The following is a 56,173-nucleotide window of genomic DNA, read 5'->3' as shown; positions in this document are numbered from 1 at the left end:
CGTGCTCAAGGTCGAGGTCGGCTCGATGGCAGAGTACGACGCTTTCATCCGCGAGGAACTCGACGAGGACGACGGCGTCCTCGGCTTCAAGACGTTCATCGCGATCCGCCCGATCATAGCCGACGGACCATCCCGCCGGCCGCTACTCGCCTAGCGCCTTTGCCGCCGCGCACCATTCGCCGAAGCGGTGCAGGCGCTCCCAGAACAGCCTGCGCGTGCCGGCGAAGTTGTGCATGTGGCCCATGCGCGGGCAGACGAAGAGATCGAAGCTCGCCGCCGAGCGGAAAGCGCGCGCCTCGCCCGGCGGATCGACCACGAGGTCTCGCTCGCCCATCGCGCTGAGCACGGGCACCGAGACCGCGGCCGCCTCGGGCGCGACGACGCCCGGGGTCAGGGTGAAGCGCGTGGCGTCGCTCGGCGGCGTATAGGAATTCCACGGTGCCGGATCGCGCTCGCGCCCCGGCGGCGCCGTGCCGGCGATGGCCTGGGCGATGCTGTCGTAGTGCGCGAGATCCTGCTCAACGAGGTCTTGTGGCACGTCGTCGTAGTGGAAGCCCCAGGCCAGCGCCGCCCAGGCCGCGTCGGGCGCCGCACCGGTGGCGGCAGCTACGGCCGCCGCGTTGATGATGCCGCCCGGCATGTCGGGCGCGATCTCGCGCGAAAACCAAGGCGTCACGATCGGCGCGTGGCCGGGCGGCGTCGCCGGGTGGTTGTGCACCGCGCTGAAGCCCAGGACGCCGATCCCGTCGTAGCAACCATGCCGCGCCTGCTGGACGATCGTCAGACTGCCGCCGGTAGACTGACCGATGCCAAGGCACACGGGCTGCAGAACCGGCGGATAGCCGGGCGCGAGCAGACCATTGGCCAGGCGCAGCAACACCTCTTGCTCGGCTGCGAGCGCCGCCTTTGTCACGGCCGTAAAACCGAGTGCGCGCGATTCGTGCATCGAACTGTCGCCCGAGCCGAGATTGTCGAGCGCGACGAAGATCCAGCCACGATCGACGTGAAAATCGGCCTGGGCACCCTCACCCGGCCCCGGCAGGGCATGGGTAAAGTAGAGCCGCGAATAGCCGCCGCCGGGTTTGGCGAAGCAGATCACGGGCTGCGCGGGCTGATCGGCGGGATCGGGCAGGACCACGGTCACCGCAACGTGCACGGGCGCTGCGAGATCGACCGCATTGGTCACGTCGATGCGCAGGTCGATCGTCTGGCTCATCGTCTCCCTTCCTTTCGAGCGGCTTTGGCCCCTCTCGACCCACGGCGTCAAAGGCGAATTGGCGTTCCCCCTGCCGAACGCTTGGTTGACCTCCTCCGGCAAAGGCATATCCTGATTTATGATGGACGCGGCCGGCAAGCCCGCGCCAAGGGAGTTCGGAGAAATGCAGCGCGCCGAAGACAAGTCCCTGTCGGGTCTGTTGTCCGGGCTCGAGCTGCGCGGACAGACCTGGTGCTACAGCGATCTCGGGCAGGATGCGGGCTTTTCCGTGCCGCCCGGCGATGCCGTGTTGTTTCACGCCGTGCTCCACGGATCGGCGCGAATCGCCTGCGCCGGGGGCGCGATGGTCGAGCTCGGCGTCGGCGATGCCGTGATCGTGCTCTCGGGGGAGGCCCACGCGCTGCGCACGAGCCCTGCCGCTCCGGCGTCGACGCATGCCTTCCTGCGCGACGAGGCAGAGGTCGACATCCCGCCGACGCTCGCCATCGGCCCCGGTCGCACCACCGCGCGCGTCCTCAGCGGCAAGCTGCGCGCGACTTGGCCGGGCGAGGCCAACCGCGCGACCTTGCCCGCGCTGCTCTCGCTAAACCAGAACGACGCCGGCCCGCTCGCCGCCCTGCTGCGCCCCGAAGCGCTGCCGCTTGCGGGCATCGGCCCGGGATCGGCGGCGCTGCTGACGCGGCTGGCAGCGATGCTGCTGATGGCGGGCCTGCGCGCCGATCCGCGCTGCCGCCAGCTCTTCTCCCCTGCGCGCCAGGACCCGATCGCCGATGCGCTGCGGCTGATCGAGGCCAATCCGGCGGCGAACTGGACGGTCGAACGGCTCGCACGCTCGGTCGGCATGGGCCGTTCGAACTTCGCCGCGCATTTCACCCAGGCCGTGGGCCGCGCGCCGATGGAAGTGGTCGCCGAGCAGCGGATGGAACATGCCGCCGGCCTGCTGCGCCAGGGCAAGCTCAAGATCGCCGAGATCAGCGAACTGGCGGGCTATGGCTCCGAGGCCGCGTTCAGCCGCCGCTTCACCCGCCATTTCGGTCTGTCGCCGAGTCAGATGCGCGAGCGCGAGCGCCGGGTCGCCGACAAGCCCGCAGCCGCCCCGCCTGCATTCCAGCCCCTGCTCGCCGGTCGCCTCGGCCAGGGCACGACCGCACTCGCGCGCCAGCACCGACCCGCGACGCCGCTCGGTTCGGGGCCAAGGCAGCAAAGCAGCGGCGTGCTGCTCGGCTTCAAACGCGACTGATCTCCGGCCGCCCGCGCCTTGGACGATCGGTCATGGCGCATGGACAGGCGGCCATTGCCGCGAGACGCCCGCACGGCGATGTCGGTAGCAACGAAATCCGGGAGAACAGCGATGCCCACCGAAGCCCTTGGCGAAACCCTAGACCGCCCGCAGGCCAAGTCGTCGATCAAGATCATCGACGCCGACACCCATCTTACTGAACCGCACGACATGTGGATCAAGCGCGCGCCAGCCTCGATCCGCGACCGCGTGCCGCAGGTGAAAATGCTGAACGGCGTGCGCTGCTGGGTGATCGACGGCGACAAGTCGATCGGCACGGGGGCGCATCCGAACTCGGCCGTGCTCAAGGAAGGCGGCAAGGTCCGCGATCTCGACCAGTTCCTCGCGCTGCAGTTCGAGCAGGTCCACGCGGGTTCGTCGAACGTCAAGGAACGCCTCAAGGTGATGGACGAGGCCGGGATCTACGCGCAGATCGTCTATCCCAACATTCTCGGCTTCGGCGGCCAGATGGCAGCCAAGGTCGATCCCGCGCTGCGCCTTGCCACGGTGCAGATCTACAACGACGCCATGGCGGAGATCCAGGAGGAGAGCGGCCAGCGCCTGTTCCCGATGGCGCTGCTGCCCTGGTGGGACATGAAGGAAGCGGTGAAGGAAACCGAGCGCTGCATCGCCATGGGCATGAAGGGCATCAACATCAATTCGGACCCGCATACCAGCCGGGACGAGAACGGCGACCTGATCCCCGACCTCGGCCACGAGCACTGGTATCCGCTGTGGGAGGTCTGCAACGACAAGAAGCTGCCGATCAACTTCCACATCGGCGCCTCCGAAACCTCGATCGACTGGATGGGACAGCAGGGCTGGCCCTCGCTGCCGCGCGATCTCCGCTCGGGCATTTCGGGCGCGATGCTGTTCTTCAACAACGGCAAGACCGTCGCCAACCTGATCTATTCGGGCGTGCTCGACCGCTACAAGGACCTGAAATTCGTCTCGGTCGAGAGCGGCATCGGCTGGGTGCCCTTCCTCATGGAAGCGCTCGACTACCAGCTCGACGAGATCGCCGAGACCAAGATCTTCCAGAAGCGTCCGTCGGAGTATTTCAAGAGCAACTTCTACGCGTGCTTCTGGTTCGAGAAGAAGGACGTGTCGGACATGCTGCACAAGGTCGGCATCGACAACTGCCTGTTCGAGACGGACTTCCCGCACCCGACCAGCCTCTACCCGATCGACAATCTGGAAGAGCGCCTGGCGAGCCTGACCCAGGAGGACCGCGCCAAGGTGCTCAGCACCAACGCCGCGCGCCTCTATAACATCGCGATCTGAGGACTCCGGACGGGCGCGTCGCCTGGCGCGCCCGTAACGGCTTCAACCGCGAACCAGGCCCAGCGCCTCGTAAGCCGCGTTCAGGGTCGGTGCCGCCAGCGTCCGTGCCTTTTCCGCGCCCTTCTTCAGGATCGCGTCGAGCGCCGCGCGGTCCTGGCGCAGTTCGACGAAGCGATCGTTGATCGGCGCCAGCTTGGTCACCAGCAGTTCGCCGAGCGCCGGCTTGAAGGCGCCGAAGCCCTTGCCCGCGAAGTCGGCGAGCACGGCATCGACGCTGGTCTGCGCCATCACGGCATAGATGCCGACGAGGTTCTTCGCCTCGGCGCGGCCTTCGAGCCCGGCAGCCTCGCTCGGCAGCGGTTCGGGATCGGTCTTGGCCTTCTTGACCTTCTGCATGATCGTGTCGGCATCGTCGGTCAGATTGATGCGGCTCATGTCCGAGGGATCGGACTTGCTCATCTTGGCGCTGCCATCGCGCAGCGACATGATTCGCGCCGCCTCGGGCGGGATGATCGGATCGGGCAGCGTGAAGACCGGCGCCGCTTCGGAGGCGAAGTCGTTGTTGAACTTCTGCGCGATGTCGCGTGCGAGTTCGAGGTGCTGCTTCTGGTCCTCGCCGACGGGAACGTGCGTCGCCTGGTAGAGCAGCACGTCTGCGGCCTGCAGCACCGGATAGGTATAGAGCGCGATTGAAGCGCCTTCGCGGTTCTTGCCCGACTTGTCCTTGAACTGCGTCATGCGGTTCAGCCAGCCCATGCGCGCGGTGCCGGTCAGCAGCCATTGCAACTCGGCATGGGCGGGGACCTGCGCCTGGTTGAACAGCGTCGAGCGATCGGGATCGATGCCGCAGGCGACGAGCGCCGCGACCATTTCGCGCGTGTTTGCGGAAAGCGTCGCCGGCTCGTGCGGCATCGAGATCGCGTGGAGATCGGCGAGGAAGAACAGGCAGTCGCCGCCGGTGGAGACGAGTTCATCCTGCATGCGCACCCAGTTCCGGATCGCGCCCAGGTAATTTCCGAGGTGGAGATTGCCCGTCGGCTGGATGCCGGAAACGATACGCATGATGCTTATTGAACCTCCAGGATTTCGTCGTCCTCGGCCGTGCGCTTGGGACGCCGGCGCCTTAGCTGGCCGAGCACCCGCTTGTCGACTGCTCCCGTCGCGAAGGCGACGACACCGAACACTGCCAGACCCAGCCCCACCAGCACCGACAGCGACCAGATGCGGTCGATAACGCCGGCATGATAGCGCGTCGCCATCAGCGGCATGACCCAGATCAACGCGCCGGCCATGGCGGCCGTGGCGACGAGTTGGCGCGCGATCTTGCTCGCGAGCGGCAGAGTGAAGCGGAACCAGCCGCGCCGGTGCAGGATCGCATAGAGCAGCAGGCAGTTGAGGCTCGCCGAACAGGCCGTCGCCGCAGCCAGGCCGACGATACCGTAGGACCGCACGACGAAGACGTTGAGCACGACGTTGAACACCAGCGCCACCAGCGCGGTCCAGACGGGGGTACGCGTATCCTCACGCGCGAAGAAGCCGGGGTTGAGGATCTTGACGATGACGTAGGCCGGCAGCCCCGCAACCAGCGCCACGACGATCTGCGCCATGATCGCACCGTCGCCCGCAGTGAATTTGCCGCCGACGAAGAAGGCCGCGGTGAAGGCCGGCGCGCAGACCGCCAGCGCCGCCGCGGCGGGCAGGGTCAGCAGGGTCGCCATCTCGAAGGCCTGGGTCTGCAGCTTCTGTGCCTCGGCCGCCTCTCCCGAATGGATGTGGCGCGAGAGCATCGGCAGGATCGCCGTTCCGAGCGCGATGCCGACGATGCCGAGCGGCATCTGGTTGAGCCGGTCTGCCAGCTTGAGCAGGGTCAGCGAGCCCTGCGGCAGCTGGGTCGCGAAGAAGGTGTCGACGAACTGGCTGACCTGGTAGATGCCGGCGCCGAAGGTCGCGGGCAGGATCAGCGCACCGAGCCGCTTCACCTCGGGTGTCAGTTTCGGCAGCGTGACCTTGAGCTTCACCCCGGCCTTGCGCGTCGCCCTGGCCATATAGGCAAGCTGGACCACGCCCGCGAGGCTTACCGAGACCGCCAGGGCGGTGGCGACGATCGTATCGTCGCCCTGTGGTCCGCGTAGCCAGGCGCCGGTGAGGATGCCCGTGATCAAGGTAAGGTTGAGCAGCACCGGCGCGAAGGCTCCGGGGGCGAAGCGCGAGCGCGCGTTGAGCAGGCCCGAAAGCATGGCCACGAGGCTGACGAGCCCGAGATAGGGGAAGGTCACGCGGCTGAGCATGACCGAAAGCTCGAACTTGCCGGGGACCGACTGGTACTCTTTGGCCAGGACCCAGACGATGCCAGGCATGATCACCATCGCGAGCGCGCTGAATGCGAGCAGCACCCAGATGAACACCGCGAGCACATCGGCAGCGAATTTCTCCGCTGCTGCCTCGCCGCCCTCGCCATGGAGCGCCCGCGAATACATCGGTACGAAGGCCACCGAGAAGGCGCCCTCGGCGAAGAGCCGACGGAAGGTGTTGGGCAGGGTGAAGGCAAGCTGAAACGCGTCGGCGGCCAGACCCGCGCCGAGCACGCGCGCGAGCATCATGTCGCGCGCGAAGCCGAACAGGCGGCTGATCGCGGTCAGGCCGCCGATCGTGCCGACGTTCTTGAGCAGGCTCATGTCGCCGGCGTTGCGCGGCAATGCTTCGACAAGCTCAGCACGCGCGGGACTGGTTCAAAGCCCACTCCCGCTCATCCTGAGCCTGTCGAAGGATATTGGCGCAAACCTCAAGCGTTGCCGACCGGCTGACCTTCGGCCTGGCCGGCAAGCTGCTGGACGTAGAGGCCGTTGAAATCGATCGGCTCGAGCATCAGCGGCGGGAAGCCGGCGTCGCGGACGGCATCGGCCAGGACGCGGCGCGCGAAGGGGAAGATGATCCGCGGCGCTTCGGCATAAGTGAAGGCGTGGGCCTGGGCATCATCGATGTTGCGCATGCCGATCAGCGCGCAATAGGACAGGTCGACGATATAGGCGGTGCCGGCTTCGGCCTTGGCCGTGACCACGATCTTCATCTCGATCTCGTGGACTTCGTCGTTGATCGGGCGCGCGCCGATGTTGAACTGGATGTCGACCTGCGGCGCGTCCTGCCAAGAGAAGCTGTCGGGCGCATTCGGGTTCTCGACCGAGAGATCCTTGACGTACTGCGAGATCAGGCCGGCGGCGGGTGCGGTGTCTTCGCCATTGCCACCAAGATCGAGGTTGGAAATCACGTTGCCATCATCGGCCATGGTTTTCGTCTTTCTTCACGCTTGCGGTGTAAATCCTGGCGCGCGACTAGCATCGCGCACGGCGGGCGGCAATGGCGCTGACCCGACGGGAAAGGCATGGAATCGCGCGCACGTGGCGTTTGTGACATCCGACCGACGAAAAATTCGCCCGGATTGGCGGTTCGTGCGTTGTTCATTTGTCAACCCATCCTATCTGGGTCTACTATGATGATTGGCCCGCTCCGTGCGCGGCAACAGAATTGGAAAGCAAAGGCGTGACTGTCGAAATCGTCATTCTGGCCATGATCGCAGCCTTTCTCGGGCTGCGTCTCTACTCGGTGCTCGGGCGCCGTGCCGAACACGAGGAAGAGGTCGTGCCCGGCCGGTTCGACAACAAGACCAACGCCGGCACGTCGGCCGCCCCTGCACCGCGCCAGCCGGTCGATCGGCAGCAACAGCAGAACAGCCCAGCGGCCCGTCCGCGCGAAATGCCGACGGTGACCGCTTCGGTCGAGCGCGGCCTGCGCGCCATCGCCGCGGCCGATCGCCACTTCGATGCCTTCGCTTTCGTCGAAGGATCGCGCAGCGCCTATCGCATGATCCTCGAAGCCTTCTGGCGGGGTGACAAGGAAGAGCTCCAGCAGCTCTGCGACCGTGACGTCTACGCCAGTTTCGCCGGTGCCATCGACGCGCGCGTCGCTGCCGGCGAATCGCTCGACAACCGCCTGATCCGCATCGAGGAATCGGTGGTCTCCGCTGCCGATCTCGACGGTCAGACCGCACGCATCACCGTGCGCTTCCGCGCCGACATCGCCGCCGTCACGCGCGACGCCGAAGGGCATGTCGTCGCTGGCTCGCTCGACGACGCGATCGAGACGATCGACATCTGGACCTTCAGCCGCAACGTTGCCTCGTCCGATCCGGACTGGCTGCTCGACGAGACCGACGAAGGCTGAGATCTCGTGGCGGGGGGCTTGCGCAGATACGCGGCCCTCGCGCTGCTCGTTTTCCTCGCCGCTTGCGGACGCGTCATTCCCCCTGCCCACGGTCCTAGACCGCTTCCGCCCGTGTCACGTCCGCCTATCTCGGGTCCCGCCACCCAGCCGCCGATCGTCCTGCCCAACAACGCCGTCTCCGCTGGGGTGACGCGCGGGCCCGCGATCGACAGCCTCGACATCGGCGCGAGCGATGCGGCCGAAGCTCTCGCCGCCTTTCGCGTCTCTTGCCCCAGCCTGCAGCGGCGCACCGATGCCAGCGGCCTGACCCGCGGCGCCGACTGGAAGACCGCCTGTGACGCCGCCGCGAGCTGGTTCTCGGCCGACGCGCGCGGTTTCTTCGCACGCTATCTCGAGACCGCGCGGATCGGCGACGGCGCGGCTTTCGCCACCGGTTACTACGAGCCCGAGATCGCCGGCGTGCGGGTCCGCCAGCCTGGCTACGACGTGCCGATCTATGCCGCCCCCACCGACCTCGTGCGTGCGCGGCCCGGCGATGCCACACCACTGCCCGACGGCCGCCAGCCGCTCGGTCGCTATGATGAGAACGGACGCTTCTCGCTCTACTACAACCGTGGCGAGATCGAGGACGGGGCGCTGGCCGGCCGCGGGCTCGAGATCGGTTGGGCCGCCGATCCGGTCGAGTTCTACTTCCTTCAGGTCCAGGGCTCGGGCAAGCTCGTCGGACCCGACGGCAGCGTGATGCACATCGGCTATGCCGCGCAGAACGGCCGCTCGTCCAAGCTGATCGGCTCGATCATGCGCGAGCGTGGGCTGATCGGCTCGGGCCCGGGGCAATATTCGGGCTCGCTCCAGGGCATCCAGAAATTCCTGCGCGATCGGCCCGAGGACGGCCGGGCGATGCTGCGCGCCAACGAATCCTTCGTCTTCTTCCGCGAGATCAGCGCCGACGGCCCGGTCGGCGCGCTGGGCGTCGTGGTGCGCGCCCGGTCGAGCGCGGCGGCCGATCCGCTGTTCGTGCCACTCGGCGCGCCGCTGTTCCTCTCGGGTATGGACAATCGCGAAGCGAATGGCCTGTGGGTGGCCCAGGACACCGGCGGCGCGATCAAGGGCGCCAACCGCGTCGACACCTTCTGGGGCGCCGGCCCCGGAGCCCGCGCCACCGCCGGCGGCATGAGTGCGCGCGGCCGTGCACTGCTGCTGCTGCCGAAAGGCACGTTGACGCGCCTCGGCGCGCGCTGACATGCGCCGGCCCGGCCGCAAGCTGACCGCCGAGGAGGCGGCGCTCTGGGCGAAAGTCGCGCAGACGGTGGAACGCTTCCATCCTCCCCGCCCTTCGACAGGCTCAGAAGGGGGCGTAGCGGATGAGCCGGTGCCTTCAGCCCCACCGCCACCGCGAAAACGCGTCAAACCCATCGCGCCCTTTACCCAGCCTGCGGCAGTTCCCTCTCCTCGTGCCGGGGAGGATATCAAGGCCCGCCCTGCGCCCGCCACGCTCGACCGCCACGGCCTCGACGCTGGCTGGGACCGGCGCCTCGCGCGCGGCGTCGTCGCGCCCGATTTCACGCTCGATCTCCACGGCGCCACGCTCGACGCCGCGCATGCCCGGCTCGAACACGGGCTGACCCTGGCCTTGCAGCAGGGCGCGCGCGTGGTGTTGCTGATCACCGGCCGCGAACGGCCGAGCGAGGATCGCCGCAGCCGCGGCGTGATCCGTCGCAAGTTCATGGACTGGCTGGCGATCGGCCCGCACGCGAGCAAGATCGCTGCGATCCGCCCCGCCCATCCGCGCCACGGCGGCGCGGGTGCGGTCTACATCGTGCTCAAACGACCGCGCTAATCAGGCGCCGACCTGCCCGCGGTGCAGCAGCTTGTGGTCGGCCAGGACCAGCGCCATCATCGCCTCGACCACCGGCGCACCGCGGATACCGACGCAGGGATCGTGGCGACCCTTGGTGCGGATTTCCGAAGCCTCACCCTCGCGCGTGATCGTCTCGACCGGGGTGAGGATCGACGAGGTCGGCTTGAAGGCCACGCGCAGGACGACCGGCTGCCCGGTCGAGATGCCTCCAGCGATGCCGCCCGCGTGGTTGGCCAGGAAGCGCGGCCCACCATTGCCTGGCCGCATCGGATCGGCGTTCTGCTCGCCGGTCAGGCGCGCCGCGGCGAAGCCGTCGCCGATCTCGATGCCCTTGACCGCGTTGATGCTCATCATGCCCGAGGCGAGATCGGCATCGAGCTTGCCGTAGAGTGGCGCCCCCCAGCCCGCGGGTACGCCCTCGGCGACGCATTCGACCACGGCGCCGAGCGAGGAACCGGCGAGCCGCGCGTCGTCGACCAGCTTCTCCCAGCGCTTGGCGGCTTCTGCGTCGGGGCAGAAGAACGGGTTGTTGGCGATCTCGGCAGGATCGAAGTTCGCCCGGTCGATCGCGTCGCCGCCAATTTCGGTGACATAGGCCAGGATCGTGACCTCGGGGATCACCAGCCGCGCGACGCCGCCCGCGGCGACCCGTGCTGCGGTCTCGCGCGCCGAAGAGCGCCCACCGCCGCGATAGTCGCGGAAGCCGTACTTGGCGTCATAGGCGTAGTCGGCGTGGCCGGGGCGATAGGCGAGCGCGACTTCGGAATAGTCCTTCGAACGCTGGTCCACGTTCTCGATCATCAGGCTGATGGGTGTGCCGGTGGTCTTGCCTTCGAACACGCCCGACAGGATCTTCACCGCATCGGGCTCCTGCCGCTGCGTGGTGAACTTGGACTGGCCCGGGCGGCGCGCATCGAGGAACGGCTGCAGGTCGGCCTCGCTGATGGCCAGGCCCGGCGGGCACCCGTCGACCACGGCGCCCAGCGCCGGCCCGTGGCTTTCGCCCCAGGTGGTGAAACGGAAAAGACGGCCGAAGCTGTTGACGCTCATGCCCCGCGCTTTGTCGTGGATGGCGCAAAAAGTCCACTCCCCCGGCGCGGGACGAGTCGCTAGGAGTGGCGTCCATGTTCCTCGTCGTCTTCCGCAATCGCAAACGTGCCGAAATCGACGCCCAGGCCTATGGCGCCGACGCCGCCCGCATGGAAACACTGGCACGCGCACAGCCCGGATTTCTGAGTTTCAAGAGCTATACCGCTGACGATGGCGAGGTTGTCGCGATCTCCGAATGGTCGAGCGAGGCGGCGATGCATGCCTGGGGCAGCCATCCCGACCACGCGGCGATCCAGCAGCGCGGCCGCGCAGAATACTATCACGACTTCACTCTGTTCGCCTGCGATGCCCCGCGCATCCGGCGTTTCGAAAGACCCGACTGATGAGCGTCACCCTCTACGGCATTCCCAATTGCGACACGGTCAAGAAGGCGCGGACCTGGCTCGAGACCAAGGGAATCGCCTACACCTTCCACGACTACAAGAAGCAGGGCACCGATCCGGCAAAGCTGACCGAATGGGTCGCGAAGGCCGGCTGGGAGAAGGTGCTCAATCGCGCGGGCACGACCTTCAAGAAGCTGCCCGAGGCCGACAAGGAAGGACTCGACGCTGCCAAGGCGGTGCGCGTGATGGAAGCCAACCCCAGCGCGATCAAGCGCCCGGTGGTCGAACATCCGGGGGGCCTGCTGGTGGGCTTCAAGGAAGCGGAATGGGACGCGGCGTTCTGATCCTTCGTTGATCCAACAACTGGCAAGGCCGGCTTCCTGCTGACTCCCACACAAAAAGAACATATCATGAACACATGCAAGTCGATTCGCCCCTGCCTGTTGCGTTGCCGGCGGCCCCACAGCCCATGGGGCTGGTGCCGCTAGGCGAAGCCTGGCTCGACCAGGCGCTCGCGGGGGGCCTGCGGGCCGATGGTCTGCACGAATTCCACGCCGCCGACAGGATCGACAGCGTCGCCGCGCTCGGCTTCGCCCTTCTCGTCGCGCGGCTGCGCCAGGATCTCGACGGCCGCCCACTGATCTGGGCACGACAGGACGACGCGGTGGGCCGCCCCTATGGCCCCGGCCTCGTCGAACTCGGGCTCGATCCCGACGCCGTGACCCTGCTGATGCTGCAGGACGGCAAGGCGCTCCTGCGCGCGGGGCTCGACTGCGTACGCGACGGCGCGGCGGCGGTCGTCCTGCTCGAATTGCACGGTCGCCAACCGCTGCTCGATCTCACCGCGACGCGGCGACTGGCACTGGCTGGGGCCGCCAGCGCGACGATGGTCCTGCTCGCGCGCTCACAAGCGCCCCCCGTGCCGAGCGCCGCGCACACCCGCTGGCAAGTCGCAGCCGCGCCCTCGCTACCGCTGCCGGCAGAGGCCCCCGGCCATCCGGCCTTCGCGCTCACCCTGCTTCGCCGCCGCGGCGGCGGCGAAGGGCTTTCGATCACCCTGGAGTGGAACCGTGACACAGTCTCTTTTCGCGAGGCAGCGCCGTTACCTCGCGCTGTTCCTGCCGTGGCTGCCGGCGGAACGGATGATCGCCTGCGGCAAGGCACCGGCTGACCGCGCCTTCGTGCTGATCGAGAAGCAGCGCGGCGCCCTGCGCATCGCGGCGCTCAATCCCGAAGCCTTTAGTCTGAAGCTGGAAGTCGGCCAGGCGCTGGCCGACGCGCGGGGCTGCGTTCCCCACCTTGCCGCATTCCCGCACGATCCGCTCGCCGATGCCGCGCTGTTGACGCGACTTTCCGGACTGTGCGGCGACTATACGCCCTCGGTGCAGTGCGACCCGCCACAGGGCCTGCTCCTTGACGTAACCGGATGCACGCACCTCCATGGTGGCGAGGCGGGCCTGCGCGATCACCTGCTCGCGCGGATGGCGGCCGAGCGGCTGACCATCCGCGCGGGCCTGGCCAAAACGCCGCAAGCGGCACGCGCCCTCGCTCGATACGGCGGCGAGGCTATCGAGCGGCTGCCCCTCGCCGCGCTCGATGCCGAGCCCGAGACCCTCCACGCGCTCACGCGCGCCGGCTTTCGCCGGATCGGCGATCTCGCCCAAGTGCCGCGTACCGTGCTTGCCGCGCGCTTCGGCATGGCCACGATCACACGACTCGCCCGGCTACTCGGCGAGGAAGACGGGCACATCGTCCCCCAGCATCGGCGCGAGAAGGTTTTCGCCGAGCAGCGCTTTGCCGAGCCGATCGGCCGCACCGACGACGTACTCGAGGTTATCGAGCACCTGCTCGAACGCACGGGCGAAGAACTCCGCACACGCGGCGAAGGCGGCCGCGCCTTTCGCGTGCGCCTCCATCGCAGCGACGGCCATATCGCCCGGCTCGAAGTCGAGACCGGCACGCCGACACGCGATCCCGCGCTGGTGCTGCGCCTGCTCCGGGAGCGGATCGACAGCCTGGCCGACCCACTCGACCCTGGCTTCGGCTACGACAGCGTGGACCTGCTGGTGGTCCATGCCGAGGTCCTGCCCGACCGTCAGCACACGCTTGAGACCGAGCGGCGAGCCGCCGACGACATAGGCCCGCTGCTCGATCGCCTCGCGGTGCGTCACGGCCCGGCGCGCGTGCTGCGCTTCATCGCGGGCAACAGCCATGTGCCCGAACGCGCTGGGAACCTGCACTCCCTGCGCAGCAAGCCCAGCCCATCGACCTGGCTCGAAAGCGATGAAGGCGATCCACCGCTGCGTCCACTGGTCCTCCTCGATCCGCCGCAGCGGGTGCGGGTGACAGCCTCCCTGCCTGACGGGCACCCCGCCCTGTTTGTCTGGAAGGGCCGGCCGCACCGGGTCTTCCGCCACGAAGGTCCAGAACGCATCGCCAGTGAGTGGTGGCGCCGCCACGACGGCCATGTGGGCAATCCCGGCCGGACGCGCGACTATTACCGAGTCGAAGACGAGATGGGCCACCGCTTCTGGCTGTTCCGCCATGGCCTCCAAGAGCTCGAAGTCGAGCATCCCGACTGGTTCGTTCACGGCCTTTTCGCGTGAACACCCCCTCTCCGGCCTTTGCCGAACTCGGCGCCGCGACCAACTATTCGTTTCTGCACGGAGCCTCGCAACCGTCAGACATGGTGGCCAAGGCGATCACGCTCGGGATGACCGGCATCGGCATTGCCGATCGCAATACCGTTGCCGGCGTGGTCCGCGCGCACAAGGCCCTGCGCGAAGCCCGCGAGGATGCCGAGACGGAAGGTATCGACCTTCCCGGGTTCCGCCTCATCGTCGGCGCACGCCTGGTCTTCGTCGATGGCACACCCGACATCCTCGCCTATCCGACCTCGCGCCGTGGTTGGGGACGGCTCACGCGCCTGCTGTCGCGCGGCAACCTGCGTGCGCTCAAGGGCGACTGCATCCTCAGCCTCGACGACCTGCTGACCTTTCACGAAGACCTGCAACTGATCGTTCTCTCCGAATCGACTTCGACCTTGCAGCGGCCGCATCCCAAGCCGGTCGCCTATTTCGACGACGAACCCATTCCGACGCTCCGACTGGTTCAGCCGCCGGGCCTGCTGCCGCTGCTCGAACGTCTGGTCCGGCGCATGCCGGATCGGGTCTGGCTCGGCGCGACGATGGCGCACCGGGGTTGCGACGCCCGTCGCCTCGCCGAATTCCAGGCGATTGCCCGCAAGGCGCGCGTGTCGCTGCTCGCCACCAACGATGCGCTCTATGCCGAAGCCGGCGATCGCCAGCTACACGACCTGATGGCCTGCATCCGCGAGGGCACCACGATCACCGAGGCCGGACGTCGGCTCGAGGCCAATGGCGAGCGGCACCTCAAATCATCCGCCGAAATGACGCGGCTCTTCACCTCGTGCCCCGAGGCGATCACCGAAACCCAGCGTTTCATGGACGGGATCGCGTTCACGCTCGAGGATCTTCAATACGAATATCCGCACGAGCCGGTGCCCGAAGGCTGGAAGCCGCTGGGCTATCTCATTCATCTGGTCATGCGCGCTGCGTTCCAGCGCTACGGCCCCTCACTCAACAGCAAAGTGCGCAAGCTGCTGGTGGAAGAGTTCACTCTGATCAGAGAGCAGAACTACGCCTACTATTTCCTCACAGTCTACGACCTGGTCCGCTTCGCGCGCGAGCAAAAGCCACCAATCCTCTGCCAGGGCCGTGGCAGCGCGGCCAATTCGATCGTCTGTTTCCTGCTGGGCGTGACCTCGGTCGATCCTGGGCACTATGACCTGCTGTTCTCGCGCTTCGTCTCCGACGAGCGCCGCGAGCCGCCCGACATCGACGTCGATTTCGAGCACGAGCGGCGCGAGGAGGTCATGCAATACATCTACCAACGCTACGGCCGCCATCGCGCCGGCATAGCCGCGACCGTGATCCACTACCGCCCGCGCAGCGCCGTGCGCGAGATCGGCAAGGCTCTGGGCATTTCCGAAGACGTCACCGCGCGGCTTTCGAGCACAGTCTGGGGCAGCTTCGCCGCAAAGTACGAGGAGAAGCGGCTGATCGATGCGGGCTTCGATCCCGACAATCCCGAGATTGGTCGGCTGCATCATTTCGTCGAGCAGATTCTCAAGTTCCCGCGCCACCTGTCACAGCACGTCGGCGGCTTCGTGCTGACCGAAGACCGGCTCGACGAAACCGTACCGGTGCACAATGGCGCGATGGAAGACCGCACCTTCATCGAGTGGGACAAGGACGACATCGACGAGCTCAGGCTGATGAAGGTCGACGTGCTGGCGCTGGGCATGCTGACCTGCATCGCCAAGAGCTTCACGCTGATGCGCGAGCACGGGCTCGGCGAACACGCGCTCGATGTCGATATCGAGTCCAGCGACAAGGCCGTCTACGACATGCTCGGCGAGGGCGACAGCATCGGCGTGTTCCAGGTCGAAAGCCGCGCGCAGATGAACATGCTACCGCGGCTCAAGCCGGAAGATCTCTACGACCTCTCGGTGCAGGTCGCGATCGTCCGGCCCGGCCCGATCGAAGGCGACATGGTCCACCCCTATCTGCGCCGCCGTTGCGACAAGGAATCTTACGAGTTCCCCGAACCCAATCCACCCCATCCCAAGGACGAATTGCACGGATTGCTTGGCAAGACCTTCGGGGTGCCGATCTTCCAGGAACAGGCGATGAAGCTGGCGATCACCGCCGCAGGGTTTACCCCGACCGAGGCCAATCAGTTGCGCCGTGCCATGGCCACCTTCCGCAATGTGGGCACGATCCACAAGTTCGAGAAGATGATGGTCGATGGCATGACCGCGCGCGGTTATCCGGCTGAATTCGCGAGGCGGTGCTACGACCAGATCAAGGGCTTCGGCTCCTATGGCTTCCCCGAGAGTCACGCGCTGTCCTTCGCGCGGTTGGTCTACGTCTCGGCCTGGATCAAGTGCCACCAGCCTGCGGTGTTCACCTGCGCATTGCTCAACTCGCAGCCGATGGGGTTCTATGCGCCGGCACAGCTCGTCCGCGATGCGCAAGAGCACGGCGTCGAGGTGCTGCCCGTGGACGTCAACCATTCGGCCTGGGACTGCACGCTCGAACGCCGCGGTGACGGCGCGCTCGCACTGCGGCTCGGCACGCGGCAGGTCGGCGGCTTCCGCAAGGACTGGGCGCACGCCATCGAGGCCGCCGCGCCTTTCGCCAGCGTCGAGGAACTCGCGCGGCGCGGGCATGTGCCGCAACGCGGGCTGCGCCTGCTCGCCGATGCCGACGCCTTCGGCTCGATCGCTCTCGATCGCCGCGCGGCGCTATGGGAGGCGCGGCGCACGCCGCCCGATGCCCTGCCGCTGTTCGCCCATGCCCAGGCGCGCGAGCTCGGCGAGGAACCCGCGATCGCGCTGCCGGCGATGACGCTCGGCGAGCAGGTCGCGGCCGATTACCAGACCACGCGGCTTTCGCTGAAGGAGCATCCGATGACGGTGCTGCGCCCGGTCTTTGCACGCGAGGGCGTCCTGTGCTGTGCCGATCTGAGCAAGGCCAAGGCCGGCGTACGGCTGACCGTCGCCGGCGTGGTGCTCGTGCGTCAGCGACCGGGCAAGGGCAATGCGATCTTCGTCACGCTCGAGGACGAGACGGGGATCGCCAATGTCATCATGTGGGCGCGCACCTTCGAGCGTTTCCGCCGCGAGGTCATGGCCGCGCGACTGATGCAGGTCGAGGGGGAGCTTCAGCGCAGCAAGGAAGGCGTGATCCACGTCATGGCCAGCCGGATCATCGACCGCACCGAGGTGCTGGGCCAGCTCTCCGAGATCGACGACGCCAATCCGCGGCTCTCGCGGGCCGACGTCTTCCTTCACCCGCAGCATCCGCGCGGACGCGAAGAGCCGCCGCCGCGCTCCGGCGTGCATCCTCGCGACGTGCGGGTACTGCCCAAGTCGCGCGATTTCCACTGAGTGAAGGAGTCAATTCCCCAGCGCGGTGACGCCGCCAGTCGAGCCGAAACCGCCTTCGCCGCGCGCGGTGTCGTCGAGTTCGTCGACCTTGAGCCACGAGGCCTGGACCACGGGCGCCAACACGAGCTGGGCGACGCGGTCACCGCGGCGGATCGCGAAGTCCTCGCTACCGTGGTTGATCAAGATGACCTTGAGCTCGCCGCCGTTATATCTGACTCCTATCCGCTTAGATCTTGGGAAACTCACGTGTCTTGCGTCTAAGCGCATACCGAATCCGCTTACCTAAGGCATCCATTGAGTGCTGCGCTAATTTGAGCGCTCAACGTAGTTCGAAGTTCATCTTCGAACTACGTTGAGCGCAACCGCCGCAGGCGGCAGAACGGTTCTGTTGACAGGGCGCTCGGGTCGCACCCAACGCCTCGGCATCGGCGAGGCTATGAACACGCTACCTCAACAACCCTACCATGCGGCAGAACCCCTAATTTTCATTGGATCGCAGGCATCAAAAGTTGCTCGAGCACACGCTGCACATGCGCTGACGCGAAGGGCTTGGTGAGCAAGGGTGCGTCAGGATAGCGCCGAGCAAGGTCAGAAGTACGCCTCGAGCTCGCAAAAGCCCACGGTATACCGCGTCGAAGCAGTTCTTCTGCCACGACGCTGCTTGACTCGTCGCCTAGCTCCCAATTTAGAATCGCCGCTTCGACATCATTCTCCACAAGCAGGGCAAGCGCCTGTGGAACTCGAGTCGCCGGCCCTACCACGCGACAATTCAGATCCCCGAGCATATCCGTCAGGAACTGAGCTAGCATCGCCTGCTGTTCCATCACCAGAATGCGCTTACCACTCAATTCGTACATCTGCTTCTCCCAGCGGATGACCCACGTCCTCTTCACAAATGAAGTGACTTTCACACGAAATGTTGCAGGGATTCCCGGCATCCGCAGCGCAAAGGCGCCTCCTCAGATAGACCAGCATCTCAACTTCACCACGGAAAGAAGGGCAACACCTACTGTGGAGGAAGCGGCTGGGCTGCGATCGGTACAACGGCCTTGATCAAGCATATTCCATCTGCAATGACCTTGCGACCGTCGGCAAATTCCGACGGCGGGGCGTCGTAACCCCTGAGCAGTTGGCCGGTCGCAGTTCTGCGGCCGGGTGGCCGTCGCGTATGTCCAAGGCTCGCCCAAAGGCGGCGGCGCCTTTGCGACTGCTCAGGTTACGAACACCCGGCTTCGGCCGGTCTGCCCCAACATGTGCAAGGTGGCAGACTGTGCGAATAAAAATTGCAGGCGCTTACTCGCTGTGGGAGTTCGAGGACGCGCTCGACCGCATTGTGCAATCGCTCAGATCTAACGGCGTTAGCCACCTGCGTGCCATCAATCTTTACCTGAGCCCATTCAGAGCCAACACCAAACTGATCTTTGAGGATCAAGAGACTGGCCGTCCGTTCGAAGTGATGCACTACGCCGGCAGCCGCCGTCGGGAGTTTGCTGTCGTTTCGCCGCGACTGCAGCCTGAGCGCGACGCTGTCCGCATCACGGACGCGATACCCCATTTGAACCAAGGAACATGCCGCGGGTATATCGAAGATTTTATCGGTCTTCTTGAGCAGCGGTCCGGTGCGACATGCATCGCCACCGGCTCCATCGACCAAGGTGTCAATCAATGATCAGAATCGCGGTTGCTTCCGATGTTTTGGTTAGCGCCGTCCTTCGAGATGGCGATTTTGGTCCTAATCAGGCCGAGAGAATTCTCAAAAAGGCAGACTTGGTCGCAGTGGCGATCCCACCTCTTTGTGAGTTCGTTCACAGTCTCCAACAGGATCACGGGTTGGCGGCCAATGATGTTGCCAGAGCGGTTCACGTGCTGCTCCGTGCTGAAAAAGTTGTGGCCAACCGACCGGCCATTGCGGCGGCATTAGCATCAATAGAAGCAGGCGGAACTTTCATCGAAGGGTTGGTCGCTTTCGAAAGCCAGCGCCTTGGAGCCAACAATTTCGTGTCTTTCGAGCCGGATTCGATGAGGCGTGTCGAGCGATTGATGTCGCTTTACCGCTAGCGCGATCAAGTTGATTCTACTGAGGAGTTTGGCGGGATGATCGAAGCAAAGGCTGAGGAGACAGTCTCGCTTCGCGATCATCGGCGGTACTCCATCAAGAACCGGAGGCGTTTAAGCGGGCCAGCGTTGCGCACGTTCACCGCAATCTCTGATGGCTGGAATCTGTCTCGGTGTCAGCGCTGCTGCCTGCTCGGCGGCCGATCAACGTCGGCCTACCACAGATGGGAGCGCAGAGCGCTCAACCATTCGGCGCTGGTACTCACGACGAACACGCTTTTTCGGATTTCTCTCGCTTTCCGGATACATCGGACTCTGACGATTTTATTCGAGGGAGAATGCGAGACGAATGCCTGGCTGCGCAACTGCCACCTGGCTGAACCCTTCAATGGGCTGGCTCCAGTCGTGCTTATGATTGACGGTGGCGTTGACGGGTTGCTGGCCGTGTGCCGGTTTCTCGAAGGGGCTAGCCAAGGCATCAATATGCAACCCAATTCGGCAGACGTTGGATTTCAACCGTACTCCGATGATGAGCTTGTCATCGCGGACGAGAGCGCACCTGACCGGGGAGTTCAAAGCGATGAGCAGAAATGCCCGCCGTAGTTCGTGATGCGCTAGTCGCACTCCGACCCTCCTGGTTATCCCTGTCTGGTCGCTTTTGAGGTCCGTGCTTGCCATCAATGGCTTTAAATGCTGCGTTGACGTCGGGGGTATCAAGAGTGCGTCCGATACATCCATAATGGAGCTAAACCCATGGCAGAGCCTACCCCAGACAATAATTTCCTCGAATTGGCGACTGAGCTGACGATCGCGTGGCTGTCCAATCCCAACACGCGCGCCTCTGCTGAGGAAGTTCCGGGATTTCTGCAGACGATGCATGACGCTGTGACTGGCTTGGCCGGATCTCCGGTGGCGGAAGCTGAAACACCGACCGAGCCCGAATACAAGCCTGCGGTCACGGTCCGCCGCTCGCTCGCCTCGAAGGATCATCTGATTTCGATGATCGACGGCAAGCCCTACAAGACGCTCAAGCGCCATCTGTCGACGCATGGCCTGACGCCTGCTGAGTACCGTGAACGCTATGGCCTCAAGGCTGACTACCCGATGGTCGCAGAGAGCTACGCCGAGATGCGCCGGGGCTTGGCAAAGAAGATCGGTCTTGGCCGGAAGGCCGGCGTGAAGTTGGCGCCACGCAAGGCCACTGCGAAACCCAAGACGGCCCGTGCGACCAAGGCAGCGGCTGAGAGCGCCGCGACCTGATAGACTGTTTGGACAATCGTTTGAGGGCTCCTGCGCACTGAAATCTGATTCAGGGCGCGGATTTGGACAGTATCGAGCCGTGACCGAATTTCTGAGATTGATCGCAAGGCTCGCACTTTCCCAACGATTTTTCCGACGAGGAGTGGGACCTGATAGCAGAGCGAGTTTCCCCGGCCGCAAGCGCGCGGCCGTCTGAGTAGCCCCTAGATTTCTGGACGCCTTCCATCCTAATTTTGAGGACAGGAGGCGATGATGGGGAAGCCCAATTTCAGCGATGAGTTCAAGCGTGATGCGGTGGCTCAGATCACCGAGCGTGGTTATCCGGTAGCCGAGGTTTCACAGCGGCTCGGCGTCAGTCCGCACTCGCTTTATGCCTGGAAGCGGCAGCTGGCGAAGGTGGTGTCGGGCGATGCCGGCAAGGATGCCGAGATCCGTCAGTTGAAGCGCGAGCTGGCCCGGGTGACCGAGGAGCGCGATATCCTAAAAAAAGCCACCGCGTATTTCGCCAGGGATGCAAAGTGAGATACGCCTTCGTTGCCGAGCATCGTGACCAGTTTCCGGTTCGGTCGATGTGTCGGTGCCTGCGCATCCAGCCCAGTGGCTACTATGCGTGGCAGAAGAGCCCGCTGAGCCCGCGGGCCCGGGAAGATGTTCGCCAGACGGAGTTGCTCCGGCAAGCCTGGAACGACAGCGGCAAGGTTTATGGCTACCGCAAGCTGCACGACGACCTGTTGGATCAGGGCGAGGTTTGCTGTCCGAACCGCGTTGCGCGGTTGACCAGGCTGGCGGGTATCAAGGCGCAGGTCGGCTACAAGCGCCGGCCCGGGAGCCATGGTGGCAAGCCATCCCTGGCGATCGACAACACTCTGGATCGCCAGTTCGACGTCGCTGCCCCCGATCGGGCCTGGGTGACGGACATCACCTACATTCGCACCCTGGAAGGCTTCGCCTATCTGGCTGTCGTGATCGACCTGTACTCGCGCCGCGTGGTGGGTTGGTCCATGCAGAGCCGGCAGACCACCGACGTGGTGCTGCAGGCGCTGCACATGGCGGTATGGCGTCGTAAGCCGAAGCAACGGGTGCTGATCCATTCGGATCAGGACTCGCAGTTCACCAGCATGGACTGGGCTGCCTTCATCCGAGCTCACAATCTTGAGCATTCGATGAGTCGGCGCGGCAACTGCCATGACAACGCCGTAGCCGAGAGCTTCTTCTCCTCGCTCAAGCGAGAGCGCATCCGGCGCCGGACCTACAAAACACGCGAGGAAGCCCGGCAGGACGTGTTCGATTACATCGAGATGTTCTACAACCCGGTGCGCAAGCAGGTCAGAAACGGGATGCTATCACCCGCACAGTTCGAACGGCAGCAGATTTTGAAAGCAGAAGGCGTCTAGAAAACTAGGGGCTACTCAGGGCTCGTTACTGGGGTGCCAGAAGATGCCCACCCGCAGGACTCGATTAATTCGGATTTCGGAGGCAGTAACGGTCGATGGTCCCGAAGTTCCTCATATATATAGATGAAGCCGGCGATCCAGGCGTCAAGCCGAAGGCGACCGACGAGCGGCTCTGGACCGACTGGTTCGTACTCTCGGCGGTCGTTGTTCGTGCAAGCCGGGATCTCGAAGTAGTCGACTGGGTCGCGGACATGCGCGAGGCGGTGCGTAGTCATGGATCGAAGGGACTTCACTATCGAACACTAAGCGAGACCAACCGCGAACGGGTGACCCGGATGCTTGGTCGCAAGCCAGTCAGGATATTCGCGCTGGCTTCGCTGAAGGACACGATGCGGGAACACTATAATTCGACGTTAGGTCGGGCGAACGACAGGGAATTCTACAACTGGTGCCTTCGCCTGCTTCTCGAGCGCGTGACCGAGTGGTGCTATCGCAAGTGTCTCGCCGACGACGATCCGGTAACGCCCGCGAAGATCGTCTTCTCCGAGCGCGGTGGGCACGACTATCGCGAACTCCGGGCATACCTGAGCAAGCTCGAGGCGCAGACCTTGACCAAGACGCTGGTGCTCAAGAAGCGGGGTCTGGCGCCGGGGATCATCTTCGGAAGCCATTGCGAAGTAAGGCCGCATGCCGACGTAGCTGGCCTACAGCTGGCCGACATTGCCGCAAGCGCCATCTTCCAGGCCGCTTGTTCTGTCGGAAACAAGCACTGCCTGAAGCCAGCTCAGAACCTGAAGCCGGTTTTCCCGAAATGCGCGAGGACGAAGCGCATCGCCGACTACAGCCTCTTGCGGCTTCCTTTCGCCCATCAGGGCACGATACCTGTCGAGGACCAGGCCATATTCGAACACTTCGGCTATCGGTTCGAGAAAAGGTGACGAGCCCCGGCCTTCCATTCAACTGAGCGGTAGGTTGCCATCCTGCGGGCGACCGTCTCAGAGGCTGCCCTCCCACGCGCGGCGTTCGGGCGAAAGGTAGTTCCGGCGTATCTCGTCGTCGATAGATTACGAGAAAAATCCTTGGATTTCAAATGCTAAGTTGAATCTCTTTTCAATGACTTAGCGCATTCACGCTCGCGCAACGGGCACATCGGTGATCTGCGTCGTGTAGTTCGGCGACCTCGCCTCCGAACGGGCGCTCCACCCGCGCCTGAAGCCCTGCGTCGCGGGGACCGCGGTGAATTTCCCGAAGCAACCGTTCACCTCGTCCATCGCGCGCATCAGCCTCGCCCGCTGCTCGCCATCGTCATCGAACAGCGTTCGGGGGCGCAGATCCTCACCGATCAGGTCGTCCAGCAGGATCCCCGCCTTCGTGATGCCGTACCCTTCGCGCCAGGCCCGTTCGACGCCGCGACGGGCGTAGGCAAGGAGCGCCAACCCGTCGCTGGTCATCGGCTGCATACTGAAGGCTCGCGATGCCGAATACTGAGGGCGTTCCGGCTTGTGCGGGTTCGTATGGAAGAACACGGTCAGCCGGCCAGCGACCAGCCCGTGCTGCCGGAGCTTCTCGCCGGCGCGCATCGCATACTGGGCGACTGCCCCCATGAGCGTGTCGACGTCGTCGACAGGCGTACCGAACGAGCGGGTGACGGCCATGCCCTTGCGCTGCGGCTCGATGGTCTCGACCGCCATTGCCGGTATGCCACGCAGCTCGGCGATCAGCCGTTCGAGGACGACGGTGCCGATACCCCTGGCCTGCTTCATGGCCATGTCGCGAAGGTGCCCGGCCGTCGTGATCCCGAGGTCGGCAAGCTTGGCGGCGGTGGCACGGCCGACGCCCCAGACGTCGCCGGCGGGGAACCGGTCGAGCACCCAGTCGCGGGTCGTGTCCTCGCGCAGGTCCGCCACGCCGTTGAACAGGGGATTCTTCTTTGCGGCCGCGTTGGCGAGCTTGGCCAGGGTCTTCGTCGGCCCGATGCCGACGCATGTCGGGATTGTGGTCCAGCGCCGGACCTGCGCGCTCATGTCGCGGGCGTGCGCGACGAGGTCGAGGTGCTCGAAGCCGGCGAAGTCGACGAAGGTCTCGTCGATGGAGTAGATCTCGAAGTCCCGGGCGAACGGCTGGATCGCAGCGACGACGCGCCGCTGCATGTCGCCGTAGAGCGCGTAGTTGGACGATAGCACGCGGATGCCATGCGCCTTCACCTTGTCGCGTATCAGGTGGACCGGATCGCCCATACGTATGCCGAGAGCCTTTGCTTCGGCCGAGCGGGCGATCGCACATCCGTCGTTGTTGGACAGCACGATCACGGGCACGCCGACGAGGGTGGCGTCGAAGGCACGCTCGCAGGACACGTAGTAGTTGTTGCAGTCGATGAGGGCGACGGGGGAGATCACGCGAATCTCCGCGCCAGGCTGACGACCACGCCCCAGACCTCAACGTGCTCGTCGACGATGATGGCGGGATAGCCTTCGGCCTCGGCGACGAGCCAGAGCCTGTCCCCTCGCCGGCGCAGTCGCTTGAGCGTTCTTTCACCGTGCACGAGCGCGACGACGATGTGTCCGGGCCGCGGTTTCTTCGCCCTGCTGACCACGATCAGGTCGCGATCGTGGATACCCGCCCCCGACATCGAGTTGCCCTCGATCCGCATGATGTAGCTCGCGGCCGGATGCTCGACGAGCCACTCGCCGAGATCTATCGGCTCCTCCATGTCGTCCTGCGCGGGCGACGGGAAGCCGGCAGGGGTGCTGACGAGCAGCAAGGGCAGCTCGATCGGCGCGAGATGGACGGGGACGATCTCGAGCATGGCCGTTAGAAGCTGGCCCAGTCGAGCTCGGCGTCGTCCAGAGCCTCGTAGACGTCTCCGTCGGCTCCCTGCTCCTGCAGGCGGCGGCGCACGTCGTCGACGGTCCCGCTCTTGGGAAAGGACCTGTCGGCCTTTGCCGCCTTCGATAGTTCTCCGATCCAGTCCTTGCGGCTGGACTGTCGCAGCAACCACTCCCCGAAAGCCTCCCGCTCGGGCTCCGGCACGGTAATCGCGACCCGGTCGAACTGGCCGACGCATGGCGGAAACTCGCCCGGCAGCGGCGTCGGAAGCAGCGCGTCGAAGTCAAAGCGCGTCTGTGATCCGATGGCCGCCACCGCGGCGTCGTCTTGCGCGAAAGCTAGCGGAACGTGCTCCATCGACCCTTCCTCAGTGAACCTGATTCGGCCCAAGCATATGGATCGGCAAGCCTGCCGTCATTGGTTTTGTTCTTTTTATGTTCTACAACTGAGAGCTCATCGAGTCGCGGAGAAGGACCAATGCCCGACCAGCTACTGCTTGAGATGCCCGGCCTCGAGCGGGTGCACCACGCCCCCTTCGTCATGCCGGGGCAGGACGCGCCGGACGCCGACTGGCGCCGGGCGCTGGTGCGCATGAACACGGTGCATCTGACCGTGGATCAGTTCGAGCGGGGATTGCGCGTGTACAGGGCTGAGCCCTTGGAGATCGGCCGCCTGGGCGCTGAGAATGCGCGAATGGCGGCGTTGATCTCGTTCTGCGCGGCCGAAGGGATCGAGCCCGCCGAGGTCGCCGCCCACGCGATCGCATTTCGCCAGAACGCGATCCACGACGTCGCGAGCGAGGGCGTGGACTTCCGGAAGCGGCGGTCCTTCTACGAGATGCTGATCACCGATCCCATCGACGTCGAGCGGTACACTGGCTTCGACGACGAGGACGGCCCTGCGTGCTGAACGATGGCTTTTCGGGACGGCGTGCCGATCGCAACCTGCCTGATGGAAGCCGCAGCTTGGCGGCGGACCGTCAGGATGGCTTGCCGCTGCGGACACGCGGCGCTCTTCCACCCTCACGCGCTGTGGTGGCTTTACGAGCGGAAGGGCTGGGACGGCGCGTTCTCGTTGGTGCGACGGCGCCACTTTTGCTCGGTTTGCCTGGCTTCATCGGGTCGGAGGGTCAGGCCCACGATCACGGCGGAGGGGACAGAGGACCCGACAGTGCGCCTACCGCTGCCACCCGAACGCGAGTGGAACAGGGCCGTCTCCAGATTTCGGTGAGGGCTTGAGCGCGATGGACCACATGAACCTGCTGGGTCGGCTGGAGCACGAACTCGACGACCAGGAGCGCATCACGATGTCGGTGGCCGACCTGACCGTGAAGCTCATCGCGAGCGGCACCATGCCCAGGCTGACGGGTACGCGGGATCCCGACGCGGTGATCGATGGCATTCTCTTAGGCATGGCGTTGGTCATGGAGCAGGCGCCCGAGCATCCCAACGCCGGCGCGCTGCGGCGGGGCGCGAAGGCCTTCGCGGATCGCCTGCACGAGCATGCGCGCATGGCGAGGGCGATGTTCGAGCAGAACGGCGAACACCCGATAGCCAGCGTGCTACGTGCGGACGGAAACACGTCGCCGACCGTGAATTGACGATGAAGTTAACGCGAGGGTCTCTGCCAGAGAATCGCCATGAAATTTTGGTCGTTCGCGACTCGACGGCAAATGCGGCAGGCGATGTACAGAAGACCAATAAGCTGTGGATGCATGGCCTCTGGCCATGCGCGCGCTCCTCAATTGATCTAAAGGGCGAAAGCGCAAGATCAGGGGGTGGAATTTGAGTATCGCAGATACGTTCAAGCAGTTTTTGAGGAATCTGGCCGTTGACAATGCAGAGACGATCTCCGCTCGTTACGGTGAAATCACCTGTGCGTTGAACAAGAAATTCCGCGAGAGTGAATCGAAGGAGGCCCACTCACTTCGCGTCGGGTCGTATGGGCGGAACACCGCGATCAAGGGTATATCCGATCTGGATATGCTTTACATCATGCCGAAGGGCGAGTGGGAAACCTACAAGAACGGCGGACAGTCAAAGCTGCTGTCGGATGCCGCAGCCGCCATTCGAGCACGGTATCCGACGACGGACGTGAGGGTCGATCGGCTCGTGGTTACCGCGGTATACTCGAATTTCCGTGTCGAAGCGCAGCCTGTGTTCGAGCAGGATGACGGAAGCTTCAAATACCCCGACACGTATAACGGGGGATCTTGGAAGACGACGAAACCGAAGGAGGAGATGCGTGCCATGTCCGAGTTCGATTCGAAAAAAAACAACAACCTTCGAAGGTTGTGCCGCATGGCCCGCGCATGGAAAAATAAGCATGGCGTCGGCATGGGCGGTCTCCTGATCGATACTCTGGCGCATAATTTCCTCGCTTCCACGAGCGAGTATGACACGAAGAGCTTCCTCTATTACGATTTCATGAGCCGTGACTTCTTCGCCTATCTGAAGGACCTGCCGAAGCAGGATTACTATGCTGCGCTGGGCAGCGGCCAGCGCGTCAAGGTGAAGAAGCCGTTCCAGCGCAAGGCCAAGAAGGCTCACGATCTGTGCCTCAAGGCGATAGAAGCCGAGGGCAAGGCAAACCAGAACGACAAGTGGCGCGCCATCTACGGTCGGCTGTTCCCCGCGGCCGAGAAGGTTCAGAAGGCAGCACTCGCCGAGGGATCCGCCCGCACGTTCCGCAACACCGAAGAATTCCCCGAGCAGGTCTTCGCGGGAATCGATATCCGGAACAACATCACCATCGACTGCGTCGTCGAGCAGAACGGTTACCGCCCTGCATCCCTTCGCGAGATTCTGCGCGAGCGGACATTGCTCAAGCCCCGCAAGAAGCTGACGTTCACAATCGTCGATACGGACATTCAGGGCTCCTTCGGCCTGTTCTGGAAAGTGCTCAACCGAGGCGCCGAGGCAGAGCGGCGTGATTGCATCCGAGGACAGATCGTGGCCGATGGCGGGCACAAGAAGGCGATCGAACACACGCACTTTAAAGGCGATCACGTAGTTGAATGCTACGCCGTCGTGGACGGAGTGGTGGTCGCGACCGACCGCATCCACGTGCCGATCAACTCGAACCAGGAGGACGAAAATGAATAGAGCCGGCCTGCTGATGAGCATCGCGGAGACGGGCTACAACGTCGGCTTCGGAGCGAAGAAAAATTTTGCGACCCACGACATCGTCCAGAAGATGCCCGGGTTCATCGGTTTCGTCTCATTGGCAGTCGGTGTGTACGGCCTCGTCTGGGAGCAGCTCAATAGCAAGCAGATCGCTGCCACACTTTTGGTCCTGGGCGTAATGAGCCTGTATATCACGCATTACGACCACAACAAATCGGAGTACGGTGACGAGGGGCAGCGGCTAACGGCGCTCTTCTACAGGCTCAGGGATCTTTACCGCGACGTCGAAGCTAAGTCCGATAGCGAGGACCTCAAAGACCAGCATGACCGTCTGGAGGTAATCCAGACCGAATTCTTCGCCGCCAGCCAGACCAAGCAGATTCTGTTCAGCGATTGGTATGCGCACTACAAGTTCTTTTGGCAGCATCAGATCGAATGGATCGACGACCAGAAGCATTTCGGCCTGTTCAGGGACAAGCTTCCGTTATCGTTCATGGTGAGCGCGGTCGCCGCCATCATTGCCGCCTTGGCACTCGCTTCGGGAGTCCATTGCGCGATCTGAAGCTCGCCTTGCCTAGGTTGACTCCCGATCGGGCGATCTCCAGCTTTTTCCGCATGTGCAACCGGTACCAGAACAAGACGATGGCGGCCGAGGTCGCTTCGTACTTCGCGGTTGAGCCGCAGCGCGTGATGCAGTTCAACGTCGGAACGGACGTCTATCCGAACTATCCCGGCATGGTCATCCGCGTCGAGGAAGGCGTGCGTAGCCTGCGGGCTATGAACTGGGGCTTCCCCGTGCGGCTCAAGGCGATGAAGCCGACGTCCAAGCCCAAACCAGTCAACAATGCGCGCGACGATAAGCTGCTGAGCTACATGTGGCGGTCCAGTTTCGAGAAACGCCGCTGCCTGATCCCGCTGACGGCCTGGGCCGAGGCGGAAGGCGAGAAGGGAAGCATGACGTGCACCTGGTATTCCCTGCCGGGCATCGAGCTCTTCGCGGTTGCTGGGATCTGGCGGCCGACGGACGAATGGGGCGACTGCTATTCGATGGTGATGGTGGATGGGTGCCCCCAGATGGCGGAGGTCCACGACCGAATGCCGGTGATACTGACACCCCAGACGTGGAGCCAGTGGACCGAAGGAACGCCGGACGAAGCGATGCAGTTGGTGAAGACCTGCCAGGATGAGCTCGCTGTCGAACGGTCGCCTGAACGGTGGGGACGAGCAGCGACGGCGCCGATGGCGGGTCCGCTCATCTAACTGGCCTGCCCGCGGGCGTGTTGACGCCAGCCGCCTTCGTCAGAACCAGGTCCGAAGGCCTGCCACGAACGTGAAGCCGCCAGTGCCATCGCCGCGAGCCCGCGTGAGGCGCGCGGTGCGGCCGAACTGGCGCTCCCACGAGACGCCCAGATAGGGCGCGACCTCGCGTACCACCTCGTAGCGCAGTCTCAGTCCAAGCTCGGCATCAACCAGCCCCGAGCCGATCCTCTCGGGAGCCATGTCCTGCGCCGCGAGATTCACCTCGGCGCGAGGCTGGAGCACTAGCCGCTGGGTTATGCGCTGATCGTAGTATGCGCCCAGCCGCGCCAATAGATCGCCCTTGTCCGACAGAAACAGCTGTCCCTCGACATCGAACCAGTAGGGCGCGAGCCCCTCGATCCCGATGCTGGCATAGCTGCGCGACGGGCCGGGGCCGACGTCCTGCCGCAGCCCCGCCTGCACGTTGAAATAGGGGTCGATCGCCCGGCTGTAGAGCGCCTGGACCTCGCCACCCTCGAACGCCTCGCCGAAGGCACCCTCACCCTCGGTCTTGACGACCAGCCGATCGACGTCGCCGCCGAACCAACCTTCGGCATCCCAGCGATAGGTCTCACGGCCACGACGCAGGGCCACTTCGGCGATGTCGACCATCACCTGCGAGAAGGAACCGCCACCGTGGTGCTTTTTCAGTTCGGCACGCGAGGCGGCCATGGCCTCCGCGCCCCAGATGCGGTCGGCATAGTGGGCTGTCGGCGCTGAAGGCGCCGAGGCCTGGCCGGCCGCCGGAGCTTCGGGCTCGGCAGGCATGGCCTTGGGAACGCAGTGCCCCATGGCGGCATGTTCGGGCGGGCAATCGGGATCGATCGCCATCTGCGGCGCTGCCCCTGACACTGGCGCCGGCGTCGGCGCTTCGGCCTCCATGCCGTGGCCGTGGTGCGAATGGTCCTGCGCGGCTGCGGCCTGCGCGAAAGCGAGTGCCGCCAGAGCGACGAGCGCGAACGGCGCCCTCATGCCCCGGCCTCATCATTCGGGCGGACCGTAACGACCTGCATCATCCCGGCGTGCATGTGGTAGAGCATGTGGCAGTGGAAAGCCCAGTCGCCCACCGCATCGGCGGTAAGGTCGAAAGTCACCGTGCCGCCGGGCTGAACCTGCACCGTATGCTTGCGCGGCGCATGGCCGCCGTGGCCGGTGACGAGTTCGAAGAAGTGGCCGTGCAGGTGGATCGGATGGCCCATCATCGTATCATTTACCAGCGTGATCCGCACGCGCTCGTCCTTGCGGAATGGGATCGGAGCCTTCACCTCGTTGAGCTTGCGGCCGTCGAAGGCCCACATGTAGCGTTCCATGTTGCCGGTCAGGTGGATGCGCATGGCCCTGTTGGGTGCGCGGGCATCGGGATTGCGATCGAGCGCGACCAGATCGCGATAGACCAACACCTTGTGCCCCACGCCCTCGAGCCCCTGCCCCGGCTCGCCAGTGCGGTCGACGGGCATCGGCGAAATCGTCTGGACCGTCGGGCTTTTCTGGACGTCGGGCGCAACTGAGAAGTCGCGCATCGTGTGCTCCGTGCCGCCGCCGCCGTGCGCGCCGTGGTCCATCGCGCCCATGCCCATGTCCTTCATGTCGGCGAGCGGTCGCGGACGCAGCGGCGGGACGTCCGCGATCATGCCGGGCCGCGGCGCCAGGGTCGCGCGGGCCATGCCGGAGCGGTCGACGCTCTCGGCCACCAGCGTGTAGGCGCGGTCGTCCTGCGGCTCGACGACGACGTCGTAGGTTTCGGCGATGGCGATCTGGATCTCGTCGACCGGCACGGGCCGCACGGCCATGCCGTCGGCCTGGACGACGGTGAGCTTCAGCCCGGGAATGCGCAGGTTGAAGGTCGTCATAGCCGAAGCGTTTATGATCCGCAGCCGCACCCGCTCGCCCGGTTCGAACAGCGCGGTCCAGTTGTCGCGCGGGCCGTAGCCGTTGACGAGGTAGGTGTAGGTGCTGCCCGTCACGTCGGCCACGTCGGTGGGATCCATCCGCATCGCGCCCCAGGCGCGGCGCTCCTTGCCCGACTGGTCGCGACCCGCGAGCTGCCCCGCCAGCGTCTGCTTCTGGAAGTTGAAGTAACCGCCCTGAAGCTTGAGCTTGCGGAAGATCGCATGCGGATGCAGCGGGCTGTGATCGGACAGCACGATCACGTGCTCGCGATCGGACTGGATCGGATCCTCGCCGGCAGGGTCGATCACGATCGGGCCATAGTGCCCCATCTGCTCCTGAAGTCCCGAGTGACTGTGATACCAGTAGGTGCCCGACTGCACGACGGGGAACTCGTAGGTGAAGGTCGAATGCGGACTTATGCCGGGGAAGCTGACGCCCGGCACGCCGTCCATTTGGAACGGGAGGAGCAGGCCGTGCCAGTGGATCGAGCTGTCCTCGTCGAGCGTGTTCTCGACGTGCAGGCGCACCGTCTGACCCTCGCGCAGGTGGATCAGCGGGGCGGGCACTGTGCCGTTGACGCCGATGGCATGGGTCTGGCGTCCGTCGACCATGATCGTCTGGTGCGCGATGCGCAGGTGGATGTCCTTGCCCGACACCGTGGGCAGGGCGCTGACGATTCCGGCCGACACCGGCTGCGCCCACGCGGGCATCCACGCCGCCAGCGAGGCCACCCCCCCGGCAAGGACTGCGCCGCGCAGAACGTTGCGCCGGTCAACCATTGCATTCTGATGCAGGTCAGAGTCTTCGCATTTGGAACTTTTCATTGGGCCCTGGTCTCGTGGTCTCGTGGACCTTGCGCCTATCGCATCCGTACCATGGTACGGAGTCAAGCCCGCAGATGATGACGGCAGTCTCCCGGCAGTTCGATGCCGAGATCAGAAGGCGGGGCAGGCCCGCATCAGGCTAACGGCCAGCGCGCGCTCGCCGTGTCCGGCAGGAATCACCAGAGCACGCCGTGGTCGGGCTTCAGCGGTTCGGGGGCGGAACGGCCCAGCGCCTGGAGCAAGTCGATCTCGATCGTCCGGCACATCGCGCTTAGAGGCACGTCGTGCACGGTGTTGGCGAACGGATTGGTGAGATCTTCGCCGATGCTGAGCGCGGCAAGGAAGATCAGCCCGATCAGCGTCGAGCCGAACGGCGTCGCCATGCCGAGCGTTTCGACAAGCGCGATAGGCAACAGAACGCAGAAGATACGGACGAACAGGTTCGGGAAGAACCGGAAGCCGTTGGGCAGCGGCGTGTTCTTGATCCTCTCCATGCCACCTTGGGCGTTGGCGATGTCGGTGAGCGTCTGCTCGACCAGGAGTTGCTGGACCGGCGAGATGCGCCCTTCGTCCAGCGCCTCGGAGTAGAGGCCCGACACCTGTTCGAGAATTGCATTCGCCGAGTTCCGCCGCCCATGGCAACTGCCGCGACCTCGGAGCCCGCGATGCGTTCGATCTCTTCCGCGGGGCTCTGTTCCCTGAGCTGGCAACGCATGGCGTGGGCGAAGGCGATCTGCCGAAGGATGACGTCCTGGCGCAGCATGCCTGCCGCCTCGTCTTCGCCCTTCGTCAGGCTGAGCGTGACCCTAGCCAGGCTGCGCGATGCGTTGATCAAGGCTCCCCATAGCGTCCGGGCCTCCCACCACCGCGCATAGGCCGCGTTCGTTCGGAAGCCGAGGAACAACGCGAGGGCCGTGCCGAACAGCGCCAGCGGCAAGGCAGGCTCGTTGAACGAGGTCTGGAAGTGGAAGACGGTGACGGCAACGTCCCAGACAAAGAGGCCGGTCAACGGCTTCCAGACCTCGATCACGATCTGACGCAGTCTCGGTGAATTCCCGACGATCAAAGGCAATTCCTTTTCGGGGACGCTCATAGCAGCGCCGCGTGTAGCCTTTATCCAGATTTCCATCCGAAATGGACAGCCGGCACTCCAACCGGTGCCGCACCGTTACCTCAGCGTGCTGTCGATGCGCAGTCAGCAGCAAGGCCGCCGCTCACGATCAACGCTATTTCGAAGCCGAATTTCGCTTGTGCGGGACTGCGTGCCGAACGGATTTTCGGCCGCTACCCACTGCAATGTGTTGGACCAGGCAGCGATCCTCCACGGTAAGCAGCTTCGCGAGATTGCGCTTAATGGCAGGCAGGCCGAGCACCGTAAGGACACCGGTGAACCGAAGGCCGTGCACTATGCGGACGCCATTCGCGAGTGGTGAGATAGAATAGGTCTCCTCGAGCCCGAGGTATCGGAAGCCGACGCTGATCGTCAGGCGTCGTTCCAACTCGAACTCAGTTACCTGCCCTTCAACCGTCCAACGCTTCGCCTGGGGGGACTGGGCTTGGAACGAATAGCCAACGACTTCGCCAAGCCCGGCGAGCCCCTCGATGATCACGTATGGGTGCCACCGGCGATAGTTCTCAAAGCCGCTGATTGCCGCCCATGTCGCTCCGATTGAAGCCGCCACCGTCGACTCGTTTTCCACTTCCAGCATTGTGTGTTCCCATTCCTCCCGCCGACAATGGTCGACGACACGCGTTGCAGGTGCTCAGCGAGCGAAGGTCCGAATTGCGCGGTTCCCTGTTGCTCACTGTCAGACCTGCATGCGCAGGATCTCCTGGTATGCAGCGAGCAGCTTGTTCCGCACCTGCAGCGTCGCCTCGAAGGCCACCGAGGCCTCCTGCTCGGCCAAGGCGACCTTGGCGATGTCGTTGCTTTCACCTGTCTGGTAGGCCTCGGTTGCCTCGTCCTCACGCACCTGCGTGGCGTTCACGCGCCCGAGGAGCGACGATAGCGTCGACACGAGTCCGGCCGCCGGTACCCCGGTTTCCTGCACGGCAAACGGCGCGGGCAGCGCGGTGGTGGACTGGAGGTTCGTGACGTTTGACAGCACGGCGGCGAAGCTGCCGGGCGCGGTGCTGTCCGGTTGTATCGCGGGTCCGGGACGAGATAGGCCGCGCAGCACCTCGGTGCGCTGGCTGATCAGGTCCCGGGTGGCGGCTATGCTGCGGATGTCGGTCATGCGCTTCTCCTTCCCTTTTCTGCGAGTTTTCCTTCAGCGGCGCAGAGCGGCGGGCTCGTCTGCCGCTGCCGCTCGGGCCCGGGGGTCGCGGTAGGCGAGCAGCCGAAGGGCGTTGATCACGACGAGCAGTGTCGAACCTTCGTGCAGGGCAACCGCTGGACCGATCCCGAGCCCGAGGATCGTGGCGGGCACGAGAAAGGCGACCACGCCGAGGCTGACGAAGACGTTCTGCCGGATCACCGACCGGGTGTGCCGGCTGAGGCCGACCGCGAACGGCAGATGGCTGAGGTCGTCCGCCATCAAGGCGACGTCGGCCGTCTCGAGCGCGACGTCCGAGCCAGCCGCGCCCATCGCGATGCCGACGGTGGCGCTGGCCATCGCTGGCGCATCGTTGACGCCGTCACCGACCATCGCGACCTTGGTATCGGAGCGCAGCTTCTTGATCGCCTCGACCTTGTCCTCGGGCATGAGATCGCCCCAGGCCTCGGTAATGCCGACCTGCGCAGCGACCGCCTCGGCGACGCGCTGGTGGTCGCCCGAGATCATGATCATGCGCTCGATGCCGATCTCGCGCAGTTGGTCGAGCGCAGCCTTCGCCCCGATGCGCGGCGTGTCCATCAGGCCGATCGCGCCTAGATCCTTCCCACCTTTACGCACGACCATGCTGGTCTGGCCCTTGGACCGAAGCATCGCGATCGCGTCGGACATCGCACTCGACAGTGGAGCGATGCCGTCGACGCCGAACATCTCGGCCTTGCCGATGAGGACTTCGTCCCCATCGACAAGAGCCGAGACGCCGCGACCCGTCAGGCTCTTGAGGTTTTCTGCCTGCGGGGTTGAACCGTTTCGGAGATATTCACGGCCGTCGCGCGCGATGGCCTGCGCCAGCGGATGGTCGCTGAGGCTTTCGACCGCGACCGCGATGGCCATCAGTTCCTTGACCTCGACTCCGGGCGACGGAAGGATCTGCTCGATCCGTGGCTCACCCATTGTGAGCGTCCCCGTCTTGTCGAAAGCGATGGCCGTGAGCGAACCCAGGAGCTCGAGCGGCGCGCCACCCTTCACCAACACGCCGCCGCGTGCCGCTCGAGCGACGCCGGAGAGGACGGCGCTAGGTGTGGCAATGGCGAGCGCGCATGGGCTTGCGGCAACGAGCACCGCCATCGCGCGATAGAAGCTGTCGCGGAACGGCTCGTCGACGACCACCCAGGCGAAGAGCAGCACGAAGGCGAGGCCCAGCACAACGGGTACGAAGACCCGCTCGAAACGGTCGGTGAACCTCTGGGTGGGCGATTTCTGGGTCTCGGCTTCGCTCACCATCTTCACGACCTTCGCGAGCGTCGTCTCGCTCGAGAGCCTGGTGACTTCGATCTCGATGAGACCGCTGCCGTTGATGGTGCCGGCGAAGGCCCGGCTGCCGGCGTCAATACGGTCCGAATTGGTACGAGCGACCTTGGCATCGACGACGGCGCGCTTGTCGACCGGCATGCTCTCGCCGGTGACGGGTGCCTGGTTGATCACCGTCACGCCCTTCACCAGGAAACCATCGGCCGGGACGCGCTCGTCGGGCTTAATGATGACGATATCGCCGATGGCGAGAACCTCGACCGGCACCTCTTGGGTGGATCCGTCGGCACGGCGAACCATGGCAGTCTTGGGCGCGAGGTCAGCCAAGGCTTCGATCGCGCGCTTGGCACGGCCCATGGCGTAGTGTTCGAGCGCATGCCCGAGGCTGAATAGGAAGAGCAGTAGCGCGCCTTCGGCGAAGGCGCCGAGCGCGGCGGCACCGGCAGCTGCCACGAGCATCAGCGTGTCGATCTCGAACTTGCGCAGCTTGAGGTTGTCAAACGCCTCCCGGATGGTGAAGAACCCTCCAAGCGCATAGGCGATCAGATAGAGCGCCGTGGGCAGCCAACCTGGCGAGCCGGGTACGAACTTCTCGATCGCGAAGCCGATTCCGAGCGATGCACCGCAGCCGAGCGCGAAGATCAGCTCGGTGTTCGGGCCAAGCACGCCGTCGTGATCGTGGCCGTGGCCGGCATCGGACTGGCTGGCTGCGTGATCATGGCCTTCGTGGCTTTCGGAGCCCTCGTGACGCGGGGTTGGACGGGCCGCGTGCGCGACATCCGCTAGTTTGCGGTCGACCACCGTGACGCCCATGGTGCCGAGTTCCTCTATAATCCTCTCGGGCGTTATCCGCTCGCGGTCGAACTCGATGCGCAGCGCGCCCGTGGCGGTAGCCTCGGCCTCGATGATGCCCTTGAGAGCCATGAGGCGTTCCGAGACCGTGCGGGCGCGGCGCTGAAAGCCGATGCCCTTCACGGTCCAGAAAAGGTGGCCGAATCTGCCGGTTATGGCGGCGCCCGTCGCCTGGGCGATCTCGCGAATCCGGCTGAGCGAGATGACGCCTGGATCATAGTGGATGCAGAGGTTGGGAGGTCCATCACCCACGGGTGCGACCACGTGGGCCTGCTCGACGCCAGCGCGGGCGGAAAGCTCTGCCGTCAGCCGCAACACGCAGGCGTCGGACGTGTCGCTGACCTCGGGGAGTATGAGGGGGATGTCCAGTTTCAGCTTTTCGTTCATCGGGCTTTCCTGACGTCTTACTCTGGAGTTGGCGGGCTCGGGGCGACCTGCGCGGGCCGACCCGTTGGCGCTGGCGCCCGGCGACAGACCTTCACGGGCTTGCCGGCACGCATGAGGGCGATCGTGTCGTGCGAGTGGGCGAGGCTGACCGCCGCGCTGACGAAGGGTAGACCGTCGGCCTCGGCGGTCAGGCGCTCGGCGGGGGCGGTGGCGGTGGCGGGCTCCCGCAGATTGAGCGACAGGCCACCAGCCAAGAGATCGACCCCGACCATCGAGGCGTCGTTGCAGCGGAAGAGCTGCGGACCAGGCCTGTTCAGTCCCAGATGATCCGCCTGGACCTTGTGGGCTGAGTGATCTTCCTTTTTCGAGCAACCGGCGAGAAACAGCGAAACGAGAGCTAAACCGATGGCCGCTCGACCGATCGACCAGCCGTCCATGTCCCGGCTGATCGATCGTATCTTGTGCGCCGTGGACGGCCAGGGCGTGCTCCGTCCACGGCGCGGACCCTTCTCGCGCAGTTCCATTTTGCCAAACACCTGCGGGGGGTCATTGGGGTTGAGAGGTTTCAAGGCTGGCCCTCCTCGCCGCGTCGCTCGGATCGCGCGTCCACGAGGATCTCGATGCCGCCCATGACCGCGATCACGGCCGTTGCGACGCCGACGAGGAGATCGGGCCAGTTGGTCCCGAGCCACATCACGAGCGCTCCGGCGATTAGGATTCCGCCGTTCGAGATGAAGTCGTTGAAGCTGAAGGTCGTCGCGGCGCGCATGGCGACATCAGGCTCCTTCAACTGCTGCAGAAGGCGCAGGCAGGAGAAATTGACCACGGCCGCGACGGCGGACATGATCATCATCGTCGATCCGATCGGCTCGCTGCCGTAGAGGTAGCGGCGCGCGACATCGAGCATGATGCCGACCGCGAAGATGAGCAGCATCACGCCCGACACCGTCGCCGCCCGCGTCTTCCAGATAGCGCCCCGGCTCAGCGCGATCAGGCTGAGCAGGTAGACGACGCTGTCCGAGAGGTTGTCGACACCGTTCGCGATGAGCGCGCTCGAATCCGCGGTCAGCCCCGCAACGAAGAAGGCGGCCGAGATGCCGGCGTTGAGGATCAGTACGATCCACAGCGTCCGGCGCTCACGGGTCTTCTTGTCGTCGGCCGCGGTCATGCGTGCACCTCGCCCGTAGCGTCTGGCGCGAGCGTATGATGCTCGGCCTCAGGCACTTCGGTCTCGCGTCTGCCGTACCTCGCGTAGAGGGTGGGCAGGACGAACAGCGTCAGCAGCGTCGCGGTGATCAGGCCGCCGATGACGACTGTCGCCAGCGGCTTCTGCACCTCGGCGCCCGAGCCCGTCGCGATCGCCATCGGCACGAAGCCGAGGCTGGCGACGAGCGCGGTCATGACCACCGGTCGAAGCCGCATCATTGCGCCCGAATAGGCCGCTTCGGCGCGACCCATGCCCCTCGCCATCAGATCCTGGATCGAGGAGACCATGACCAGACCGTTGAGCACCGCGATGCCCGACAGGGCGATGAAGCCGACCGCCGCCGAGATCGAGAAGGGCATGCCTCGCAAGGACAGCGCGAGAATACCACCCACGAGCGCGAGTGGAACACCAGTGAAGACGATCACCGCTTCGCGCACACTGCCCAGGGCCCCGTAGAGCAGGAGAATGATCAGCGCGAAGCAGACCGGTACCACCAGCATGAGCCGCTGGCTCGCAGATTGCAGGTTCTCGAACTGACCGCCCCAGTCGAGGTACTGCCCTGCGGTGAGGCGCACGTCGCGGTCGATCGCCGCCTGCGCGTCGTTCACCACGCCCGCGACGTCGCGGCCACGTACGTTCGCCTGGACCACGACCCGCCGCTTGCCGTTCTCGCGGCTGATCTGGTTGGGGCCGTCGGTGACGCCGATGTCAGCGACGCTCTGCAGGGGTACGAAGCCACCCGCTGGAAGCGGGACAGGTACCTGGCCCAGGGTCTGAAGGTCGGCGCGCGCCGTGTTCGAGAGGCGGATCGTCACCGCGAAGCGGCGGTCCCCCTCGAAGATCATGCCCGCGTCGCGTCCACCGATCGCCGCCGAGACGGTATCCTGCACCGTCTGCGCGGTCACGCCGAGACGCGACATGATGTCGCGCTTGGGCCGGATGTCGAGGATAGGCAGCCCCTCGGTCTGTTCCACCCGGACGTCAACCGCGCCGGGCGTCTTGCGAAGCGCGGCCGCGACCTTGTTCGCGGTCGCGTTCATCGTGTCGAAGTCGTCGCCGAAGACCTTGATGGCGACGTCCCCGCGAACGCCCGCGATGAGCTCGTTGAAGCGCATCTGGATCGGCTGGCTAATCTCGAAGGCGCCGCCCGGCAGGCCGTTCAGCACCTTTTCCACCTTCGACACGAGGTCGGCCTTCGACAGTTTGGCGTCGGGCCACTGGTCCCTTGGCTTCATGACGATGAAGGTGTCCGAGATGTTTGGCGGCATGGGGTCGGATGCGAGTTCGGCCGTGCCGGTCTTCGAGAAAACGAACTTGACCTCGGGCAGCCTGCCGACCTCGCGCTCGATGCGCGACTGCATGGCCTGGCTCTGATCGACAGAGGTTCCGGGGATGCGAAGCACCTGGGCAGTCAGATCGCCCTCGTCGAGCTGGGGCAGGAATTCCTGGCCAAGCAGCGAAAAGGCGAGGATCGCGGCCAGGAAGCTGCCTGCGCCGATGCCCATTGTCAGGGTCGGGCGCTTCATCGCCCGCTCGAGGCCGGGCTCGTACCGGCTCTTGAGCCAGGACATGATCCGGCCCTCCTTCTCCTCGACGGGCTTGGACAGCCAGATCGCGAGCATGGCGGGGACGAAGGTGAGCGAGAGGACGAATGCGCAAGCGAGCGCGATGATGACGGTCAGCGCCATCGGCGTGAAGGTCTTGCCCTCGACCCCTGTCAGCGTGAGCAGGGGCACGTAGACGAGGATGATGATCGCCTGGCCGAAGACAGACGGACGGATCATCTCGCGCGCTGCAGTCGCGACGGTCGACAAGCGCTCTTCGAGCGAGAGCGTCCGGCCGATGTGGTGCTGCCGTTCGGCCATGCGTCGCAACGCGTTCTCGACGATAATGACGGCGCCATCGACGATGAGGCCGAAGTCGAGCGCGCCGAGGCTCATCAGATTGGCCGAAACCCCGCCACGCAACATGCCGAAGCTCGTCATGAGCATGGTGATCGGGATGACGAGCGCGGCGATCAGCGCGGCGCGGAAGTTGCCCAGCAGGGCGAATAGCACGACGATGACGAGCAGCGCGCCTTCGGTCAGGTTCTTGGCGACGGTCTTGATCGTAGAGTTCACGAGCGCGGTGCGGTCCAGCACCGGCTGGACGATCACGTCCGTGGGCAGCGAGGCGTTGATCTCGCCGAGCCGGGCGGACACCGCCGAGGCGACATTTCGGCTGTTCTCGCCGATCCGCATGATCGCGGTGCCGACAACGACCTCCTTGCCGTTCTCGGAGGCCGAGCCGTAGCGGATAGCCTGGCCTAGCTTCACCTGGGCAACCTGATCGAGCCGAATCGGTGTCCCCTCGCGGGTCGCGATGACCGTCGAGGCCAGTTCACCGATGTTGCGGATGCGCGCGTCCGAGCGGACCGCGAGGCCTTCGCCGCCACGGTCGACCACGCCAGCACCCACGCCGACGTTGTTCTCCTCGAGCGCCTGGGCGAGCTGGGTCAGGTTGAGTCCGACAGCCGCGAGGCGCTGCGGATCCGGGATCACCTGGAACTGCTTGACGTAGCCGCCGATGGAGTCGACGCCGGCCAGTCCCTGGGTATTCTTGAGCAACGGCGCGACGATCCAATCCTGCGCCGTGCGCAGGTAGGTCGCCTTGTCGGCCTCGGTGACCAGACGGTCGCCTTCAGGCGTGATGTAGCTGCCGTCGGGCTGGAGGCCGGGCTCACCCGGCTTGTGCTTGTCGTCCTTGCGGTGCGCGAGGTGGACGGTCCACATGTAGACCTCGCCGAGGCCCGTGGCGATAGGCCCCATTGTCGGTGTGACGCCGTCGGGCAGGCTTTCCTCGGCGACGCGCAGGCGTTCGGCAACCTGCTGGCGCGCGAAGTAGATGTCGGTGGAGTCGTCGAAGACGGCCGTCACCTGGGCAAAGCCGTTACGGCTGAGCGAGCGGGTGTATTCGAGGCCCGGGACGCCGGCGAGCGCGGTCTCAATGGGGAAGGCGATCTGCTTCTCGACGAGTTCGGGCGAGAGTGCGGGCGCCTGGATGTTGACCTGGACCTGGTTGTTGGTGATGTCGGGAACGGCGTCGATCGGCAGGCGCGAGAGGCCCCAGCCGCCGATGACCGCGGCGATGGCGGTGATCAGCAGGACGAACCAGCGGCGCTCGACGGAAAGCGTTACGATGCGGTCGATCATGGGTCAGTGGCCCCCATGCTCTGCTTCGCCCTTGCCGAGTTCGGCCTTGAGGGTGAAGCTGCCGGTCGTGGCGACCTGCTCGTTGCCGGTTAGGCCGGATGTGATGACGACGTTGTCGCCGCTCGGCTGGCCAACCGTGACCGGTGTCGCCTTGAAGCCCTTCTGGTTGCGGACGAAGACCGTCTGGCGGCCCTCGACCGTCTGGATGGCGCTTGCTGGAACGAGCACGCCGCCCGCACCACCATTGCCAATGCTCTCGGACAGGCGGATCGAGGCGGTGACCGGTTCACCGACACGCCATTGCCCTGATCCGTTGTCGATCACGGCGATGACCGTGGCCAGGCGGGTCGCCTCGTCGAGGATGGGCGAGACGAAGTCCACCCGGGCGACCGAGCGACGATCCCCCGAGACGATCTCGATCTCGGAACCTGGGCGCACCTTGCCCGCGTCGCCCGGTGACAACGCGAGGCTGACGGATACGCGGGACAGGTTGGCGACGCGGAAGAGCTCGGCATCCGCCGCGACGGTCTGGCCGAGCGTGACGTTGCGCGTCACGACCTGACCGCTCAGCGGCGCGACGATCGCGATGCGGTTCAAGGCGCCGCCACCGGCACCAGCCGCGGAAACCTGCTGCTGGGCAAGGCGAAGCGCGATGCGGGCTTCGCTCGCCGCCGTGCGGGCGGCGATCAGATCCTGTTCGGGAGAGACCTTCTGGTCGAACAGCCGCTGCTCGCGGGTCAGATTCGATTGGGCGAGTGTCAGTCGGGCCCGCGCGGCCTCGATCTCGGCGTTGAGCGATGCCGCCTCGCGGCTTTCGATCACTGCCAGCGTCTGGCCGCGGCCTACCGCCTGTCCGAGGTTGCGGGTGAGCGAGACCACTCGGCCGCCGATGGCCGCCGAGACGACCTGGGTGCCCTGTGGGTCGCCCTCGATCGTGGCGGGCAGCGTCAGCGCGCCGCCGCCGCTGCGGATCGCACGAGCGACCTCGACGCCGGCCTTGCGGATCTGCTCCACGGTTAGCTCGACCTGGCCTTCCTCTTCCTCGTGCGCCGCACCCTTGGCGGCTTCGGAAGGGGCTTCGGCCGGCGGGGGCGAACCCGATCCGCAGCCTGCGAGTAGGATGGCGAGCGTCAGCGCTGCCGGAATGGCTTTCCTCATGATCAATTCCCCTGTTCGGGCGTAGGCGCGGGTGCGGTCAGCCGCTCCAGCTGCGCCTTGGCGTTGTGGTAGGTTGCGAGCGCGTCGATCGCGGCGATGCGCGTCTCGGCGAGCGTGCGCTCCGCATCGAGCAGTTCGAGCTGGCCGAACTTGCCCTCTCGATAGCCGATGCGCGCGATGCGGGCCGCCTCCTGGGCGGCGGCAAGCGCGGGTCCGTTGGCGTTGCGCGCCGCCGTCGCGGCGTTGTCGACCTCCGCCTGCGCGTTGGTGATCCGCTGTTCGACATCGAGGGCGGTCACCCGACGCTGAGCCTCTGCCCGGCTGCGCTCAGCCGATGCCTGGTCGACGGCCGCGCGACCCGAATTGAAGACCGGTATCGGGATCGAGACCGTGAAGACGGCGGCCGTGTCGTTGGTCGCCTCGAGGCGACGAAGCCCAGGCCCGACGTTTATGTCGGGAACGCGCTGCGAGCGTGCGAGACGTACGCCAGCGTCGGCGAAGGCGAGATCGGCGTCGGCGGCGGCGAGCGTGAGGGTGCCGGCCGCGTCGGGTGTCCTGATGGGCCCGTAGGTCACTGGGGGCACGCGATCCAGGGCGGTCATGTCCAGTTGGCCATGGACCTGTCGCCCGATGCGGCGTTCCAGGTTCGCCTCGGCGGCGTCCGCAAGGCGTTGCGCGCGCTCCGCCCCGGCCTCGGCGTTGAGCCGGGCGACCTCGGCGCGCTGCTCCTCGATCGGCGAGGCGCGGCCCGCCTGGACGCGGATGCGCGCCGCCGAGAAGGCGTCGGTCGCGATGCGGGCCTGGTCGCGCGCTGTGAAGGCGCGCCACTTCGCGGCGACGGTCTCGACGTAGAGTTGCGTCACCTGCAGCCGCACGTCGGCCTGGGTGATCGCCGAAGTCAGTAGCGCACGTTGCGTCTGGGCGTCGGCGACGGCGATCCGCGCAGAGCGCTTGCCACCAAGCTCGATCGGAACGGCGAAGCTGACCGTGGTCTCGGCCTGATCGAACCCTTTGTATGGGCCGCTGCCTATGACGTTCTCGACCTGCGTGCTCACCGTGGGGTTGGGGCGGAGGCCGGCGACGCGGCGTCCGGCCTCCGCGGCGGTCACGCCTGCTTCGGCAGCTTCAATCGCCGGCGCGCTTCCGCCGGCTGCGGACACCGCATCCTCCAGGGAGAACGCAGGGGCGGCCGCCGACGCCGGCGAAGCCGACGTGTCCTGGGCATGCGCGGCGGCCGCGCATGTCGTGGCGGCCAAAACGGCCGCTATGATCCTGTGCATTTAGGGATTCCTGATTGAAAGACGTCACGTCGCCGCGCGGGGGCACGCGGCGACGACGGTTCGATCAATCAGGCGATGGGCGGACGCAGAGCGGGGCCGGCCATCCAGCGTGCACGGACGGAACTGGCCGGGAAGAAGAAGAGCCGCGTCGCGGGCTCAAGACCGATAGCGTCGACCTTGAGCGGGAAAGCGTCGAAAGTGCCATGACCGTGGCAACCGGTATGATGGTGCGGTACGCCCTGATCGGAGTCGGGCGCCGACTGGTCGGTGTCGCCATCGACGTGGACCTGGCCCGAACAGTCGATCACGGGGGCTGGGGATTGCTCATTGGCGTGCACGGCCGAGGTCGCCATAAGCGACGTCAGCAGCAGACACAGCAGGAGCAGACCACGCCTCAGCATAGGGGCTGCCTACGCGAGGGCGCGCGGCTTGTCACCGGAAATAGATCCTTAGTCACATGGACATTGGTCGAAGCGCTATTTTGAAGCGCACCTCGCCGTTCAGAGGATCGACAGATGCGCATCATGGCCGCTGATCCTCGACATTCGAGGCTTGCAGCCCAGGCGGCACCGCCATTGGCGCGAAGGCCGAAACGTTGGACCTGCCGATGTTTCCCGTCGGGACCCGGCCGGTAGCGGCGCCTAGTGGAGCCAGCAGAAGCCGCAAAACCTGTCCTGCGGCTTCCACCGGATCGCGCTGCGTGATGGAGAAGCCGAGCATCGCGAAGTGGACGCGAAGGTGCGCGCCCAGGCGCGGCTGCGCGAGGATGTGCGCATGCTCGAGAGATTCCCATGCAAGTGCGACGTCGCCGGAGACGCTCGCTTCACGGTATTTTGCCAGTGCGGTGGTGACCGTCATGGCATGCGGGGTAGCCAAGACCATGGTCAGGCTGTTCCTGCCCGATCGCCGATCGTCGCCTCGCCGGCCAGTTCACCGCGGGCCTGAAGTACGATCTGCGCTCCACCGGTGATCCCGAGTACCGCCATCACGCCGGCTACGACAAGGTCCGGCCATGCTGTGCCGGTGCCGAACACTCCAGCGGCCGCCATGACCACGGCGAGGTTGCCGATGACGTCGTTGCGAGAGCATATCCAGACCGAACGCATGTTGGCGTCGCCGTCGCGGAAGCGGAACAGCATCAGCGCTACGACCGCATTGGCGATGAGTGCGACGACGCCCACGACCCCCATGACTTCGGCCTCGGGCGTCCGACCGTTCCAGATGGCCCAGGTCGTCGCGGCGAGGACATAGATACCCAGCAGCGCAAGCGTCGCGCCCTTGATAAGGGCCGCTCGCGCACGCCAGGCGAGCGCCATGCCGGCGACGCCCAGGCTGATGGCGTAGTTGGCGGAATCGCCGAGAAAATCGAGCGCGTCGGCCTGCAGGGCCTTCGAGCCGCCCGCGACGCCTGCCGCCATCTCGACTGCGAACATCAGCGCGTTGACGCCGAGCGCGATCCACAGAACCCGGCGCCAGGCCGGGCTGTTATTTGTATCGGGCTTCGTGGATGCGCAGCTGCTGCAGGCCATTATCCATCTCGAACGAATCGTGGTGGAACGCTATATGCACCCTGTAGCAGCTACAGGCTCAAGAGGTTTTTCGCCATGACCCCGATGACCATCGGACGACTGTCGGCAGCCACCGGCGTCAAGATCGAGACCATTCGCTATTACGAGCGGGCGGGACTGATCGATCCGCCGGCGCGGACCGGCGGCAACTATCGCTCCTACCGCCCCGACGACGTAGCCCGGCTCGCCTTCGTTCGACGAACCCGGGATCTCGGCTTCAGCCTGGACGAAGTCCGGGCATTGCTTGATCTGTCGTCGCAGCGTGACCGCGACTGCGGCGAGATAGACGATCTCGCCAGTCAGCACCTCGTCGAGGTCGATCGTAAGATCGCCGACCTGCAGGCGCTGCGCAGGCAGCTGTCCGCCGCGATCACGACCTGCGGCGGCGGCACCGTGGCAGAGTGCCGAATCCTCGAAGCGTTCGCCGGCGAGGCGCCAAACTGATGGGCCGAGGTAACGAAAGCAGCCCGCCAAGTCTCGACGGACTGGAACGCGAAGAGCGTATCGAGGTGATGAGGGACTGGTTCCTCGCGAATTTCGAGGATCCCTCTCAGAATACCCCCCATGATAGCGGCGAAGGAGGCTTTCAGTACATCTGGGGCGGACCATACGACGCTTCGGACGAGATCGGCTCCGCCTTTCCCGACGCCGAAGAGGACGAGATCGAGGAAGCGGTCGATCTGGTCCAGGAGGAAGGCACCTATGATTGGGCGCCGGTCAACTTTGGCGACGACGAGGGTCTCGATGAACCTGACTTCAGACTCGAGCCGCTTTCGGAGCGGCTCGACGCCCTCGCCGGCCAGCTATCGCAGATCGAGGGCCACGTCGCCGAGCTGGTGCGGATCGTGCGGGACGGGAACGGCGTCTCGCCAGGTATGGGTCACAACCGCCCGCCCGAATTGTTGGAAGACGACCTCGACTTGGGCGAGATCCAGGAAAGCATCGAGGACGTGCGCGCCGAGTTGGCGAAGCCATCGCGGGAGGCGGACGCCGATCCCGAGAAGCTCGACCGAGCCGAGAGCAGGTTCCGCCGGTTCATGGGCTGGATTCGCGAGCAGGCGGCCAACGCTCCCAAGAACCTAGCGACGGGCTCCGTGACGGCGATTGGCGGCGCGGTGACGAAATACGTGATCGACAACTTCGACGGCATCGTCGCCAGCCTGCAGCCGGCCATTTCCACCATCTCGGCGTGGGCTGATGTCGTGCGGATGGTAATATGACCGGGGCGGTCCGGCTCGGCTTCCCCGGCTGCATGCCGCGATTGGGGTGGAGAGGCTGATTGCAGGGATATGCCCCGGGCTCGATCTGGCCGGTGACCGACACCGACGAGGAGCTGATCCGCGAGGTCTACTCGCGATACGGCTTGGCCATGTATATGGCCCAGGTGCTTGAGCATGGCATGGTCAACGCGGTCATCATCATGCACACCTTGGACACGCGCAGATCGCACGCGGACGAGGAGAGCTGGCTGGCCGCGTTCGATGCCGCCTATGAGTCCGGCCTCGCGAAGACCTACGGCAACATGCTCAGGCAGCTCGAGACGCTGAACGGGTTTCCGCCGGACCTGCTGGCCCGACTTCGGGCGGCGAAGGAGGATCGGGACGTGCTGGCCCACCGCTTCTTCCGCCAGAATGACGTCGCCTTCCTGAACCCGCGAGGCCGGACCGCAATGATCGTCTGGTGCGAGGACCGGATCGAGTTGTTCAAGGCGCTGTCCGACGAGGTCGACGCTTTCCTCGAGCCCATCCAGGAGCGTCACGGGATCTCGAAGGAATGGATCGAGCGCGCGCAGGATCAGAGCTGAAGGTTGCCGAGGACTGGCCCTTCGCCGATTGACCGCGTCGAACGGCCTTCGTTGGTGACCAGAGAGGGGGATGGATGTCGAGCGAGCTACGTGAACGGCTGGTAGGCGAGATCGTCGAGGACCAACCGCAGCTACGAGCCTTTCTGGCCCATCGGTCAAACGACATGCTGGCGGGATCGTGGGACATGATGGCCTACAGCTTCCAGCGCGGCTTCGAGGCGATCTGGGATCTGGCGCGGCGGGACCTATCGGGTCTGCTCGTACATCCGATGCTGATGCTGTGGCGCCAGAGCCTTGAGCTGACCATGAAGGCTTCGATCAGGGACGTGACCGGCGGGATCGACAAGGATCTCGGGCATCGGCTCGATCATCTCTTCGATCGTCTTCTTGCGGCCCGAAGGGAACTGGGGCTTCACGACGACGATGGCTACATGCAGAAGGTCCAGACCATGATCGCCGAGGTTCAGGCCTTCGATCCGACCGCGGACCGATTCCGCTACCCTGCGACGAGACGCGGCGAGCCCTTCGACGGTTTCCACGCCGATCTCGACAAGCTCTACCAGGCGCACTGGATGATCACGACCTGGTGCGAGGGGGCGGCGCTCGAGGTTGAGTGGTTAAATCGCGGCGACTGACATCGGCGAGGGTCGGATCTGCTTAGTCCCCTCGCTCACGTCCAAGCCGAACCGCGACGTTGTCCGTCGTCGCGAGGATACCTTTGGGACGGACTGAATCGTTCCAGTACCGCTCCATCCAGATCCATTTCGCAGTGACCGCAGGCGGATGCCCCCGACCATAGCATTCGTTCGCAATGAGTTCGGCGAGCCTCGCTGCGTCATCATCGCGGACGGGATGGCCGACGCGGGGGACAGCGTCGTAGGATTCGAATTCGGCAAGCGTGTGCAGCATCGGAGAGAGGTCGTAGGGATCAGTTCTGATTAGCGTCTCTAGACCGGAGTCGTTCGGCCAACCCGCGATCTCGTCGACAAGCGATTGGTCGACAGCGATCTTCGGCGTGCCTCCGGACTTGTCCTGCGCATGCGCAACCAGGAAGCCCGGTCCGAACATCACCTCGTCGGTGTGGACCATGTTTCCCACCGCCAGCCCGCCGCGTAGAAGCATGCCGTGGTTGAGAAGGTTCGTGGCAAGGATGATCGAGCCCGTCATTACGAGGCTGCAGCCGTATTCCGAGAGCGCGGCGGACAGAACGGTGCAGTCGCTGAACTGGGTCACGCGAAAGTCCGAAGCCTCATTCGGAGCGAGGCTTTCGCGCATTGTTTCGATCGCCCCGACAATCGAATCCCGCAGATCCGGGTCATCAGCTTGCTGGACCAGTCGCGAGAACCCCAGGATATCGAGAAACGCGACGAAACGTCGCTGATAGTTACCCTGCACGTCGATTATCTCCCTGTTGCTCGTCGATCGTGGCACAGAAATTCAGGGGATGGCAGGGTCGTGTGAGCTGCGCGGCGGACGGGGACATGAAGGTTATGGATGAGAAAGATGTTAGGTCGCTAAGTCCGACCTTGCTGGACCTGAAGGCCTCGCGCCATGCGGCGACGGTGACGTCGTTCTTCGAGACGACGATCGAACCGGTTTGCCGTGACATCGCCTCCAGACTTGCGCAGGTCGAATCTCACTCGGGCCAGGGCGATGCATGGCATGAGCTGCGGCTGACTCAGATGGTTTCCCACCAGTCGTTCGCGATGATGCTGGCATCGCTGTGGGAGCGAGCATTCGCCGAACATCTCAGCGACCTGATCCGCACCACTCTTTCAAGTACAGAAGACAGAAAGGAGCATGACGGATTCCAGCGACAGATCAAAACGGGTGGGTGGAGGTCATTCGAACAGGCCTTTGTGAGAGTTCACGGCTTCGAGATGGCATTGATCCCCATGTTCGAGGAGCTCAAGATCCTACACTTGCTTTGTTCCGTCCTCCGCCATGGCGAGGGCGATTCGGCGAAGATTTTGCGGAAGAAGGCGGATTGGCTATTCATGAAGGAGGCCGAGCTTCGTGATATCTGGGACTACTTCCTCGAGAGCGTCGAAGAGTTTTCGGTCGGTAAGCTGGACATCAGGCTCGAGCACCTCGCGCGTTTCCGCGATGTCGTCGTGGCCTACTGGGACATGATCGATAGCGGGCGCTTTGCGCCGTCATCAGAAGCATAGGCCCCTCAGTCAACGGCAGCGAACGCTCATGGCAGAAGTGCGCCGACGGCCATAAGGGAGCATTTCTTGATCGCCCTTTCGGCGCACGGGTAGGCTCGGTAGTATGTCGGAGATGACGACCTATTTCGACAAGTTGACCGAAGCCGGTGTGGCCGAATATGCCCGCGTAGCTGAACACTGGTTCAACGTATATTTCGATGACATAGATTCATTCACGGCCCGCGTGCGCGCGGGGCTCGAACACCTGTCGATCAAACATGCGGACCAGAAGATCAATCTGATGGCGAAGGTCGGCCTGTTCTCGGCGGAGCTTTTCCAAGCCATGATCAGTGGCCCCGAAGACTTCAATCCCGGTTCGGTTGTGAAGGCATGGGAGAGGATGCTTTCCGTCGGACTGGTGCACCGGATGATGGTAGACATGGGCGACAATCTTCACGTGGATCACCATCTCAATCGAAAGATGCTGCTGCGTCACCTCCAAAACGATACGTTCGCGAACCTGTTCGCTTCTCCGGCAATGCTCCCCGTGCGCTACGAGAACGCAGTCGTGGCCGTCGACGTCATGAAGAATGGTGACGAGTTTCGAGGTACGGGCTTCGTCGTGCGATACAACGGCCAAAAGTTCCTGGTGACCTGCAAGCACAACGTGGACAAGGACGAGGGCGTGCAGGTCCAGGCAGTGACCACTGCGGCAGGAGCGGCTCTAGAGATAGGGGATTTCCAGAGGTTTGAACTCGACGTCGCGATTGCACGCATCGTTTCACCCGTGCCCGGTCCAAGCTTCGCGCTCGTGGACGAGGTGGAGGTGTTCGACGAAGTGTTCACGCTCGGCTATCCCCGCGTACCACATGCGGAGTCGATGATGCTTGGCCATCGAGGCGAGATCAACGCAGTGGTAAACCTGTATGCCACCGGTTGCCCGGTAGTCATTCTCTCGAACCTGGTGTCGCCCGGAAGTAGCGGCGGCCCTGTTCTGGCGCGCGACGGCAGCTGCGTGGGGATGACGATTAACTGGCTGGAGGGTCAGTGGGGGAACTCGGATTCAGCCGAGAGGATGCGCTTCTCTGCCGCGCTCCCAGCCGACAAGCTTCGCGAGGCGATCGAGATAACCCCTTAGCGCAAACAGGAGTTCGGCCAGCTATCGCTGGCCGCTTTTGTTTGTGGCCTGAGCCAGGAACTCGCTCAGCTCGCGCACCTTTTCGGTGACCGCACTATAGATTACGGTTCGTCTCTGCTTATCGGTCGTTACGATCCCGGCTCGCGTCAGGATCGCGTAGTGAGCGCTCATGTTGTTTGGAGACGCATTGAGCGCCGCGGCGATCTCACCAGCCGTCAGCCCACCTGGAAGCGCCTCGATGTGCAGCCTGAAGCTATCCAGCGGGTGGGCTGGGAAAGGGCCGCCAGCGTCTCCAAGCGCCGCTGCTCGTAGCCAGCTTTGCCGATGCCGAACTCGCTTAGTCAAAGGCCTCTTGGCAGCGGATTGAGGAATCCACAATTTCGAGCGGCGCGAGGAAAGCGTTGCGCTTGCGCAGTTCATGTCGAGAGATTTCGCCGCGGTGCAATTGCAAAGCGTCGTACGCGCGCTGGCGCGCCTTCTCCACCTTGCGTTTCGCTGGATTGTAAAAAACTTGGTTCATTGCTGCCTCCAGAGGCACGATAATCTCACTACAAATATCGGTCAGCTAACCGGCCGAAGGGCATCGCTCAGGCCTCAACTCGTCTCTATGACTTTACGTTGGCCAGACTCATATCGGCGATCTTTGACCTGATAACAATCCAGCACGCACTCGGGCTCGGGGCGAGCTAATAATATGCCAAACGGGCTGGCGGACAATCCAGCCCGCTCGGTGACCTTGGCGCGATGTCTTACTTCATCCCTGTCGAACCGAAGGCCCCAGTGCCGCGGTCGCTCTCAGAAAGTTCGTCAACCTCGACAGCGGGATAACGGCGTACGTCCGCAATCACTGCCTGTGCTATGCGATCGCCATGATTGATCACGAACGGCTCACCGCCGAGATAATACAATCCGACCATGACGGTGCCGCGATAGTCCTCATCAACCGTCCCAGGGCTGTTCGGGATGATGAACCCATGCTTGAGCGCCATTCCCGACCGCGGACGTATTTGCATCTCGGTGTCAGCCGGCAATTCGACTGAAAAACCGGTTGAGATCAGATGCAGGTCGCCGCGCGCGAAAGTTATTGGCCCTTCCGGAAGGAAGGCTCGCAGGTCCATTCCTGCGGCCCCTGGAGTCTCGTAGGTGGGCAATGGCAGCGTATCGTTACCGCCGGCTCTCTTGAATTTTATCGATTTCATCGCACTTCCGGAAAAATTATCACGTTCGACGTATCCCGTCGCGCGACCTCTCGCAACTGCTTCTCGAGCCTGCGAATTTTCTCAGCCTGCCTTTCAATGATTCCCTTATTCTCGGCCTTTTCCGAAAGAAGCACAGCCACCTGGGCCGTCATTTTCCTCATCGCCTGCTCATATTCAGCAATCTTTGTCTGGCCAGCAGCGCGAGCGCTGGCTGCCGTGACGGGGCTTCTCGCTCCAAGCTTCCTAAGCCAAGCGGTTGCCTCGTCTCGAAGCTGACGGTGATGCTGATTTCGTAGGGTTGACGAACCCACATCGGCCCGTTTCAGCAACTCTACCAGCGTTATCTTACCGCCGTTGCGCGAGTAACAACCTGCGCGACCGACTTCCTCTTCGATAACCTTCATCGCCTCTCGGACGCGATCGTCAGTCCTCCGCTTCACCTCACGTTGCAGCGCCGCCAAATCTACCGGTGAGTTCATAGGGAATTACCAAACAGCCGCGTCAATCGGTCTCGAACCTCTTGTCTGCTGCCACTCCATGTAGCTGGCGTACATCCGCGCAAAGCGTTCCGAAGCCCCTTATCCTCCACCTCAGGGAGGAGATCGGGAAAGGCCTCAAGGCAGGAAAGGAGCTGACCTTGGTAGAAAACCAAGCTTCCGCCAGACGCGGCTTCAGCCGTACGGATCAGATAGCTCAGCTTATTCCTACGGTCCTGCCGTAATGCACTTTGCTCTAGCCGATGCGTGCAACCCGGCGTGCACGCACCTACATCGCGTATTCCCAATGAAGACGAGCAAGCTCCGCGCTCCAGCGGTTGAGCAAGACAAAGCACGCCCGGCCTTACCACTTCAGCGTCTCCCAGGATTTTGACGGCATTTTCGATATCATCTGTTTCGAGCGCGTCAGGAGCATAGGAGGGGAGCAACCTACGCATAACCGTGCCAACTAGATCAGCTCCACGGCCCCCGTTGGTTTCGTGACCCAGCACCGCCTCTTTTATCTGGACCGCTTTGACCTCGAGCCTGATCTGATTGACCATGTCATGAAATTCGGGGCTTCGTAATTGATAACCCATGGTCGTTTCGATCTCCGCGTGCCCTAAGACATCATAAAGCACTTGCGGGGCACCAGCTAGCGCCAGCCCGATCAGACGTGCGATCGAGTATCGAAATCGATGACAGGTTGTCGGTCCGTCGAGTTGCTCCAACGGTGTGCCATCGAGCATTGTCACGCTTCGGCCGAAGCTGAGCACCGCATGTTCGGTTTTGAGGAGCCCGCTGTCGATCGCTCTTCCACCAAACGAACGCCACAAGGTCTCACCGCCAGATCCGAGCCGCTTCAGCAGATCTAGTTGATTTTCAATCGCACGAACTGCGGCCTGGGGGAAGGGCCAAGACCTCGCCTCGCCTTGGGTTGCATCAACGTCTTTGAACCGAAACCCATTCAAAACCTTGGAGTCATCGACGGCACTTAGGCAATCGGGGGGGAGCGCAGCTGCTTCGCCAATCCGTTGGCCGGTTGCAAAAAGAATGATAATTAGTCGGGCAACTTGACAGAGAAAAACAAGCCTTCTCAGGCCCGAAACGGTCTCGGGCGGCCACTCCGTTTTTACGGATTTCTCCTTGCGTGCCCCGGCCAGCAATAATCCATACGGAAAGCGCACGCCTGGCCGCATGGACTCGGATTTCCATTCCGCTACTGCTACCCTACGCGCACGATATTGCTCCGAATGGCGTCGCCTTTCGCTACTATAAATACCGACATCTTTGGTTTCAATATATGCGCTCAAGACATCACCATGGATGTCATTCAGCCAGAGGGCAGCAGATAATATTTGGGTTAGCGCCTGATCCGAAAAAGGCATGGAAGCATGATCGCCTTTCCGAGGTTTGAAAAGCGGCTTCTCAACATCGGGGGCCGGCCAGTCAGAAATCACACCATTTGCGAGGAAAGCGTTCAGGCGCGGAACCCACAAATGAAAGCACGAAGGAAACAAACTCATAATTTCGCTTAATTTCTCCGGTGACAGACCACCAAAGAGCTCCAATTCTCCTTCACTTATGAATACGCTTTCTTGCATCCCTACCGAGGCTACCAAATACCTCGTTACCGGCAACATTAACTGACACATTTTTATCCACGTTCCGGGAGCGGGTGGATTGAGCGTCCTACCTTGATACCGAACAGTCATAACCGCATTGACCACGCAGTGGCGCTGGATACGCCTCGTGGCAGCATCAAAAATTCTATCGTCACCGACTCCACTGTGTATCTTGGTAAAGTCCACAGTAAGCATATGATCCCTACGATCACCGGCAGCCGCCCATTCCGACGGGATGCGCCATATTGGATCACACACGCGTGAGAGAGGGGTTATTTGAAAGTCCTTTAGAGTTTCCCACTCCTCCCACCATAACCCGACCGACCTATTTTCCATCAACAATGAATCGATATGGTCATTCGCCAACCGTTTGAACGTCACTGCTCGTCCCAATGCACCACCCCCCCACATCCAGGATCGTCAAAAACGAACTCTTCCCCGGCCTTAACGTGGTAGAGCCTTTCTTTCGCTACCTTGTCGAACTCTGAACTCCTGTGCCTAAAGATCTTATCTCTCACCAGCTCCACCGCATTTATTTCCCACCAAAACGACGATGTAAGCCAACGTTGCGGTGAGATATTTTCGCGAAGCCACAACAGATCTCCGTATCTTTTGGCAATATATCTGAACGATTCAGAGAAAATTACGCCCTTGCTACAAAGTATGCATCTCTGAACCGTGCAAATTGCGCCCTTTTTATGTCCCTGCGCAAGGTGCGCGTCGGGCTGCCTTGGATCACTGCAGCCCATCCCCATTCGCGACCTGAATCTTTTGAGGCGATCGCGGTCTTCTTGCGAAATGATGCCGCCATTCGCGGTTAAGAACAGTATTGTCGGGTCAATCGGCCGGTGGTTCTTCAGCTCACCGAGTGCACTCTCGACCACACAGCGGAAAGCATCGAAACGCGCCTTTATTTGTTTTCTCTGATTTATATATGCCTTGCTCACTTGGATATTTTTGTGATTGAGCGCGTTTCGAAGGACATATATGTTACCTCCGGAGCTTTGATATATATGCTCAGCAAAAGCGTCCCTCATATCCGACCACGTTAATGAACGAATCGAAGAGACAAGCTTTTGATCTTGACGCTTGCGAGGCGCGAGATTGTCAACAGTCTTTTCAAGAATACGAGCCATAACCTGATCCAATTTCGGCGCACTGCTGATGCCAACGCAATTAGACCCGACGCCCAACTGATGAGCATAATATATCCATGGCGACCTAAGCTTATGTTTTATTTCCAGAATCTCCGCTTTAATTTTTTCAGATTCCGGGAGTAGCGCAAGATCGTCCAATTTTATCTTGAGGCATAAGCGTAAGAATTGCGACTTTTCCTCAAGCCTCTTGATGAGCTGGAAACTTCGGTAGCGTGATCCGGCCATTCCGATGCCGACAACTTCTCCGCCAGTCTTTGGGCGTGTCGCATATATCACCACAGTATCAGTGCTTCTGGTCAGAACCGATGATTGCGTGCTTCGATTGGCATACCAGTCGGCTTCTAAATCGATTCCGTGAATGGCATCAATCCATCCGGTCTCCATCGACACAATCAAAATAGAAGCAGTCACTTCTATCGCACTTGGTGCAAAGCAGTAAGTTAACTCGCTATAATCGCGGAGTCCTATTTCATCTTTTAACTTTTGAAACTTCTGATTTTCTGCACTTCTTTTCGCACGATCAATCAATTCTGGTTGCAATATTTTATTATAGAGGTGCTCCCACACCGAACGACCTAGCCTACAACGGACGTCCGTTTCCGGCACGGCCCCGGTGACCCAGCCCATAATCCGATCTTGCGAAACATCGTGCGCCTCAATGATTCGCTTACAAGTATGGTAGACTTCGCGAATTGCCCGTGGATCAATGTCCGTGTGAACCCTGGCGCTTTGGGATACAATATAACTGGGCCAAATGAGTTTTTTAGCCGAGTTTGGCCGCACCTCTCTTATCATAGAGTATATTTTTGTGTATATTTTCTTGCGGCTTGATTGATCGCCCCCTCTTTCCATCAGATATCTTTTTAGAAGGATACCATCATACTCGCACATTTCGCTAAACGATCTTATCTTTCTGGCTGTTTCTATTTCGATTTTACTCAAAAAAAAGAAAAATTCCTTTACGACCTTCCCGATCCATAGGCCTATCGCCTTGCGCGATCTCTTTTTGATGATCACATTTTTTTTGATGTAGGGTAGCATTTCAATTATGAGGCCTGGGCTACCGCAAAGCCCCAACGTTGCGTCGCCATCGCGGTAGGGTCTAAGATCGATGGTTACTAAAAGTTCATCTTTGCTGATGATCGAAAATAGTAAATCGTCGTCCGCCGCATCCGCAGCCTTTGTGGCTTGAATTGATAGGGCTTTCAGGCCTCTCTGTGCCCGCATTTGGCCCTCAAAGCGGCTCATTGAGATAATCCCACCACTGATCCTGAAATGATACCAGATCCGGCACTTCTCGGACCCATAGAATATACATCAGTGTCGTCTTCTCGTCGACGTGACCAAGCTGCGGCGTTATCCAGATCCGGATCATGTTTGCGATTAACTGATCTACCGCGGCATGGGATGGTCCCTTAAGTTTCGTAATAATCTCGAAATCCTCGGCCATTTTCGTGAT

General features: G+C 63.5%; 58 protein-coding genes and 2 pseudogenes (2 of these 60 cut by a window edge). 28 read left to right on the top strand and 32 right to left on the bottom strand.

All coding sequences use genetic code 11. The features are described from left to right. On the top strand, positions 1-154 hold the 3' end of the coding sequence (locus WG901_RS13385; protein ID WP_339587567.1) for an Lrp/AsnC family transcriptional regulator. Its footprint begins 329 nt before the window's first position; 154 of the gene's 483 nt are visible here — the last part of the coding sequence; the start codon falls outside the window, past its left edge; its stop codon occupies positions 152-154. Here the strand turns inward: WG901_RS13385 and WG901_RS13380 are convergent. Continuing rightward, positions 143-1,216, bottom strand: coding sequence for an alpha/beta fold hydrolase (locus WG901_RS13380; protein ID WP_339587566.1), 1,074 nt, complete (start codon positions 1,214-1,216; stop codon positions 143-145). The two genes, WG901_RS13385 and WG901_RS13380, sit on opposite strands and share 12 nt — an antisense overlap. A 163-nt stretch (positions 1,217-1,379) precedes the next feature. On the opposite strand from WG901_RS13380, the gene WG901_RS13375 reads away from it, so the two are divergent. Continuing rightward, complete coding sequence (locus WG901_RS13375; RefSeq protein ID WP_339587565.1) at positions 1,380-2,456, top strand: AraC family transcriptional regulator; 1,077 nt, start codon at positions 1,380-1,382, stop codon at positions 2,454-2,456. A gap of 111 nt (positions 2,457-2,567) precedes the next feature. Further along, the gene (locus tag WG901_RS13370) at positions 2,568-3,779 is read left to right on the top strand and encodes an amidohydrolase family protein (protein WP_339587564.1); all 1,212 of its coding nucleotides are present in this window, start codon (positions 2,568-2,570) and stop codon (positions 3,777-3,779) included. Between the two features lie 42 nt (positions 3,780-3,821). On the opposite strand, the gene trpS is transcribed toward WG901_RS13370, so the two are convergent. The 3 genes from trpS to secB all read right to left on the bottom strand — a co-directional run bounded on the left by trpS (position 3,822) and on the right by secB (position 7,062). Further along, on the bottom strand, positions 3,822-4,841 hold the full coding sequence (gene trpS / locus WG901_RS13365; RefSeq protein WP_339587563.1) for a tryptophan--tRNA ligase: 1,020 nt from the start codon (positions 4,839-4,841) through the stop codon (positions 3,822-3,824). A gap of 5 nt (positions 4,842-4,846) precedes the next feature. Further along, the gene (gene murJ, locus WG901_RS13360) at positions 4,847-6,454 is read right to left on the bottom strand and encodes a murein biosynthesis integral membrane protein MurJ (RefSeq protein ID WP_339587562.1); all 1,608 of its coding nucleotides are present in this window, start codon (positions 6,452-6,454) and stop codon (positions 4,847-4,849) included. Between the two features lie 107 nt (positions 6,455-6,561). Next, the gene (gene secB / locus WG901_RS13355) at positions 6,562-7,062 is read right to left on the bottom strand and encodes a protein-export chaperone SecB (RefSeq protein ID WP_339587561.1); all 501 of its coding nucleotides are present in this window, start codon (positions 7,060-7,062) and stop codon (positions 6,562-6,564) included. 254 nt (positions 7,063-7,316) lie between these two features. Between secB and WG901_RS13350 the strand changes: the two genes are divergently transcribed. The 3 genes from WG901_RS13350 to WG901_RS13340 all read left to right on the top strand — a co-directional run bounded on the left by WG901_RS13350 (position 7,317) and on the right by WG901_RS13340 (position 9,837). After that, on the top strand, positions 7,317-7,997 hold the full coding sequence (locus tag WG901_RS13350; RefSeq protein ID WP_339587560.1) for a Tim44/TimA family putative adaptor protein: 681 nt from the start codon (positions 7,317-7,319) through the stop codon (positions 7,995-7,997). Between the two features lie 111 nt (positions 7,998-8,108). After that, positions 8,109-9,239, top strand: coding sequence for a murein transglycosylase A (gene mltA, locus WG901_RS13345; RefSeq protein WP_339587559.1), 1,131 nt, complete (start codon positions 8,109-8,111; stop codon positions 9,237-9,239). A 130-nt stretch (positions 9,240-9,369) separates the two neighbouring features. Then, complete coding sequence (locus WG901_RS13340; RefSeq protein WP_339587558.1) at positions 9,370-9,837, top strand: Smr/MutS family protein; 468 nt, start codon at positions 9,370-9,372, stop codon at positions 9,835-9,837. On the opposite strand, the gene aroC is transcribed toward WG901_RS13340, so the two are convergent. Beyond that, on the bottom strand, positions 9,838-10,908 hold the full coding sequence (aroC, locus tag WG901_RS13335; protein WP_339587557.1) for a chorismate synthase: 1,071 nt from the start codon (positions 10,906-10,908) through the stop codon (positions 9,838-9,840). A 74-nt stretch (positions 10,909-10,982) separates the two neighbouring features. On the opposite strand from aroC, the gene WG901_RS13330 reads away from it, so the two are divergent. The 5 genes from WG901_RS13330 to WG901_RS13310 all read left to right on the top strand — a co-directional run bounded on the left by WG901_RS13330 (position 10,983) and on the right by WG901_RS13310 (position 17,265). Beyond that, positions 10,983-11,291 (top strand): antibiotic biosynthesis monooxygenase family protein, encoded by a 309-nt coding sequence (locus tag WG901_RS13330; RefSeq protein WP_339587556.1) that lies wholly within the window; start codon positions 10,983-10,985, stop codon positions 11,289-11,291. Beyond that, entirely contained in the window at positions 11,291-11,635 is a 345-nt protein-coding gene (locus tag WG901_RS13325) for an arsenate reductase (RefSeq protein WP_339587555.1), read from the top strand. Before WG901_RS13330 ends, WG901_RS13325 begins: the two co-directional genes overlap by 1 nt. Positions 11,636-11,769: 134 nt before the next feature. Next, positions 11,770-12,462 (top strand): ImuA family protein, encoded by a 693-nt coding sequence (locus WG901_RS13320; protein WP_339587554.1) that lies wholly within the window; start codon positions 11,770-11,772, stop codon positions 12,460-12,462. After that, positions 12,362-13,897, top strand: coding sequence for a Y-family DNA polymerase (locus WG901_RS13315; RefSeq protein WP_339587553.1), 1,536 nt, complete (start codon positions 12,362-12,364; stop codon positions 13,895-13,897). Before WG901_RS13320 ends, WG901_RS13315 begins: the two co-directional genes overlap by 101 nt. Next, on the top strand, positions 13,894-17,265 hold the full coding sequence (locus WG901_RS13310; RefSeq protein ID WP_339587552.1) for an error-prone DNA polymerase: 3,372 nt from the start codon (positions 13,894-13,896) through the stop codon (positions 17,263-17,265). Before WG901_RS13315 ends, WG901_RS13310 begins: the two co-directional genes overlap by 4 nt. Before the next feature lie 9 nt (positions 17,266-17,274). On the opposite strand, the pseudogene WG901_RS13305 reads toward WG901_RS13310, so the two are convergent. Next, positions 17,275-17,466, bottom strand: a pseudogene (locus WG901_RS13305) (dUTP diphosphatase); the annotation flags it as partial. A gap of 284 nt (positions 17,467-17,750) precedes the next feature. Continuing rightward, positions 17,751-18,122 carry a response regulator gene (locus WG901_RS13300; RefSeq protein WP_339587551.1) on the bottom strand — a complete coding sequence of 124 codons (372 nt, stop codon included), beginning with the start codon at positions 18,120-18,122 and terminating at the stop codon, positions 17,751-17,753. Between the two features lie 413 nt (positions 18,123-18,535). Between WG901_RS13300 and WG901_RS13295 the strand changes: the two genes are divergently transcribed. The 6 genes from WG901_RS13295 to WG901_RS13270 all read left to right on the top strand — a co-directional run bounded on the left by WG901_RS13295 (position 18,536) and on the right by WG901_RS13270 (position 22,912). After that, the gene (locus WG901_RS13295) at positions 18,536-18,934 is read left to right on the top strand and encodes a hypothetical protein (protein ID WP_339587550.1); all 399 of its coding nucleotides are present in this window, start codon (positions 18,536-18,538) and stop codon (positions 18,932-18,934) included. Further along, positions 18,931-19,323 carry a PIN domain-containing protein gene (locus WG901_RS13290; protein ID WP_339587549.1) on the top strand — a complete coding sequence of 131 codons (393 nt, stop codon included), beginning with the start codon at positions 18,931-18,933 and terminating at the stop codon, positions 19,321-19,323. The genes WG901_RS13295 and WG901_RS13290 overlap by 4 nt, the downstream gene beginning before the upstream one ends. Positions 19,324-19,359: 36 nt before the next feature. Beyond that, on the top strand, positions 19,360-19,923 hold the full coding sequence (locus tag WG901_RS13285; protein WP_339587548.1) for a hypothetical protein: 564 nt from the start codon (positions 19,360-19,362) through the stop codon (positions 19,921-19,923). 150 nt (positions 19,924-20,073) lie between these two features. Further along, the gene (locus WG901_RS13280) at positions 20,074-20,580 is read left to right on the top strand and encodes a Ros/MucR family transcriptional regulator (RefSeq protein ID WP_339587547.1); all 507 of its coding nucleotides are present in this window, start codon (positions 20,074-20,076) and stop codon (positions 20,578-20,580) included. 252 nt (positions 20,581-20,832) lie between these two features. After that, a protein-coding gene (locus tag WG901_RS13275; protein WP_417602967.1) for an IS3 family transposase occupies positions 20,833-21,974 on the top strand; the annotation gives its coding sequence in 2 pieces (ribosomal slippage) (positions 20,833-21,073 and positions 21,073-21,974; 1,143 coding nt in all). 95 nt (positions 21,975-22,069) lie between these two features. Next, the gene (locus WG901_RS13270; protein ID WP_339587545.1) at positions 22,070-22,912 is read left to right on the top strand and encodes a DUF3800 domain-containing protein; all 843 of its coding nucleotides are present in this window, start codon (positions 22,070-22,072) and stop codon (positions 22,910-22,912) included. A 189-nt stretch (positions 22,913-23,101) separates the two neighbouring features. Here the strand turns inward: WG901_RS13270 and WG901_RS13265 are convergent, their stop codons facing one another. The 3 genes from WG901_RS13265 to WG901_RS13255 are packed head-to-tail and all read right to left on the bottom strand — an operon-like array spanning position 23,102 to position 25,157. Next, complete coding sequence (locus WG901_RS13265) at positions 23,102-24,370, bottom strand: Y-family DNA polymerase (RefSeq protein WP_339587544.1); 1,269 nt, start codon at positions 24,368-24,370, stop codon at positions 23,102-23,104. Next, positions 24,367-24,780: a LexA family protein gene (locus WG901_RS13260; RefSeq protein WP_339587543.1), complete on the bottom strand. Its 414-nt coding sequence runs from the start codon at positions 24,778-24,780 to the stop codon at positions 24,367-24,369. The genes WG901_RS13265 and WG901_RS13260 overlap by 4 nt, the downstream gene beginning before the upstream one ends. 5 nt (positions 24,781-24,785) lie before the next feature. Continuing rightward, complete coding sequence (locus WG901_RS13255; RefSeq protein ID WP_339587542.1) at positions 24,786-25,157, bottom strand: hypothetical protein; 372 nt, start codon at positions 25,155-25,157, stop codon at positions 24,786-24,788. Positions 25,158-25,277: 120 nt separating this feature from the next. On the opposite strand from WG901_RS13255, the gene WG901_RS13250 reads away from it, so the two are divergent. From WG901_RS13250 to WG901_RS13230, 5 genes are all read left to right on the top strand, one after another. Next, positions 25,278-25,709 carry a hypothetical protein gene (locus WG901_RS13250; RefSeq protein ID WP_339587541.1) on the top strand — a complete coding sequence of 144 codons (432 nt, stop codon included), beginning with the start codon at positions 25,278-25,280 and terminating at the stop codon, positions 25,707-25,709. A 325-nt stretch (positions 25,710-26,034) separates the two neighbouring features. Then, positions 26,035-26,400, top strand: coding sequence for a hypothetical protein (locus WG901_RS13245; protein ID WP_339587540.1), 366 nt, complete (start codon positions 26,035-26,037; stop codon positions 26,398-26,400). A 184-nt stretch (positions 26,401-26,584) separates the two neighbouring features. Further along, positions 26,585-27,904 (top strand): SMODS domain-containing nucleotidyltransferase, encoded by a 1,320-nt coding sequence (locus WG901_RS13240; protein ID WP_339587539.1) that lies wholly within the window; start codon positions 26,585-26,587, stop codon positions 27,902-27,904. Then, on the top strand, positions 27,897-28,487 hold the full coding sequence (locus WG901_RS13235) for an SLATT domain-containing protein (protein ID WP_339587538.1): 591 nt from the start codon (positions 27,897-27,899) through the stop codon (positions 28,485-28,487). Before WG901_RS13240 ends, WG901_RS13235 begins: the two co-directional genes overlap by 8 nt. Beyond that, on the top strand, positions 28,475-29,185 hold the full coding sequence (locus tag WG901_RS13230) for an SOS response-associated peptidase (protein WP_339587537.1): 711 nt from the start codon (positions 28,475-28,477) through the stop codon (positions 29,183-29,185). The genes WG901_RS13235 and WG901_RS13230 overlap by 13 nt, the downstream gene beginning before the upstream one ends. A 39-nt stretch (positions 29,186-29,224) precedes the next feature. Here the strand turns inward: WG901_RS13230 and WG901_RS13225 are convergent, their stop codons facing one another. The 14 genes and pseudogenes from WG901_RS13225 to WG901_RS13160 all read right to left on the bottom strand — a co-directional run bounded on the left by WG901_RS13225 (position 29,225) and on the right by WG901_RS13160 (position 45,126). Then, a complete protein-coding gene (locus WG901_RS13225) occupies positions 29,225-30,196 on the bottom strand; it encodes a copper resistance protein B (RefSeq protein WP_339587536.1) in 972 nt (323 codons plus the stop codon). After that, on the bottom strand, positions 30,193-31,893 hold the full coding sequence (locus tag WG901_RS13220; protein ID WP_417602960.1) for a copper resistance system multicopper oxidase: 1,701 nt from the start codon (positions 31,891-31,893) through the stop codon (positions 30,193-30,195). Before WG901_RS13220 ends, WG901_RS13225 begins: the two co-directional genes overlap by 4 nt. 221 nt (positions 31,894-32,114) lie before the next feature. Next, positions 32,115-33,004, bottom strand: a pseudogene (locus WG901_RS13215) (bestrophin family protein). A gap of 160 nt (positions 33,005-33,164) precedes the next feature. Then, a complete protein-coding gene (locus WG901_RS13210) occupies positions 33,165-33,647 on the bottom strand; it encodes an SRPBCC family protein (RefSeq protein ID WP_339587534.1) in 483 nt (160 codons plus the stop codon). A gap of 99 nt (positions 33,648-33,746) precedes the next feature. After that, positions 33,747-34,175, bottom strand: coding sequence for a flagellar hook-basal body complex protein FliE (gene fliE, locus WG901_RS13205; RefSeq protein ID WP_339587533.1), 429 nt, complete (start codon positions 34,173-34,175; stop codon positions 33,747-33,749). A gap of 33 nt (positions 34,176-34,208) precedes the next feature. Then, positions 34,209-36,761, bottom strand: a complete 2,553-nt coding sequence (locus WG901_RS13200; protein ID WP_339587532.1) for a heavy metal translocating P-type ATPase — start codon at positions 36,759-36,761, stop codon at positions 34,209-34,211. 17 nt (positions 36,762-36,778) lie between these two features. Then, a complete protein-coding gene (locus WG901_RS13195) occupies positions 36,779-37,330 on the bottom strand; it encodes a hypothetical protein (RefSeq protein ID WP_339587531.1) in 552 nt (183 codons plus the stop codon). Next, positions 37,327-37,929, bottom strand: a complete 603-nt coding sequence (locus WG901_RS13190) for a cation efflux transmembrane domain-containing protein (protein WP_339587530.1) — start codon at positions 37,927-37,929, stop codon at positions 37,327-37,329. Before WG901_RS13190 ends, WG901_RS13195 begins: the two co-directional genes overlap by 4 nt. Then, positions 37,926-41,159 (bottom strand): efflux RND transporter permease subunit, encoded by a 3,234-nt coding sequence (locus tag WG901_RS13185; RefSeq protein ID WP_339587529.1) that lies wholly within the window; start codon positions 41,157-41,159, stop codon positions 37,926-37,928. Before WG901_RS13185 ends, WG901_RS13190 begins: the two co-directional genes overlap by 4 nt. 3 nt (positions 41,160-41,162) lie before the next feature. Continuing rightward, entirely contained in the window at positions 41,163-42,317 is a 1,155-nt protein-coding gene (locus tag WG901_RS13180; RefSeq protein WP_339587528.1) for an efflux RND transporter periplasmic adaptor subunit, read from the bottom strand. Between the two features lie 2 nt (positions 42,318-42,319). Next, positions 42,320-43,597 carry a TolC family protein gene (locus WG901_RS13175; protein WP_339587527.1) on the bottom strand — a complete coding sequence of 426 codons (1,278 nt, stop codon included), beginning with the start codon at positions 43,595-43,597 and terminating at the stop codon, positions 42,320-42,322. 68 nt (positions 43,598-43,665) lie between these two features. Beyond that, positions 43,666-43,998 (bottom strand): hypothetical protein, encoded by a 333-nt coding sequence (locus tag WG901_RS13170; protein ID WP_339587526.1) that lies wholly within the window; start codon positions 43,996-43,998, stop codon positions 43,666-43,668. Between the two features lie 121 nt (positions 43,999-44,119). Then, the gene (locus tag WG901_RS13165) at positions 44,120-44,455 is read right to left on the bottom strand and encodes a DUF3703 domain-containing protein (protein ID WP_339587525.1); all 336 of its coding nucleotides are present in this window, start codon (positions 44,453-44,455) and stop codon (positions 44,120-44,122) included. A 26-nt stretch (positions 44,456-44,481) separates the two neighbouring features. Beyond that, positions 44,482-45,126 carry a cation efflux transmembrane domain-containing protein gene (locus tag WG901_RS13160; protein WP_339587524.1) on the bottom strand — a complete coding sequence of 215 codons (645 nt, stop codon included), beginning with the start codon at positions 45,124-45,126 and terminating at the stop codon, positions 44,482-44,484. A 75-nt stretch (positions 45,127-45,201) separates the two neighbouring features. Between WG901_RS13160 and WG901_RS13155 the strand changes: the two genes are divergently transcribed. The 4 genes from WG901_RS13155 (at position 45,202) to WG901_RS13140 (ending at position 47,604) form a co-directional block, all read left to right on the top strand. Continuing rightward, the gene (locus WG901_RS13155; protein ID WP_339587523.1) at positions 45,202-45,609 is read left to right on the top strand and encodes a MerR family transcriptional regulator; all 408 of its coding nucleotides are present in this window, start codon (positions 45,202-45,204) and stop codon (positions 45,607-45,609) included. Then, complete coding sequence (locus WG901_RS13150) at positions 45,609-46,385, top strand: hypothetical protein (RefSeq protein WP_339587522.1); 777 nt, start codon at positions 45,609-45,611, stop codon at positions 46,383-46,385. Before WG901_RS13155 ends, WG901_RS13150 begins: the two co-directional genes overlap by 1 nt. A gap of 92 nt (positions 46,386-46,477) precedes the next feature. Continuing rightward, a complete protein-coding gene (locus tag WG901_RS13145) occupies positions 46,478-46,969 on the top strand; it encodes a hypothetical protein (RefSeq protein ID WP_339587521.1) in 492 nt (163 codons plus the stop codon). Between the two features lie 74 nt (positions 46,970-47,043). Continuing rightward, a complete protein-coding gene (locus tag WG901_RS13140) occupies positions 47,044-47,604 on the top strand; it encodes a hypothetical protein (RefSeq protein ID WP_339587520.1) in 561 nt (186 codons plus the stop codon). A gap of 22 nt (positions 47,605-47,626) precedes the next feature. Here WG901_RS13140 and WG901_RS13135 read toward each other — a convergent pair whose 3' ends face one another. After that, positions 47,627-48,364 carry a hypothetical protein gene (locus tag WG901_RS13135; protein WP_339587519.1) on the bottom strand — a complete coding sequence of 246 codons (738 nt, stop codon included), beginning with the start codon at positions 48,362-48,364 and terminating at the stop codon, positions 47,627-47,629. An 86-nt stretch (positions 48,365-48,450) separates the two neighbouring features. Here WG901_RS13135 and WG901_RS13130 point away from each other — a divergent pair, with 86 nt between their 5' ends. Next, positions 48,451-49,140 carry a hypothetical protein gene (locus WG901_RS13130; protein ID WP_339587518.1) on the top strand — a complete coding sequence of 230 codons (690 nt, stop codon included), beginning with the start codon at positions 48,451-48,453 and terminating at the stop codon, positions 49,138-49,140. 112 nt (positions 49,141-49,252) lie between these two features. Beyond that, the gene (locus WG901_RS13125) at positions 49,253-50,257 is read left to right on the top strand and encodes a S1 family peptidase (protein WP_339587517.1); all 1,005 of its coding nucleotides are present in this window, start codon (positions 49,253-49,255) and stop codon (positions 50,255-50,257) included. Between the two features lie 21 nt (positions 50,258-50,278). Here WG901_RS13125 and WG901_RS23785 read toward each other — a convergent pair whose 3' ends face one another. The 7 genes from WG901_RS23785 to WG901_RS13095 all read right to left on the bottom strand — a co-directional run. Next, positions 50,279-50,677, bottom strand: coding sequence for an ArsR/SmtB family transcription factor (locus WG901_RS23785; protein ID WP_417602948.1), 399 nt, complete (start codon positions 50,675-50,677; stop codon positions 50,279-50,281). Beyond that, the gene (locus tag WG901_RS13120; RefSeq protein ID WP_339587516.1) at positions 50,595-50,777 is read right to left on the bottom strand and encodes a hypothetical protein; all 183 of its coding nucleotides are present in this window, start codon (positions 50,775-50,777) and stop codon (positions 50,595-50,597) included. The genes WG901_RS23785 and WG901_RS13120 overlap by 83 nt, the downstream gene beginning before the upstream one ends. A 229-nt stretch (positions 50,778-51,006) precedes the next feature. Beyond that, complete coding sequence (dut, locus tag WG901_RS13115) at positions 51,007-51,456, bottom strand: dUTP diphosphatase (RefSeq protein ID WP_339587515.1); 450 nt, start codon at positions 51,454-51,456, stop codon at positions 51,007-51,009. Beyond that, positions 51,453-51,935 (bottom strand): hypothetical protein, encoded by a 483-nt coding sequence (locus WG901_RS13110; RefSeq protein ID WP_339587514.1) that lies wholly within the window; start codon positions 51,933-51,935, stop codon positions 51,453-51,455. Before WG901_RS13110 ends, dut begins: the two co-directional genes overlap by 4 nt. Beyond that, a complete protein-coding gene (locus WG901_RS13105; RefSeq protein ID WP_339587513.1) occupies positions 51,932-53,938 on the bottom strand; it encodes a site-specific integrase in 2,007 nt (668 codons plus the stop codon). Before WG901_RS13105 ends, WG901_RS13110 begins: the two co-directional genes overlap by 4 nt. After that, positions 53,935-55,962: a hypothetical protein gene (locus WG901_RS13100; RefSeq protein WP_339587512.1), complete on the bottom strand. Its 2,028-nt coding sequence runs from the start codon at positions 55,960-55,962 to the stop codon at positions 53,935-53,937. Before WG901_RS13100 ends, WG901_RS13105 begins: the two co-directional genes overlap by 4 nt. After that, positions 55,949-56,173 carry the final stretch of a site-specific integrase gene (locus WG901_RS13095; RefSeq protein ID WP_339587511.1) on the bottom strand. The gene runs 486 nt beyond the window's last position, so 225 of the gene's 711 nt are visible here — the last part of the coding sequence; its start codon lies beyond the right edge, outside the window; it ends in the stop codon at positions 55,949-55,951. Before WG901_RS13095 ends, WG901_RS13100 begins: the two co-directional genes overlap by 14 nt.

The sequence above is a fragment of the Novosphingobium anseongense genome (genome assembly GCF_037482895.1).
Taxonomy (GTDB): Bacteria; Pseudomonadota; Alphaproteobacteria; order Sphingomonadales; family Sphingomonadaceae; genus Novosphingobium; species Novosphingobium anseongense.
The sequence above is the reverse complement of the archived record's forward strand: the minus strand, read 5'-3'. Positions and strand labels throughout refer to the sequence as shown.

What these genes read in the sequence shown, in the direction of transcription:
- WG901_RS13185 (WP_339587529.1), bottom strand. Translation starts at nt 41,159, where the DNA reads ATGATCGACCGCATCGTAACGCTTTCCGTCGAGCGCCGCTGGTTCGTC.
- WG901_RS13375 (WP_339587565.1), top strand. Translation starts at nt 1,380, where the DNA reads ATGCAGCGCGCCGAAGACAAGTCCCTGTCGGGTCTGTTGTCCGGGCTC.
- WG901_RS13380 (WP_339587566.1), bottom strand. Translation starts at nt 1,216, where the DNA reads ATGAGCCAGACGATCGACCTGCGCATCGACGTGACCAATGCGGTCGAT.
- WG901_RS13150 (WP_339587522.1), top strand. Translation starts at nt 45,609, where the DNA reads ATGGGCCGAGGTAACGAAAGCAGCCCGCCAAGTCTCGACGGACTGGAA.
- WG901_RS13330 (WP_339587556.1), top strand. Translation starts at nt 10,983, where the DNA reads ATGTTCCTCGTCGTCTTCCGCAATCGCAAACGTGCCGAAATCGACGCC.
- dut (WP_339587515.1), bottom strand. Translation starts at nt 51,456, where the DNA reads ATGAAATCGATAAAATTCAAGAGAGCCGGCGGTAACGATACGCTGCCA.
- WG901_RS13260 (WP_339587543.1), bottom strand. Translation starts at nt 24,780, where the DNA reads ATGCTCGAGATCGTCCCCGTCCATCTCGCGCCGATCGAGCTGCCCTTG.
- WG901_RS13140 (WP_339587520.1), top strand. Translation starts at nt 47,044, where the DNA reads ATGTCGAGCGAGCTACGTGAACGGCTGGTAGGCGAGATCGTCGAGGAC.
- WG901_RS13170 (WP_339587526.1), bottom strand. Translation starts at nt 43,998, where the DNA reads ATGCTGAGGCGTGGTCTGCTCCTGCTGTGTCTGCTGCTGACGTCGCTT.
- WG901_RS13155 (WP_339587523.1), top strand. Translation starts at nt 45,202, where the DNA reads ATGACCCCGATGACCATCGGACGACTGTCGGCAGCCACCGGCGTCAAG.
- WG901_RS13200 (WP_339587532.1), bottom strand. Translation starts at nt 36,761, where the DNA reads ATGAACGAAAAGCTGAAACTGGACATCCCCCTCATACTCCCCGAGGTC.
- WG901_RS13110 (WP_339587514.1), bottom strand. Translation starts at nt 51,935, where the DNA reads ATGAACTCACCGGTAGATTTGGCGGCGCTGCAACGTGAGGTGAAGCGG.
- trpS (WP_339587563.1), bottom strand. Translation starts at nt 4,841, where the DNA reads ATGCGTATCGTTTCCGGCATCCAGCCGACGGGCAATCTCCACCTCGGA.
- WG901_RS13180 (WP_339587528.1), bottom strand. Translation starts at nt 42,317, where the DNA reads ATGAGGAAAGCCATTCCGGCAGCGCTGACGCTCGCCATCCTACTCGCA.
- murJ (WP_339587562.1), bottom strand. Translation starts at nt 6,454, where the DNA reads ATGAGCCTGCTCAAGAACGTCGGCACGATCGGCGGCCTGACCGCGATC.
- WG901_RS13270 (WP_339587545.1), top strand. Translation starts at nt 22,070, where the DNA reads ATGGTCCCGAAGTTCCTCATATATATAGATGAAGCCGGCGATCCAGGC.
- WG901_RS13130 (WP_339587518.1), top strand. Translation starts at nt 48,451, where the DNA reads ATGAAGGTTATGGATGAGAAAGATGTTAGGTCGCTAAGTCCGACCTTG.
- WG901_RS23785 (WP_417602948.1), bottom strand. Translation starts at nt 50,677, where the DNA reads ATGAACTGCGCAAGCGCAACGCTTTCCTCGCGCCGCTCGAAATTGTGG.
- secB (WP_339587561.1), bottom strand. Translation starts at nt 7,062, where the DNA reads ATGGCCGATGATGGCAACGTGATTTCCAACCTCGATCTTGGTGGCAAT.
- WG901_RS13235 (WP_339587538.1), top strand. Translation starts at nt 27,897, where the DNA reads ATGAATAGAGCCGGCCTGCTGATGAGCATCGCGGAGACGGGCTACAAC.
- WG901_RS13190 (WP_339587530.1), bottom strand. Translation starts at nt 37,929, where the DNA reads ATGACCGCGGCCGACGACAAGAAGACCCGTGAGCGCCGGACGCTGTGG.
- WG901_RS13300 (WP_339587551.1), bottom strand. Translation starts at nt 18,122, where the DNA reads ATGTACGAATTGAGTGGTAAGCGCATTCTGGTGATGGAACAGCAGGCG.
- WG901_RS13285 (WP_339587548.1), top strand. Translation starts at nt 19,360, where the DNA reads ATGATCGAAGCAAAGGCTGAGGAGACAGTCTCGCTTCGCGATCATCGG.
- WG901_RS13160 (WP_339587524.1), bottom strand. Translation starts at nt 45,126, where the DNA reads ATGGCCTGCAGCAGCTGCGCATCCACGAAGCCCGATACAAATAACAGC.
- WG901_RS13210 (WP_339587534.1), bottom strand. Translation starts at nt 33,647, where the DNA reads ATGCTGGAAGTGGAAAACGAGTCGACGGTGGCGGCTTCAATCGGAGCG.
- WG901_RS13280 (WP_339587547.1), top strand. Translation starts at nt 20,074, where the DNA reads ATGGCAGAGCCTACCCCAGACAATAATTTCCTCGAATTGGCGACTGAG.
- WG901_RS13290 (WP_339587549.1), top strand. Translation starts at nt 18,931, where the DNA reads ATGATCAGAATCGCGGTTGCTTCCGATGTTTTGGTTAGCGCCGTCCTT.
- WG901_RS13220 (WP_417602960.1), bottom strand. Translation starts at nt 31,893, where the DNA reads ATGGTTGACCGGCGCAACGTTCTGCGCGGCGCAGTCCTTGCCGGGGGG.
- WG901_RS13255 (WP_339587542.1), bottom strand. Translation starts at nt 25,157, where the DNA reads ATGGAGCACGTTCCGCTAGCTTTCGCGCAAGACGACGCCGCGGTGGCG.
- WG901_RS13370 (WP_339587564.1), top strand. Translation starts at nt 2,568, where the DNA reads ATGCCCACCGAAGCCCTTGGCGAAACCCTAGACCGCCCGCAGGCCAAG.
- WG901_RS13165 (WP_339587525.1), bottom strand. Translation starts at nt 44,455, where the DNA reads ATGACGGTCACCACCGCACTGGCAAAATACCGTGAAGCGAGCGTCTCC.
- WG901_RS13120 (WP_339587516.1), bottom strand. Translation starts at nt 50,777, where the DNA reads ATGAACCAAGTTTTTTACAATCCAGCGAAACGCAAGGTGGAGAAGGCG.
- WG901_RS13125 (WP_339587517.1), top strand. Translation starts at nt 49,253, where the DNA reads ATGACGACCTATTTCGACAAGTTGACCGAAGCCGGTGTGGCCGAATAT.
- WG901_RS13250 (WP_339587541.1), top strand. Translation starts at nt 25,278, where the DNA reads ATGCCCGACCAGCTACTGCTTGAGATGCCCGGCCTCGAGCGGGTGCAC.
- WG901_RS13175 (WP_339587527.1), bottom strand. Translation starts at nt 43,597, where the DNA reads ATGCACAGGATCATAGCGGCCGTTTTGGCCGCCACGACATGCGCGGCC.
- WG901_RS13325 (WP_339587555.1), top strand. Translation starts at nt 11,291, where the DNA reads ATGAGCGTCACCCTCTACGGCATTCCCAATTGCGACACGGTCAAGAAG.
- aroC (WP_339587557.1), bottom strand. Translation starts at nt 10,908, where the DNA reads ATGAGCGTCAACAGCTTCGGCCGTCTTTTCCGTTTCACCACCTGGGGC.
- WG901_RS13225 (WP_339587536.1), bottom strand. Translation starts at nt 30,196, where the DNA reads ATGAGGGCGCCGTTCGCGCTCGTCGCTCTGGCGGCACTCGCTTTCGCG.
- fliE (WP_339587533.1), bottom strand. Translation starts at nt 34,175, where the DNA reads ATGACCGACATCCGCAGCATAGCCGCCACCCGGGACCTGATCAGCCAG.
- WG901_RS13100 (WP_339587512.1), bottom strand. Translation starts at nt 55,962, where the DNA reads ATGAGCCGCTTTGAGGGCCAAATGCGGGCACAGAGAGGCCTGAAAGCC.